38 protein-coding genes and 3 tRNA genes are annotated in these 41,489 nt (G+C 29.4%); 26 read left to right on the forward strand and 15 right to left on the reverse strand.

Annotated elements, in window-relative coordinates; translation table 4 throughout:
• Positions 1-208 precede the first annotated feature (208 nt).
• Positions 209-2,611 (forward strand): hypothetical protein, encoded by a 2,403-nt coding sequence (locus CJJ23_RS03865; protein ID WP_095335045.1) that lies wholly within the window; start codon positions 209-211, stop codon positions 2,609-2,611.
• 94 nt (positions 2,612-2,705) lie between these two features.
• On the opposite strand, the gene CJJ23_RS03870 is transcribed toward CJJ23_RS03865, so the two are convergent.
• Both CJJ23_RS03870 and CJJ23_RS03875 read right to left on the reverse strand, forming a co-directional pair.
• Complete coding sequence (locus CJJ23_RS03870) at positions 2,706-4,838, reverse strand: ATP-dependent Clp protease ATP-binding subunit (protein WP_095335046.1); 2,133 nt, start codon at positions 4,836-4,838, stop codon at positions 2,706-2,708.
• Positions 4,839-4,914: 76 nt separating this feature from the next.
• Entirely contained in the window at positions 4,915-5,748 is an 834-nt protein-coding gene (locus CJJ23_RS03875) for a MurR/RpiR family transcriptional regulator (RefSeq protein WP_095335047.1), read from the reverse strand.
• Positions 5,749-5,936: 188 nt separating this feature from the next.
• Between CJJ23_RS03875 and CJJ23_RS03880 the strand changes: the two genes are divergently transcribed.
• The 9 genes from CJJ23_RS03880 to CJJ23_RS05000 all read left to right on the forward strand — a co-directional run bounded on the left by CJJ23_RS03880 (position 5,937) and on the right by CJJ23_RS05000 (position 10,443).
• Positions 5,937-6,638, forward strand: coding sequence for an N-acetylmannosamine-6-phosphate 2-epimerase (locus CJJ23_RS03880; protein ID WP_095335048.1), 702 nt, complete (start codon positions 5,937-5,939; stop codon positions 6,636-6,638).
• Between the two features lie 11 nt (positions 6,639-6,649).
• Entirely contained in the window at positions 6,650-7,396 is a 747-nt protein-coding gene (locus tag CJJ23_RS03885; RefSeq protein WP_095335049.1) for a glucosamine-6-phosphate deaminase, read from the forward strand.
• Entirely contained in the window at positions 7,374-7,838 is a 465-nt protein-coding gene (locus CJJ23_RS03890) for a YhcH/YjgK/YiaL family protein (protein WP_095335050.1), read from the forward strand. Before CJJ23_RS03885 ends, CJJ23_RS03890 begins: the two co-directional genes overlap by 23 nt.
• A 9-nt stretch (positions 7,839-7,847) precedes the next feature.
• Positions 7,848-8,741 carry an N-acetylneuraminate lyase gene (locus tag CJJ23_RS03895; RefSeq protein WP_095335051.1) on the forward strand — a complete coding sequence of 298 codons (894 nt, stop codon included), beginning with the start codon at positions 7,848-7,850 and terminating at the stop codon, positions 8,739-8,741.
• Positions 8,742-8,804: 63 nt separating this feature from the next.
• Positions 8,805-9,656 carry an ROK family protein gene (locus tag CJJ23_RS03900; RefSeq protein WP_095335052.1) on the forward strand — a complete coding sequence of 284 codons (852 nt, stop codon included), beginning with the start codon at positions 8,805-8,807 and terminating at the stop codon, positions 9,654-9,656.
• 64 nt (positions 9,657-9,720) lie between these two features.
• Positions 9,721-9,807 (forward strand) — tRNA-Leu (locus CJJ23_RS03905).
• Between the two features lie 3 nt (positions 9,808-9,810).
• Positions 9,811-9,885 (forward strand) — tRNA-Lys (locus tag CJJ23_RS03910).
• 113 nt (positions 9,886-9,998) lie between these two features.
• A tRNA-Leu gene (locus CJJ23_RS03915) sits at positions 9,999-10,080 on the forward strand.
• A gap of 255 nt (positions 10,081-10,335) precedes the next feature.
• Positions 10,336-10,443, forward strand: coding sequence for a helix-turn-helix domain-containing protein (locus tag CJJ23_RS05000; RefSeq protein WP_143823639.1), 108 nt, complete (start codon positions 10,336-10,338; stop codon positions 10,441-10,443).
• 197 nt (positions 10,444-10,640) lie between these two features.
• Here CJJ23_RS05000 and CJJ23_RS03920 read toward each other — a convergent pair whose 3' ends face one another.
• The 3 genes from CJJ23_RS03920 to CJJ23_RS03930 form a co-directional block, all read right to left on the reverse strand.
• Entirely contained in the window at positions 10,641-11,642 is a 1,002-nt protein-coding gene (locus CJJ23_RS03920) for a DNA cytosine methyltransferase (RefSeq protein ID WP_095335053.1), read from the reverse strand.
• Positions 11,643-11,813: 171 nt separating this feature from the next.
• A complete protein-coding gene (locus CJJ23_RS03925) occupies positions 11,814-12,668 on the reverse strand; it encodes a type II restriction endonuclease (RefSeq protein WP_095335054.1) in 855 nt (284 codons plus the stop codon).
• Positions 12,658-13,494, reverse strand: coding sequence for a DNA-methyltransferase (locus tag CJJ23_RS03930; protein WP_095335055.1), 837 nt, complete (start codon positions 13,492-13,494; stop codon positions 12,658-12,660). The genes CJJ23_RS03925 and CJJ23_RS03930 overlap by 11 nt, the downstream gene beginning before the upstream one ends.
• Positions 13,495-13,723: 229 nt before the next feature.
• Between CJJ23_RS03930 and glyA the strand changes: the two genes are divergently transcribed.
• Positions 13,724-14,974: a serine hydroxymethyltransferase gene (gene glyA, locus CJJ23_RS03935; RefSeq protein ID WP_095335056.1), complete on the forward strand. Its 1,251-nt coding sequence runs from the start codon at positions 13,724-13,726 to the stop codon at positions 14,972-14,974.
• 95 nt (positions 14,975-15,069) lie between these two features.
• On the opposite strand, the gene CJJ23_RS03940 is transcribed toward glyA, so the two are convergent.
• Together CJJ23_RS03940 and metK are read right to left on the reverse strand one after the other, a co-directional pair.
• Entirely contained in the window at positions 15,070-15,348 is a 279-nt protein-coding gene (locus CJJ23_RS03940) for a hypothetical protein (RefSeq protein WP_095335057.1), read from the reverse strand.
• Between the two features lie 97 nt (positions 15,349-15,445).
• A complete protein-coding gene (metK, locus tag CJJ23_RS03945) occupies positions 15,446-16,567 on the reverse strand; it encodes a methionine adenosyltransferase (RefSeq protein WP_095335058.1) in 1,122 nt (373 codons plus the stop codon).
• A gap of 135 nt (positions 16,568-16,702) precedes the next feature.
• Here metK and CJJ23_RS03950 point away from each other — a divergent pair, with 135 nt between their 5' ends.
• Genes CJJ23_RS03950 through lysS form a run of 3 tightly spaced genes read left to right on the forward strand, consistent with a single transcriptional unit; the run spans position 16,703 to position 20,975 of the window.
• Positions 16,703-18,307 carry a TrkH family potassium uptake protein gene (locus CJJ23_RS03950; RefSeq protein ID WP_095335059.1) on the forward strand — a complete coding sequence of 535 codons (1,605 nt, stop codon included), beginning with the start codon at positions 16,703-16,705 and terminating at the stop codon, positions 18,305-18,307.
• 60 nt (positions 18,308-18,367) lie between these two features.
• On the forward strand, positions 18,368-19,507 hold the full coding sequence (locus tag CJJ23_RS03955; RefSeq protein WP_095335060.1) for a pyridoxal-phosphate-dependent aminotransferase family protein: 1,140 nt from the start codon (positions 18,368-18,370) through the stop codon (positions 19,505-19,507).
• 1 nt (position 19,508) lies between these two features.
• A complete protein-coding gene (gene lysS / locus CJJ23_RS03960) occupies positions 19,509-20,975 on the forward strand; it encodes a lysine--tRNA ligase (protein ID WP_095335061.1) in 1,467 nt (488 codons plus the stop codon).
• 196 nt (positions 20,976-21,171) lie between these two features.
• On the opposite strand, the gene p42 is transcribed toward lysS, so the two are convergent.
• The 6 genes from p42 to CJJ23_RS03990 form a co-directional block, all read right to left on the reverse strand.
• Entirely contained in the window at positions 21,172-22,287 is a 1,116-nt protein-coding gene (gene p42 / locus CJJ23_RS03965) for a gliding machinery protein P42 (RefSeq protein ID WP_095335062.1), read from the reverse strand.
• A 2-nt stretch (positions 22,288-22,289) separates the two neighbouring features.
• Complete coding sequence (locus CJJ23_RS03970; protein WP_095335063.1) at positions 22,290-25,856, reverse strand: lipoprotein 17-related variable surface protein; 3,567 nt, start codon at positions 25,854-25,856, stop codon at positions 22,290-22,292.
• A gap of 98 nt (positions 25,857-25,954) precedes the next feature.
• Positions 25,955-26,656: a ribonuclease III gene (gene rnc / locus CJJ23_RS03975; protein ID WP_095335078.1), complete on the reverse strand. Its 702-nt coding sequence runs from the start codon at positions 26,654-26,656 to the stop codon at positions 25,955-25,957.
• 3 nt (positions 26,657-26,659) lie between these two features.
• Positions 26,660-27,658 carry a phosphate acyltransferase PlsX gene (plsX, locus tag CJJ23_RS03980; RefSeq protein ID WP_095335064.1) on the reverse strand — a complete coding sequence of 333 codons (999 nt, stop codon included), beginning with the start codon at positions 27,656-27,658 and terminating at the stop codon, positions 26,660-26,662.
• On the reverse strand, positions 27,658-29,295 hold the full coding sequence (locus CJJ23_RS03985; protein WP_180738034.1) for a DAK2 domain-containing protein: 1,638 nt from the start codon (positions 29,293-29,295) through the stop codon (positions 27,658-27,660). Before CJJ23_RS03985 ends, plsX begins: the two co-directional genes overlap by 1 nt.
• Positions 29,285-29,581, reverse strand: a complete 297-nt coding sequence (locus CJJ23_RS03990) for a hypothetical protein (protein ID WP_095335066.1) — start codon at positions 29,579-29,581, stop codon at positions 29,285-29,287. Before CJJ23_RS03990 ends, CJJ23_RS03985 begins: the two co-directional genes overlap by 11 nt.
• Positions 29,582-29,625: 44 nt before the next feature.
• Here CJJ23_RS03990 and recO point away from each other — a divergent pair, with 44 nt between their 5' ends.
• Positions 29,626-30,321, forward strand: a complete 696-nt coding sequence (gene recO, locus CJJ23_RS03995) for a DNA repair protein RecO (RefSeq protein WP_143823640.1) — start codon at positions 29,626-29,628, stop codon at positions 30,319-30,321.
• Positions 30,322-30,374: 53 nt separating this feature from the next.
• Here the strand turns inward: recO and CJJ23_RS04000 are convergent, their stop codons facing one another.
• Positions 30,375-31,028 carry a hypothetical protein gene (locus CJJ23_RS04000; RefSeq protein ID WP_084232036.1) on the reverse strand — a complete coding sequence of 218 codons (654 nt, stop codon included), beginning with the start codon at positions 31,026-31,028 and terminating at the stop codon, positions 30,375-30,377.
• Between the two features lie 120 nt (positions 31,029-31,148).
• Here CJJ23_RS04000 and CJJ23_RS04005 point away from each other — a divergent pair, with 120 nt between their 5' ends.
• From CJJ23_RS04005 to CJJ23_RS04055, 11 genes are all read left to right on the forward strand, one after another.
• On the forward strand, positions 31,149-32,345 hold the full coding sequence (locus tag CJJ23_RS04005; RefSeq protein ID WP_095335068.1) for a hypothetical protein: 1,197 nt from the start codon (positions 31,149-31,151) through the stop codon (positions 32,343-32,345).
• A complete protein-coding gene (locus CJJ23_RS04010) occupies positions 32,338-33,321 on the forward strand; it encodes an NAD(P)H-dependent glycerol-3-phosphate dehydrogenase (RefSeq protein WP_095335069.1) in 984 nt (327 codons plus the stop codon). The genes CJJ23_RS04005 and CJJ23_RS04010 overlap by 8 nt, the downstream gene beginning before the upstream one ends.
• Before the next feature lie 91 nt (positions 33,322-33,412).
• Positions 33,413-35,065 carry a ribonuclease J gene (locus CJJ23_RS04015; protein WP_095335070.1) on the forward strand — a complete coding sequence of 551 codons (1,653 nt, stop codon included), beginning with the start codon at positions 33,413-33,415 and terminating at the stop codon, positions 35,063-35,065.
• A 13-nt stretch (positions 35,066-35,078) separates the two neighbouring features.
• The gene (locus CJJ23_RS04020; RefSeq protein WP_095335071.1) at positions 35,079-36,629 is read left to right on the forward strand and encodes a hypothetical protein; all 1,551 of its coding nucleotides are present in this window, start codon (positions 35,079-35,081) and stop codon (positions 36,627-36,629) included.
• A 9-nt stretch (positions 36,630-36,638) separates the two neighbouring features.
• Positions 36,639-36,986, forward strand: coding sequence for a thioredoxin family protein (locus tag CJJ23_RS04025; protein ID WP_095335072.1), 348 nt, complete (start codon positions 36,639-36,641; stop codon positions 36,984-36,986).
• 98 nt (positions 36,987-37,084) lie between these two features.
• Positions 37,085-37,498 (forward strand): hypothetical protein, encoded by a 414-nt coding sequence (locus tag CJJ23_RS04030; RefSeq protein WP_084232042.1) that lies wholly within the window; start codon positions 37,085-37,087, stop codon positions 37,496-37,498.
• A gap of 1 nt (position 37,499) precedes the next feature.
• Positions 37,500-38,162 carry a (d)CMP kinase gene (gene cmk / locus CJJ23_RS04035; protein ID WP_095335073.1) on the forward strand — a complete coding sequence of 221 codons (663 nt, stop codon included), beginning with the start codon at positions 37,500-37,502 and terminating at the stop codon, positions 38,160-38,162.
• Positions 38,140-39,450: a ribosome biogenesis GTPase Der gene (der, locus tag CJJ23_RS04040; protein WP_095335074.1), complete on the forward strand. Its 1,311-nt coding sequence runs from the start codon at positions 38,140-38,142 to the stop codon at positions 39,448-39,450. The genes cmk and der overlap by 23 nt, the downstream gene beginning before the upstream one ends.
• Positions 39,451-39,453: 3 nt before the next feature.
• Entirely contained in the window at positions 39,454-39,759 is a 306-nt protein-coding gene (locus CJJ23_RS04045) for an NAD(P)-binding domain-containing protein (RefSeq protein ID WP_095335075.1), read from the forward strand.
• Between the two features lie 62 nt (positions 39,760-39,821).
• Complete coding sequence (locus CJJ23_RS04050; protein WP_095335076.1) at positions 39,822-40,475, forward strand: hypothetical protein; 654 nt, start codon at positions 39,822-39,824, stop codon at positions 40,473-40,475.
• A gap of 15 nt (positions 40,476-40,490) precedes the next feature.
• Positions 40,491-40,766 carry an HU family DNA-binding protein gene (locus CJJ23_RS04055; RefSeq protein WP_084232046.1) on the forward strand — a complete coding sequence of 92 codons (276 nt, stop codon included), beginning with the start codon at positions 40,491-40,493 and terminating at the stop codon, positions 40,764-40,766.
• Here the strand turns inward: CJJ23_RS04055 and CJJ23_RS04060 are convergent.
• Positions 40,763-41,263: a Holliday junction resolvase RecU gene (locus tag CJJ23_RS04060; RefSeq protein WP_095335077.1), complete on the reverse strand. Its 501-nt coding sequence runs from the start codon at positions 41,261-41,263 to the stop codon at positions 40,763-40,765. The two genes, CJJ23_RS04055 and CJJ23_RS04060, sit on opposite strands and share 4 nt — an antisense overlap.
• Positions 41,264-41,489: the final 226 nt, after the last annotated feature.

Here is a 41,489-nt window from a genome sequence, read left to right on the forward strand (position 1 = left end):
AATAATAAAAATGAACTTTCGAATGAAAGTCCATTAAAATAAAAATGTAAGAGTTGCAGTTATTAGAACACTCTAGGAAATAGCCTCAAATGTAGGCTATTTTTAGTTCTGTGAGCAACTATTTTCAAAATAATTCAAAATTAATAGAAAAATCTTAATTTACAAGTTTTCTATTATAATTTACCTACAATTTTTAGTAAGGAAGACTATGATTAAAAATAAAAGAGGAAAAAGTTTCTTAAAACTTGCATTGATTGCAAGTAGTTTTACAATTGTAGCAACAGCAATTTCATGTAGCACACCAAGTAATCCATTGGTTCTGACTCCGATTGATATTAATGCTGCTTCAATTCTTATTAAGGCTGAAACAAGTTACAAAGTACAAGAAAGTATTATTGCTAAATCACCTTCAGTTATTAAAACTGAATTAGATACACAAGAAAAATTGAGAACAGCATTCGGTTTAAACGAACTTGTATTAGGTACTTACAATTTAACTTTAGCAATTAAAGATCCTGATGATGTTGAAGGTAAGTTAAAACTTTCTGTTAGAGTAGCAAATGCAACTAATGTTGATACAGCAAGTAAAGACCTAGAAATTAGTGGGTTTTTAAAATTTACTAGAATTGATCTTGATGCTATTGTTACTAAAATAAATTCAACAGTTGAAACTGCACGTGCATCAATTAGTAAAAAAATTACTAGTGAACAATTCAAAAATCTTGTTTCAGATATTTTTAAATTTGAACAATATTTCAAAGCATCAACAAATATTGATAATGTAACTTTTGAAAATTATGAAGTTACAACTGAAGCGCAAAAAGCAACTATCAAATTTGAAATTAAACAGACAAATGTTCCTGCAAATAAGAAAAGTTTAAGTTTTGAATTTACTAATTTTTCTGAAGTTAATCAGGATGAATTAGCAACCACAATTTACAATTCTTTAAATAATCAAACACTTGATATGGAAACATCTATAACTAGAGAAGCATTTAAAAATTCAATCATAATTGAAGAAAATCAAATCAAATTAAATGATGCTTGAAGTGATAATTTTAAAACTAAAATCGGTGAATTTAATAAGTCATTAAAATCTGTTCAAGACTTGTCTTTTAGTTTTAAAGATGAAGAAAATGATAACTTAACTTTTAGTCTAACTTATAAATTTAATGATGCCGATTATTCAGCAATTTTAAAGTTAAATAATTTCAGAACAGAAGCAGAACAAAAAGAAATTACACATAAATGAAAACTGGAAAATGACAGTGATTATAAAGCATTTTATGATGTCCTAAATTCTATTAAAACTGCTGATTGAAATTTAAATTCAATTTGAAATAAACAAAAATATTTAAGTTATTTTGAAACCTTAAATCCTAATGGATCTATTAAATTCTTAAATACAGAAAAACTAGAAATATTTTCTAAATTTGTGATTAGCGAAAAGAGCAAAAATATTCTAAAAAATTCATTTATTAAAAACGTAACTTTAACAAATGATAAAGATGTTTTAAGAGCAGAATTTTTTGTAATTAGTGAAAACGGATTGAATGAAAAAGTTAATGTAATTTTAAATTTTGGAGCATCTTCACCTGCACCTGAGTTAAGTCAAACGGCAACCGAAATCATCGCATTTTTCGATACTTTCGAATCAAAATTCATTACTTTTGATATTCAGTTAAGAAGCAATAATGAACTAGAAGTTAAATCATTTTATGAGCGAATTAAAACGCTTGAAGGCGATGTTTTATTAAATGCTTTAAAAGAAGAATCTGGTGAAGCAGGTAAGGGTAGAATTGATCAAATTTTAGTTGATAAAACAGAGCGAGAATTACAACTAGAATTAACTGACAATAATCTAAAACTTTACCTAACATTAAAATTAAATGGACTATCTAGAAAATACATTTTTACAGTAACAGGTTTTGGTGAAGGACTAAATGATCCAAGCCAAGTTCAAACCAATTTTTCATTATGAAAATTAAAATTAGAGGTTTTCTTACTTAGAAATTTACACCTAAAACAAGGTACAGTAATTAGCAACTTTTATCAAGAACTTTTGGCTAAAAGTAGTGCTGAAAGATTAGACATAATTAAAGGTTTAATTAGTGATCAAGCAACTAAAGATTTATTTGATAAATATGATTTAAAGGTGACAACTATTTCTTATAATGCAAGTGATAAATTAACATGAAATATGTTAAAAGTGAACCTAGAATTTAACAACATAATTACTAATAAAAAAGAAACATTGACCTTAACTTTAGAGTCGGATTATAGTGATGTAGTTGTTTACAATGTAATTCAAACACGTGTAAATTTCTTTGCAAATAAAACCTATACAATTGCCAAAGATGTTTCAAGTTATATTTTCAAACAAGAAATTGATAACCGTTATACTAATGGTACATACATTATTGATGCAATTGCAATGTATTTAAACCCAAGAGATCAAGTTGAATTTAGATCGCTTGCACAGTCACCTTTTACAAAGTTTGAATTTGCAATTGATACTAAAGATAAAACAACAATCAATATGACAGTAACTGCTCAACTTGATAAAATTATTAAAACTTTTACAATTAAAATTACTGGATTTAAAATCTAAAAATTATGAACTTCAATTTAGAAGTTCATTTTTATTTTTGATTTTGTAATTAAAAAAGCAAAATAAAAATCTGCCTAGAAGCAGATTTTTTGAATTAATTTGGAAGTGATTTTCTTAAAGTGAAGTTACCGTTTTCAAAGTAAACTACATAGAATAAATCTTGCTTCATTGATGTATTAACTATTTCAAAAGCAAGTAATGATTCAATTTTATCTTGAATAAAGCGTTTAATAGGTCTTGCTCCAAAGTTGTCATTGAATGCTTTTTTAAGCATTTCTTGCACCACACTTTCATCAAATGAAATGTGATAGTTATTCATAATTAAACGTTGTGCAACTTTAGCTAATTCTAACCTAGCAATTTCTTCTTTAACTTCAATTGTTAACTTATTAAAAGTAATAATTGAATCAATTCTGTTAACAAATTCAGGTCTAAAGAATTTATTTAAAGCTTCTTGCACTTCTACTTCACTAGCACCTGCATGGGCTAATTCAGCAGTTAAATTACTTGTCATGATGATGATTAAGTTTTTACAGTTAATTTCTCTGCCCTGTGCATCAGTTATACGACCTGAATCAAGCATTTGTAGGAAAATATTAACTACATCAGGATGAGCCTTTTCAATTTCATCAATTAATAAAATTGAATAAGGTTTTCTTCTTATTTTTTCAGTTACTTGCCCACCTGATTCATAACCAATATAACCAGGAGGAGAACCTATAATTTTAGAAACTGAATGTTTTTCCATGTACTCTGACATGTCTAAACGAATTAGGTCATTTTCGCTTGAAAATAGTTGAGCAGCTAAGGCACGACTTAATTCTGTTTTACCAACACCTGAAGGACCTAGGAATAAAAATGAACCAATTGGCTTATTTAAGTCATTGATATTTGCTTTATTACGCATGATGATACGATGTATCTCTTTAATTGCTTCATCTTGACCTTTTATTGTTTTAGCCAATTCTTTGTCAAGATTGAGAATTTTTTCGCGTTCATCTTTTAATAATTTTGTTGCAGGAATGCCTGTTCAGTTAGAAATTACGATCATAATTTCTTCACGAGTTACCTTATTTTTAATCAGTCTTTCTTCACTATTTTCTAAGGTTTTTTCTAGTTCAAGTTTTTCTTGCTCTAGTTTAGGAATATCTCGATATTTGATTTCAGCAGTCTTTCCATAATCAGCAATACTGTTATAGTAGTCCATTTGATGGTTTAAATCGTATAGTCTTTCTTGATATTCAGCTAGTTTATCCATTTTAGATTTAGCTGCTTTTCAAGCTTTTTCCTGAGTTGAAAAAGTCTCGTTTAACTTAGTTAATTCAGTATTAATTTCCTTAATACGTTTTTCATGTTTAGTACTATCGCTTGAATTTAAAGCAACTTTTTCCATTTCTAAACGAGCAATTTTTTCTTTAATTTCAATTAAAGGTAGAGGCTCATAATTCATCTCAACTTTAATTGCTGAAGCAGCTTCATCAACTAAATCAATTGCCTTATCAGGTAAAAAGCGATCGGCGATATAACGGTCTGACATTTGCGCAGCAGCCACTAATGCTTCATCATCAATTTTAACTTTATGAAATGATTCAAAACGATCTTTGATCCCTCTTAAAATTGTAATTGTGTCAGTAACTGATGATTCATTGATTAAAATTTTTTGCATTCTTCTTTCAAATGCAGGGTCAGTTTCAATGTATTTTTTATACTCTTTTAAAGTTGTTGCACCAATCATATGCATTTGTCCTCTAGCTAGCATTGGCTTTAACATCTGTGCTGCATCAAGTCCTGATTCAGCACTGTTTTTACCCATACCGTTTAACATATGAATCTCATCAATAAATACAATAATGTTGCCATTTGCTTCATTAATTTCTTTTAATAGGTCTTTCATACGCTTTTCAAATTGACCTTGATAAGAAGCACCTGCGATAATTGATGCTAGATCAATTTCATAAACTTCTTTACCTAATAAATCAATAGGAACTTGCTTTTCAACAATTTTTCTTGCTAAACCTTCAACTAAAGCAGTCTTACCAACTCCAGGATCTCCCACTAAAACTGGGTTATTTTTGCTTTTTCTGCTCAAAATTCTAATAATTTCACGAATTTCACTGTCTCTGTTAATAACTGGCTCAAGTTTATTGTCTCTTGCTAGTTGAGTTAAGTTACGAGCATATTTTTCTAAAGGTTTACGATTATCTGTTTCTGTAAATGTTGCGTTCATGTTTTCTCCTTAATAATTTTATCTAATAAAAGTATTTTAGCACTCTAATGCCTAGAGTGCTAAAAATTAAATAAAATTATTTTCCGTTGATTCAAGTATCTTTAAAATTGTCATAAAGATCCTGATTATTAACGTTTTTAAGGATTAATGTCTCCTCAAGAACTTTCAAAATAATATCGCCATAAAATAGTTGCGCAACACGACTAGATAAAGCATTCACACGGCGTTCTTGGCTAAGTGAAGCAAATCTAAGAACAAGGCGATTTTCAGTATTAGTGATCTTAGTATTTTCAGTTATTAATAAAACTTTAATTTTGAATTTTTCTGCAATTTGAATAATGTAGCGATTTTCTTTTGAAGAAACAGTTTTAGAAAACATGATGCACATGGTTTCTTGAAGATATTTATTTCTTAAGGATAAAATAACTTCATGTACGCTATTTGAAACGTGACTTTCAAAACCTAAAGTAGCAAGTCCTTGCCCTAATTCTCTAGCAACTGAATAGGATGAATGAATTCCAAAAACTAAAATACTTTTAGTTTTATAAATTCATTTAATTGATTTTTCAAGTAGTTCAATATTGATCATTTCATAATTATTTTTAATTGCAAAATAATAATGGTTAAAAACCTGATTAGCTTTTTTTACTAGTCCACTCATTTGGTCATCGGGAGAATGAGTGGCAATTGATGTATTTAATTCTGCTACATAAATTTTGAAAGATTGATAGTTGTTGTGGTTTAGTTTTTTAACTAGTCTAGAAACTGAACCTGTTGCAATTTTTAATTCATCTGCAAGTTGGTTAATAGGCATTTTTAAAAATGTCTCAGTGTTATGTTCGATAAAATCTAACAGGATAATTTCGTTTTTACTTAACTTGATCCCGTCACGATTAGTTAATTTAATCATATTTGGATACCTCTTTTTTGCTTTAAACTTGAAATTATTTCAAGTTTTTAAATATTTATCCTAAATATTTTAAATTAATTATAAAAAAATTTTTATTTTTTATTTATTAAAGTTAATTGAATGATAATTAAAAGGAAAGGGGGATGATATAGATTAATAAAGGAAAAGTTAAAAATTTATATTGAAATATGAAAAATAAACTAAACAAGCCAAGTTTTCAGTTTTTTGTTTCTTGTCAGGCTCTCGAAGATGAACCTTTATTTGGAAAAACGACAATGCTTAAAATGGCAACAGCCGCAATTCTAGGTGGTGCTGATGGCATCAGAACTAGCCAGATAAATAACATTAACCTTATTAAAAAGAATTTCCCACAGGTACCTTTAATCGGTTTAATTAAAAGAGAATACGATAATAGTGATGTCTACATTAGTGCGACTTTAAAAGAGCTTAAAGCCTTAATGAGAACTGAAGCTGAGTATCTAGCAGTTGATGCAACGATGCGTAAGCGGCCTAAAGAAACCTTAGAAGAATTAGTTACTTACTTTAATACTAACAATCATAAGCAACAAATTTTGCTCGCTGATTGTTCAACCATTGAAGATGTAAAAAATGCCTTAAAACTAGGTATTAAATACATTGCAACTACTTTAAGAGGGGCAACAACTGAAACCAAACAATTTTCAAATACTGAAAATGATTACCAATTTATTAAAGATTGCGAAAAACTTGTTCATCAAAATGGAGCTTTTTTAATTGCAGAAGGTGGACTTAATCATCCAAAAGATTTAAAAGCAGCCAAAGCAATCGGTTGTGATTTTGCAGTTGTTGGATCAGCAATTACAAGACCACGATTTATTACAAGGCAATTTATCAAAGAATCCAGCATATAAGACGGGGTACAATGAAAATAGAAGTATATAAAAACTATGAATTAATGAGCGAAAGAGCTGCAGAGATTATTACTAATTTAGTAATGGAAAAACCTGATGCAAAAATTGTTTTTGCAACAGGCAATACCCCAGTTGCTACTTATGAAAAGTTAGTACGTAACTATCAAAAAAACTTAGTTTTTTTTGAAGAAGTAAAGTCATTTAACCTAGATGAATATGTAGGTTTAGATGAAACTGACAAGCACTCTTTTAGATATTTTATGAACAAACATTTGTTTGATCATATTAATATCAAAAAACGCAATATTGCGTTTCCTAAAGCAATCGATATGTCACTTGAAGCATTAAATAAATATGATCGAAAAATTGATAAAGTCAAAACTTTTGACTTATTAATTATGGGAATAGGTACAAATGGGCATATTGCCTTTAATGAACCTTATACTGATTGAGATCTTAGAACCCATTTTGTCTCTTTAGATCGTAATACTCTAAAAGACAATTTTGGTGATGAAAACGCACGCATTAACCGTGCAATTACAATGGGCATATCTGATATTTTAAAAGCTAAACAAATTATTGTTTTAGCAAATGGCAGTAAAAAAGCCAAAATAGTAAAAACTATTTTAAACGCTAAAGTAGGTGATTTAAAAATCCCTGCAACTGCTTTACAACAACATAAAAACGTTACACTTATTCTAGATCAAGAAAGTGCAGCGGGAATAGAGGCCAAAAATGATTATCGACAAGTTGAGTAATTTATCAAGATATAAAAGTATTGATAAAAACTTTGCTAAAGCCGTGGAATATATTGAAAAAACTGACCTATCAAAATTAGGTTATGGAAAATTCGAAATTTCAGGTTCAGACATCTTCTTATTAAAAATGGAAGTTGATACATATGACTATGAATCTTCACAATATGAAGTTCATAACGTTTATGCAGACTTACATATTTCTCAAGATTCTGATGAAGTGCACTTCTTTGAAAGAGGTGAACTAATGGAGCGTACCAAAATGGAGTACGACAAAAATGGTGATGTTGCTTTATATGAACTTGATTCAACTAGAAATAAATTGCAACCTCTTGTAGGTGAATTTATTTTCTTTTGACCAGGTGAAGCGCACGCACCTAAAACAACTGATAAGATCCGTAAAATGGATAAAATCATTATCAAAATTAATACAGAAAAAAGATAGGAAAATTCTATGAAAAATAAAAAATACAGTGGTTTATTTGCAGCAATGATCACTCCTTTTGATGAAAAAGGTAAAGTAAAATTTGATGCCATCCCTTCAATTGTTAAATATATGATCGAAGTACAAAAACTAGATGGTCTTTATGTTACAGGTTCAACTGGAGAATTTTTATTAATTTCAGTTGAAGATCGTAAAAAAATCTTTGATATCGTTGCTAAAGAAGCAAAAGGTAAAATTACTTTAATTGCCCAAGTAGGAACATTAAATTTCGACGAAATTTTAGACATGGCACACCATGCTAAAAAAGCAGGATTTGATGCTATTAGTGCAATTAGTCCTTACTATTTTGGCTTTAGTTTTGATGAAATTAAAAACTACTATCAAAGCATTTCCGACAATGTCGACATTGACTTATTCCCTTATTATTTACCTCAATATGCAGGTGGAAAAATGTCAGCATCACAATTTAGTCAGATCTTAAAAATCAAAAACGTAGTTGGTGTTAAATATTCAGCAGGGGATCCATTTATGTTTGAAAGACTTATTAACAGTGACCCTGATAAAGTTTACTTCTGAGGTAGCGATGAAGTTTTAATCTATGGAGCAGTAATTGGAGCAGATGGTTATATCGGTTCAACTTATAATGCTAATGGATTAGGAGCACGCCGTATTTTAGAAGCTTATGAAGCTCGAGATTTTGTTAGAGCTAGAGAATTAATTCACGAATACAATGACTATGTTGAAGATGTTGTAGGTAATGGTTTAATGACAACCTTAAAAGCTTTATTACGTCTAGATGGGCTTGATGCAGGAATTAGTAAACATCCTTTTGCTAAAAAAGATGACGATGCATTACTAAAAAGAGCACGAGAAATTAAATCTAAATATCTAGATAAAAAATAAACTAAAATTTAATAAGGAATTGCAAAATTCCTTATTTTATAAAATTAAAAAAATGAGTAAAAAATGAAACATGTATTAGCTTTTGATATCGGTGGTACCCATATCAAATACGGTGTGATTAATGAAAAACTAGAATTTAAAGTTAAAAATTTTATTGTCACTAAAATTGAAACTATCATTGAAGATTTGCTTGATATTGCTTTAAGTATTTTAAAGCAATATCCTGAAATTAAAGATATAGCAATTTCTTCGACAGGCATAGTTGATTCAAAAACTAAAAAAATTATTAATGCTAATGGTGATTTTAAAAACTATATTGGTACTGATTTTAAAGTAATTGAAGAAAACTTAAATGTTAATTTAATTTTATTAAATGATGCCAACGCAGCAGCATATGCTGAAGTTGAAAATAGTGATGAGCGTTTTGCCATGATTACTTTTGGTACAGGTGTAGGTGCAGGGATAGTTTTTAATAAAACTTTGCAAGTATCGAAAAATGGTTTTGATGGAGAATTTGGCTATTTAATTCATAATCATAAAATGGTTAATGATTCACTTAGTTTTAGTAAGTTTAATGAACTTAGTAAACAAAAATTTAACTTTGACTCTAATAGCACTAACGAGTTTAAAAATTCCTATTTAACTAACCATGAATTTAAAACCTTTGTTGATAACTATCTAGATGAAATTGCTAGTTTTTTATTTAACATCATCGTAACATTAAACTTAGACAAAATCTATATTGGTGGTGGCATTAATCATATTAGTCATGAAGCAAAACAAGCTTTAATCAACAAATACAATGCTTTAAAAAATAAGACATTTTTTAAAGCAGACATTGTTTTTTCTAACCATGGAAATTCTGCCGCTTTAATCGGTTTAGCAAAGCAAATTTTGCACAGTAAAAAATCTTAAAATTTTTTACAATTTTAAAAGTTATGTATATAATTAAAAAGCCTTTAAAACAATAAGGCTGTAAGCCCGGGTGGCGAAATAGGTAGACGCAAGGGACTTAAAATCCCTCGGTAGCAATACTGTGCTGGTTCAAGTCCAGTTCCGGGTACCAAAAGCGTCGTTAGCTCAGAGGTAGAGCAAATGGCTTTTAACCATTGGGTCATAGGTTCAAATCCTATACGATGCACCATATCATTTTAATGATCACAAAATGTCCTTTAACTAGGACATTTTTTTATTGTTTTTATGGTGTTTAGAATAATTCTTTCTAAAAATATGTTAAACTAATTTAGTTGAAAAAATGCCCGTGTGGTGAAATGGCAGACACAGTTGACTCAAAATCAACCGCGAAAGCATGCTGGTTCGAGTCCAGTCACGGGCACCATATAATTAGAATAATGACCTTGAACACTCTTATATAAATAAGAGTGTTTTTTTATATTCGAAAGTTACCTGAAATTGTCAAAACTAACTACCTGTATATGGTTTCAGGGATTTTTTGAAGTTAAATAAACCTTAAAATATCATTTATTAAATTGTACAATTACTGCCTTTATGACACGTTAAACTATATGCTGAATTGTAATATCTAGCTCAATCAGAAAGGTTGGGAAGATATTTTTTTATAATATCATATAGTATGTTGTATAAACGATTAGGTATTCAAGAAAGATTTGCAATTCAAATACTTTTGATAGAAGGAAATAACATTACAGAAATATCTAGAAAACTAGATAAAGATAAATAGTTATCTATTTTTCCTCTCTACAAAATGAAGGCAATGTTGTTAAACTTTTATCTGAAACTAATAATATAAATGTTACTTTTAAATTGAATTTTAAAAAGGAAAATCCAGGTAATTAAATTAATAAACTTATAGATTTTTTGAAACAAAAAGCTAGTTTAATTAAAAACTAACTTTCTTTATAAAATATTTCTAGAAAATTAAAAGTTACTTTGTGACAAAATATTTTCTGTATCCGGTAAATTTATTTTTTTGTTAATTTGACTAATAATAGCCTTTAGTACTGGTATTGATACTGAATTTCCAAATTGTTTATATGCCTGGTTAACATTAGGGTTAATTTTAAAATCTTCGGGAAATCCTTGTAATCTAGCACATTCTCTTGGAGTTAACTTTCTGATTCTACCATTAATATAATAAGCACCTGTTCTTGAAGCAGAACCCCCACCGTTGGCTGAAAGAGTGATTCCAATCCCGTTGATGTCATAGATTCTGTCACCTTGACTGCCATTATTTATAGTCCCGATTCTTACTATTTTTTTAATAGGCTTATTTGCAAACTTATTTTCATTTAATGAAAATTGCTTATTATTGATAAATAATTTATTGTCAATTTGTTCTTCATTTTCTAAGACATCTCTAACTACAGAAATTTTATTTGAAGGTTTTGGAAATTCAAAATTTTTTACATTCAAATCGTTTCTGAAACAAACGAAATATAATCTTTTTCTTGACTGTGCTACCCCAAAATCACTAGAATTTAATTCATTTATGAATACTGAATAATTTTCTTTTTCAAGTAGTTTAATCATCAAACTTACTGTAACTGAATTATTGTGTTTAGCTAAATTTGCTACATTTTCTAGGAATATTATTTTTGGGTTATGGTATTTAATAATACGAATTATGTCAAAAAATAAAGTGCCTCTCGTATCTTCAAATCCTAATTGTTTTCCAGATATGCTAAAGGGTTGACAAGGAAATCCTGCAGCCAAAATATCATGGTATGGAATAGTGCTTTCATCAATTTTAGTTATGTCACCGTGTGGAAATTCACCATAATTATTATGGTATGTTTGTTTGCAAAATTTATCTATTTCTGAAGAAAACACGCATTTTGCACCATAACTTTGAAGAGCTTGTCTAAAACCACCTATTCCTGCAAATAGGTCTATAAATGTAAAATTAGCAAGGTTTTTCATTACCTATTCTCCTTATAAATTTTAGTTTATTAACATTATATTTTCATATTAACGTAATGTAGAATTAAGGTTAAATTAAATGTTTCTAAACTAGAAAAGAAAATTTTAAAAATTAATTCTCAATAGCTTCAGTTAACTAAGATATTTATAGAAACATTTAAATTTTCAATTTTATTTGTTAAATATTTTTTCTAAGCAACCATTTTTTAGGTCGTTCAAATTAAATAAATTAGAAACATTACTAAATGCTTTTTCCATTAATTTTTTCATATCTTTTCAAGCTGAGCCATCAGTTATTCATATAAATTCAAAACCATCATTTAATTTTACATGGTTGTTTAATTCAATGAATCTCTCGGTTTCACTTATTGGTTTAGTTCCAAGTGTATTATAAAAATTTACTTCTATAAAATATGTTTTATTTTTTCCTCATACAATAAAATCAAAGATTTTACTATTACCTTTTCCATTAATTGAAGTAAATAAATCTGTTCCAAATCATTCTCTGAAATTGCGCAAAGACACCTGACTTTCATATTTAAAATGTGTTTTTTGAATTTCTGATTCTACAACCTTTTCCATAACAGATCCTGTGCGATTTTTTCTTGCATTTGTGTCTAGACCTACTTCAATTCCTAGTACATAGTCGGGAACACTGGAAATTAAATGATTTTCTAACAAATCGAACAATCCCGTATTTTTCATAAATTCGATATATTTTTCGATTGGATAATTGGGCTCTTTAAAATCAAAATTCATAACTTCATCATTATGTCTTACACTTAGTTCTCTTTCTCGTTTTGCCAGTAAAATCGGAAGTGAGGTTAAAACTTCAGGATATTCTTTTAATAGATTTTTGAAGTCATTTTCAATATTTTTACTTCCTATTAAACTATTTAAAATATTTAAATGAACTTTAATCTTTCTCAAATTTTCATAGGCTTTAGGAAAATCAGTATAGTAGGTTCAATCTACTATACAACTAGTGAAAGTATCAATTCATTCTTCAAAATCTCTATTTTTCATCTTTATTTAAATCCAAAAAGCGATTTTTAGTAAGTTCAAGATATTCTAATTCGTTATCGATTCCTATGTATTTGCGACCTAATTTGCTTGCAGCAATTCCAGTTGTTCCTGAACCGTTGAAGCAATCTAAAACTAGGTCATTTTCTTTTGTGCTAGCTAAAATCAAGCGTTCTAAAACTGAAAGTGGTTTTTGAGTTGGGTGTTTTCCAAATTTTTTCTCAGAAGGTGTTGGTAAGTTTAATAACCAAACATCTTTCATTTGCTTACCACCATTGATCTCTTTCATTAACGCATAATTATAAAAATGTTTACCCTTAGTTTTGGCAGTAAGTTGTTTTCTTGCTCAAATAATTGTTTCAGTTGAATTAGTAAAAGATCTACCTGCTAAATTAGGTGTAGGGTTTGGTTTTTGTCAGGTTATATTATTAATAATTGAATAACCTTCAAGTTCTAAAGCAACTCCAACTGTATAAATATTATGATATGTACCACTAATTCAGATAGTACCATCATCAGTTAAAACTTCTCGACATAGTCTTAATCATTCACGGTTAAACTCTAGTTTTTCTTCAATCGTTTTAGTTTCATCTCATTTACCTTTATGATTAACTACTTGTTTACCACTATGACAACTGATGCCATTATTACTTAGAAAATAGGGAGGGTCTGCAAAAATCATGTTTACTGATTTAGGTTCTAAGGTTTTTAAAATCTGAAATGAATCACCTTGAAAAAGTTTGAAATTTTCAGCTTCAAAAAACACATTTTGATCTGTAAATGTGTTTTTAAAAATAGGTTCTTGAACTGATTTAGTCTTTGTAATCATCTTAAAATAACTCCCTCTATATTAATAAAATTATTAGTTTCTCTAATCTCTCTTTGTCATTATATCTTTTTTAAAAGTGCTCGTTAATAAAAACTTAACTTTTATAAAGTTAGTAAAAATGCTAACAAATAAAAGTTAAAAGCTCATCCAAATTAAGCAAGTAACCCTTAACTTCCAAATTAATTTGATTAAATTAGCAAATTAATTTAGTTATAGGTATTATTTTTATATGTATAAAAAAATCGAACTAAGCGACACCTTAATTGCCGAAGCAATTAATGGTGAACTAAATAGACAAGCAAGTCATATTGAACTAATTGCAAGTGAAAACTTTGTTTCTGAAGATGTTTTAAAAGCAACAGGGAGTGTTTTAACTAATAAATATGGAGAAGGTTATCCAGGTAGAAGATATTATGGTGGTGCTGAATTTATCGACAAAGTCGAGAATTTAGCAATTGAAAGAGCTAAACAATTATTTAATGTTAAACATGTGAATGTACAACCTTATTCAGGTTCTGTTGCTAATGCTAGCGCTTTAGCAACATTAGCAAAACCAGGAGCTAAGATCTTAGGAATGTCTTTATCTAGTGGTGGACATTTAACTCATGGTTATCATATTTCTTTTTCAGGTGTTTTTTATGAAGCACATAGTTATGATGTTGATGAAAATGGTTTTCTAGATTATGATGTAGTTGAAAAAAGAGCATTAGAAGTAAAACCTGAAGTAATTATTACAGGTTATTCAGCATATCCTAGAGTCATAGATTTTAAAAGATTTAGACAAATAGCAGATAAAGTAGGAGCAAAGTTATTTGCAGATATTTCTCATATAGCAGGACTTGTAGTTGCAAATGAGCATGATTCACCAATTGAACATGCTCATTTGACAATGACTACCACTCATAAAACATTGCGTGGTGCACGTGGTGCAATTTTAATGACAAATGATGATGAAATTGCTAAGTTAATGAATCGTTGAGTGTTTCCGGGTTATCAAGGTGGTCCTTTATTTCATGCTATTGCAGGTAAAGCAGTTGCGTTTCATGAAGCGTTGCAACCTGGTTTTAAAACTTATGCGCAAAATGTCAAGAAAAATGCTAGAGCCATGGCAAATGAATTTATGAGCTTAAAAGTACCTGTGATTACAGGTGGCACTGATAATCATTTATTTACAATTAATGTTTTAAAAGGTTATGGTATTAGTGGTAAGCAAGCAGAATTAACGCTTGATAAGATCAATATTACAACTAATAAAAATACTATTCCCCATGACACTTTAAAACCAATGATTGCTAGTGGTGTAAGAATTGGTAGTGCAGCTATGACAAGCCGTGGTTTTGATGAAAACACTTTTATAGAAGTAGCTAGAATCATAGATCAAGCACTAAAAAACTATGAAGATGAAGAAGTTTTAGAAAACTTAAAAGGAAAAGTTTTAGATATTACTAGCAAATACCCACTAAAGAAAAGTTACTTTTAAGTAACTTAAAAAATTAATTTAAATAATTAAAAACACTTAAACAAAAGCAAAAACTTGCCGATGTTTAAGTGTTTTTGTACTCTTTATAATTAAAATTATTCAGCAGATTCAACTTCAACTTCTACTTCTTGAGCTTTTGAAGGAATATTTCTATTTGCGTTTTCTGCTAATTCCTTGTTACTTACAAATAACATAAAGATTCCACCTAAAATGCTATTAAAAAACATTGCAAGAATTGCTGCAACTGTCAGATCATTTTTGTCTGTTGCAGTTCTAAGTTTTTTCATAGCTAGATGTGCTGTAAAAATAGGTATTATTGTTCAAAATGTAAAGATTGTTCCAATAACTATAAAAACTTTTGCTAACCCTTTCATATATCTCCTTTCTAAATTCTAATTCTTGTTAAATTATACGACAGAAGGAAGATACTTGGCAATTTTTTTCTACTATCTAGCTAAAAAATCTAAAAATCTATAAAAAAGCCTTAATTTCGCTTACTTTATCAAGTTTTTCTCAAGGTGCTTTCTTTTCAGAGCGACCAACATGACCAAAAACTGCTAGTTTTTTATACGAAATATTTTTCATATCGAATTGATCAATGATTGCCTGAACACTTAGATCAAAAACTTTTTCAATAATTTCAACAATTTTTTCTTTAGCTATTTTTTCACTATCAAAAGTTTCAATATAGTAAGAAATCGGTGTTTTTCTTCCGATTACATAAGCAATTTGTAATTCTAGTTTATCAGCTATACCTGCTGCTACTAAATTTTTAGCAACTCACCTTGCAGCATAAGCACCACTACGATCTACTTTTGAATAATCTTTACCACTAAAAGCGCCACCACCATGGCGAGCAGCCCCTCCATATGTATCAACAATAATTTTTCTTCCTGTTAAACCTGTATCAGCAATAGGACCACCCAATGAAAAAGGTCCTTTATGATTAATGAAGATTTCAAAATCTTCATTAAGATTAAATTCTTTAACAACTGGATCGATAATTAATCTTTTAACATTTTTTTTGAATTTTTCAACATCCAAGTTCTCTTGATGTTGCAAAGCTAAAACCAGTTTAGCAATTCTAGTTGGTTTACCTGTTTCATAAGCTAAAGTAACTTGGCTTTTCATATCGGCTTTTAGTTCTTTGATCTGATGATGTTTTCTAACTTTTTCAGCAACTTTTAAAAATCTATGAGCTAAAGTTATAGCTAAAGGCATGTAGTTAGAAGTTTCATTAGTAGCATAACCATACATAATTCCTTGATCACCTGCAGCGATTTCACTATCATGATCGACTAAAGCAGAAATTTCGCTAGATTGCGAATTAACTGAAGAAACGATTGAAAAATCGTTTTCTGAATAACCTAGATCAAATAAAACAGATCAGGCAATTTTAACCACATCGACATAAGCATGAGTGTTAATTTCGCCACCAATTACAATTAAACGGTTAGTTGCAAATACCTCAACTGCAACCCGAGAATCTTTATCCTTTTTTAAAAGTTCATCTAAAATAGCATCAGCAATTTGGTCACAAATCTTGTCAGGATGACCTTTACCGACACTTTCGGCACTAATATAATTAATCATTTTCCACCTCTTTAATAAAATATCTTAAACAATCATAACTAATTTTTAAGGCTTTTGTTAGCAATTATTTAGGGCCTTATAAAAACGCTGTGCGTTTTTGAATTTGTTATTCTATTTTTTTATATAATAAAATTTATGAATTTTAAATTTTGAGTAAGGAAACTTTTAAGAATAACTAAGCTTAATCGAGTTATTTTCTATATTCAAAAAATTAGAAGGGGAATCATCCCTTCAAGGTATATTTTTTTCATTTATTTATTAATAACTATTGGTTTTGCAGGTATCTTATCAATTCCAGCGATGCATCAAGATGGTAAAGATATTAGCTTTTTAGCAGCTTTATTTACCTCTGCTTCATCTTTTTCTGATACAGGTTTAGTAACGGTCAGCACTTTTGATTCATGAACGATGGGCGGCCAGGCCGTGATTGCAATCTTAATATTATTTGGAGGTTTTGGGGTCTTTACCTTGAAAATCTTCATTTTCAACTACGTTTTAAGGCTTAATTCAGGTGTAGATGAGCGTGAATTAGTTAATACAGAGCGGGGAACGGCTAATATTGGGGCTCTATCAGAAGTTATTATTACATCAATAACTTTTTTGTTAATCATCATTTTTATCGGGGGAATTGGCTTTTCACTATTTTTTTACTACGGCACACCTTCTTCAACTTATGCAGAATCATTAGGTAGTGGTTATGTAGGAATTGTCGCTTCTGGTGATTTATCAATGGCGTTTCGACAAGGGTTTTTCCATATGATCAGTACCATTAATAATGCAGGTTTTGACATTCTTTCATCACATTCTTTAGCTGGTTATTACCAAAACCATGTCTTTTTATTTTTTACAATTGTAATCTTTGTAATTGGCGGAATTGGCTATCCAGTTATTTATGATTTATCAAGGCACTTTAGAATCTGAATCAAAAAGTTACGTAATACGTATTTTTTAAAAAACAAAGAAACCTACTTTCCAAAGATTCGTTTTTCATTATTTACTAAGTTGACATTAGTAACTTATTTTTCAGTTGGAATCACAATGGTTATTTTAACCATTGCCTTTGAAGCAACAAGCAAAAACCCGAATACGATCTGAAATGATCCAATTTATGGAACGTATGAAGATAGGGTCTTTAACATTATTTTTAATGTGGCAGCCACTCGTTCTGCAGGATTTCAAACAGCAAGTTTTAGTAGTTTTACTGAAGCTAGCACAATTTTAGGAAGCATTGGAATGTTCATCGGTGCTTCACCTTCTTCAACAGGTGGCGGGATAAGAACCACTACTTTTGCAATTGTGCTTTTATCATTATGATCTAAATTAACAGGTAGACCTAGTGTAAGGATTTTTAAACGTAGAATTAGTGATGAAACAGTGCGCATGAGTTTTGTCGTGCTTGCTTTATCAGTTATTTTAGTCTTTTTAATTTCCTTTATTGTTGCTTCTTCTTTATCAGTTTTTGGAGGTCAAATTCCTTCACAAGTTTCTGAAGCAGTTAATGGTAATAACACAACTATTTTTACATTTAACCATGTAATTTTTGAAGTTGCTTCAGCCTTTGGAACGACAGGTTTAACCCCAGGAATTACGCCACTTTTAAATGTTCCTAGTCAGCTAGCAATCATCTTTACAATGTTTATTGGGCAACTTGGAATTTCTTCAACCGTTCTTGCTTGAAGAAGCTCAAAACGCAAAGAAAACGCTTATGAGTATTTGGAAGAAGGTATTTCAATCGGATAGTGTCTATATCAGCACGAAGACTTTAAAAATAGCAAAAAAATTGTTATAATTGTTGCACCTATGAAATCATATTTATTAGCACCCGGGCCTACAAACGTGCCCGAAAGATTTTTAAAGTGTCTCTCAGAAGACCTTGAACATCATAGAACTAGCAAATTTGACCATCTAGTTCAAGAAAACGAGAAAAAAATTAACGCCATTGTCAATAATACTAATGGTAGAAGTTTTATTTTAACAGCATCAGGTTCAGCTGCTTTAGAAGCAATTGCACAAAATTTTACAAAGCAAAAAGACACTGTTTTAGCAATCAATATTGGTTATTTTTCAGAACTTTTTGCTTCAATTTTAAAATCAGCAGATTTAAATGTAATTGAATTAAGAAGTGAGTGAGGGAAAACAGTTGATGCAGAAATAATTGAAAGAACTATTCAAAATAATCCTGAAATAACCCATATTTTTGCAGTTCAAAGTGAAACTTCAACAGGAGTTTTAAATGACTTAGAAAGCATCGGAAAGATTGCCAAAAAATACAAGTTATTTTTTGGTGTTGATGCTATTTCGGGGTTACTCTTTAACCCTTTACATATGAGCCAATGGGGTATTGATGCAGTAGCAGGAGCATCACAAAAAGGTTTTAATTTACCACCAGGAGTTTCATTTGTAAGTTTTAGTCAAAATGCTTATGAAAACTACTATAAAGCAAAAGCTACTAACAATTGATACCTTAATTTAGGTAGATATTTTAAATATCATGATCCATTTAAAAGTTTAGTAAGAGCAGTAGCAATTACTCCCCAAACACCTGCTATTAGCATGATCAGATGTTTAGGAAAATCACTAGATGAGATCTTAAAACAAGGTTTAGTTGCAAAGCAAAAAAACCAAGTTAGAAAGTATCAATATCTAGAAAAAAAACTATTAGAAATCGGTTTTGAAAATGTTGTTAGAACCGAAAAACATAAATCACGCAGTTTAATTGTTGTCAAAAATGACACAATTAACTTACAAGATTTTTTAGATACTTTATTTAAAGACTCGCATATTTATATTGCTAATGCATTAACCTTTTGAGAAAAAACTGCCATCAGAATTGGTTTATTAAGTGAACTTGAAGAACATGATTTAGATCATATTATTCAAAGAATGGCTTTAGCAGTTAGAAAAGTGAAAATGAAAGCCAAAGAAAAAGAAAGAGATTAATATGAAAAATCTAAGTGAACAAGAAATTGTTAGAAGAGAAAAAGCCGAAAAAATTCGGGCTTTAGGTATTAATCCTTGAAATAATTTCGATAACAAAAAACTAACTCACAATAGTAAACAACTGCATGAATTGTTTAATTTAAGAAGTAAAGAAGCCTTGCAACTTGAAAACCATATTGTCACAATTGCAGGAAGAATTATGACAATTAGAGAGCCGTTTTTTGTAATTCAAGACCCTTACGGAAGAATGCAAGCTTACTTTAATCGTAAAACATTAACTGATTATGAAAGGTTGTTTGACCTACTAGATATCGGTGATATTGTTTATATCACTGGTAGTGTTATGAAAACAAATAAGGGTGAATTAACTGTCAGAGTATCACATTTAGAATTATTAACTAAAAGCTTAATTGCTTTGCCTGAAAAATTTCATGGCTTAAAAGATACAGAAGAGCGTTATCGTAAACGTTATGTAGATTTAATTGTTAATGAATCAGTTAGAGAAACCTTTAGAACTCGTAGCAAAATCATTTCTTTAATTAGAAATTATTTTGATAATCTAGATTTTCTTGAAGCAGAAACACCAATTTTACACTCTGTTTTAGGTGGTGCAAATGCTAAACCATTTTTAACTCATCATAATGCTTTAAACCAAAGATTTAACTTAAGAATTGCAACTGAATTACCACTAAAACAATTAATTGTTGGTGGTTTTGCAGGTGTTTATGAAATTGGTAGAATTTTTAGAAATGAGGGAATTGACACAACTCATAACCCTGAATTTACTTCAATTGAATTTTATCAAGCATACGGAAACATGGAAAGTATTTTAGATATTACTGAAGGTGTTTTCAAGTATTTAGCGATTAAATTAAACAAGCAACAACTTGAATATAAGGGCGTTAAAATTGACTTTACAAAGCCATTTAAACGCTTAAATATGGTAGATGCAGTTTCAAAAGCAACAGGTTATGATTTTAGAAATCTTAAGTTAGATTTAGCACTAGAAGTTGCTAAAAAACATAAGATCAAAATTGAAAAATATTTCACAGTTGGACACATTATTAATGAGTTATTTGAAGTACTTATTGAGGAAACATTATTGGAGCCAACTTTTGTTTATGGTCATCCAATTGAGATTTCTCCACTAGCAAACAAAAATCCAAGCGATCCTCGTTTTACTGACCGTGCAGAATTATTTATTGCTAAAAAAGAATATGCAAACTTATTTACCGAGTTAAGTGATCCACTAGATCAAAGAAAAAGATTTGAAGATCAACTTGCAGAAAAAGCAGCAGGCAATGATGAAGCAACTGAAATCGATGAGACATTCTTAAATGCTCTAGAATACGGAATGCCGCCAGCTGGTGGAAGTGGTATTGGAATTGATAGATTAGTAATGCTATTTACAAACCAAGAATCAATTCGTGAGGTACTTTTATTCCCTACTTTAAAAGATGAAAAATAGTTCCCTAAAAAGAACTATTTTTATTTGCAATAAAATCAACGATATGTACTATGTTTTGAATTATTTTTTATCCAAAACCATATACAGGTTACTAGTTTTTAAAATTTCTGAAACCATATACAGGTATAAGATTTTAGTTAAATAACTAAATTAGAGCATAAAAAAATCAGCAGTAATTTTACTTGCTGATCCGTTTTTATTTTGAAGATAAGTTAACTTTTTCGCTAACTATTTCCCATTTGCTGTCGCTACCTTCAAGAATGAATTCTCTTGTTTCTTCATTTTGAATTAGGTCTGCAACTCTCATTAAAGATGTTCTAATTGATGTTTTTAAGTCGGTGCTGTTATCTAATAATTTGGCACGATTAATATCTCTTGCAAAGATTGTAATTGTAACAACATTTTCAAATTCATAATCTGCAGACACTCTTCCGATCATTACTTCTGCATGTGAACCGACAACACGTTTAAATACTTCTTTAACTTTTTTAATTTTGTTTTCATTTAAGAATGTGCCTTGAACTATTAAAAAGAATTTTTCACTTGCTGAATGAGCACCTCTAAAAATAGAACTTGTTAAAGCTTTAAATAATGCTTTTTCAAAACGATCTTCTTTATCATTTGATGTTCCTTGTGAAACCAATCAAACATCAGGATTTTTGTCTTGTCTAGTAAGTGATAAAGCTTTTAGTCTTGCATATAATTGTGGGTTATTTGTAATATCGTTAAAAGTCCCAATTAGTGATTCTGAAATTGAATTTAATCCTTGAATAACATATTGGTCACGTTTTAAAATACTTGGATTTACAAATGATTCGATTAAATGAATTTCGTGTAAGTCAATTAAAATTGCTTTTTTAGCAGTAATTAGATTTCTTAAATCTCTTAATACAGATGAAAGTTTTACACTATTTACAATTGAATTAACCTGGATAAAGAATACTAAGATATTGTTATCATTCATGTATCTTAAAAACTCTCTTGCGTAGTTAATTGAATCAAGATCTCTTGTATTTAAAGGGATAATCAAAACATCAGTTTTACCTAGAAAATTTTTAATCACTTCTTGATTTTTTTGCAAAGTAATAAGTGGTTTTTCAATTAAGGTCACTTCTGAATTTTTTCTTTTAATTCATGAAACAAAAACTTCTGGACTAGATAAAATACCTTCTAAGTTCCTCTCTGCTTCACCAAAACGCATGTATGAAATATTTACTCTTCATTCACTTTTGATATTGTAAAGACCATTTGTCTTGTGGTCGCCAAAAGCTAAAACAGAAATATTTGGTAAGTAATTATTTTTGTTTTTCATCATTATCCTTTTTTAAACCCTGTAATTTTTACTGAGTATGTTTGCTGAATTGTTCCTTTTGTTAATAATACGGAAACTTCAACTTCGCCAGATGCACGGGCTGCATCACCTGTAGCAATTCCGCTAACTCTATGAACTACTCCATTAACATCGCTATAAACTGGTTCACCATTGACAATTGTTTCAGTTAAACCTGCAACGTTTTTAAAGTCAAATTGAGCCATTGTCAAGGTTGAAACAGCACTATCTGCTTTAGTTGAGCCTGATGTTGGTGTAAAGTTAGGTACAACTTTTTTACTAATAGCAGCACTTAAGGCAGCGTTAGAATTCATGAATCCAGTTAATGTGTATTCTCTTGAAGATGTTGCACCTGAAGATTCACCTGTAATTTTGACTGTTAATTCTTCATTAGAATTTGAAACTGTTACGATTTCACTTGCTGTTAGTGAGATATTTTTTGATGTACTTCCAAAAGGACTTTTTACTACTGCAGTTGTAGGAACGACTACTAGATTTGCAACATTAACCATATCTGCTGGCGTAGTTGAATTTGCAACTGTTTGACTATTATTTTGTAAATGAATGCTTCCAACTTCAACTTTTGATTCTAAGTAGGTTGCAATTAGATCTGAAGTTGATAATAAACCACTTGTTTTAGGAACTGTGATTGTAAATGGATCACTAAAGATTGTTGAACTTTGTCCATTATCTGCAGTTGTAGTTGTTAATTGTAAATACATTCTAACTTTTAAAGTACCTGCAATATCATCAATATCTGTAATTGCTTCACTAATATTAGTAATTGCTGGTGTACTTTCATTAACTGTTGAAAGACCATTTCTTACTAGGTTAAAAGTAATATTTGGTAGACTAGCTTCACGCACACCTGCAATTAATTCAACTGCATTTAAAAAGGCTAGTGGATAATTATTAGCATCAACATCTAGGGAAGCTCCTGCTTTTAAGGCTGCTAATTCTGAAGGTAAATAAGTTTTTTTATTTTTCAGTTCAAAGTTAACTTTGTTATCTGTAAATTTCTTATTCAGTAGTTGTTTCATGGTAAATAACCCTGTTTTTTGCATTTCAAAACGGTGGCTTGCTCTTGCATCACCTTCACCTTTAGTTGCTAAAACTGTTAAGGTTGCTAAACCTTGAACATCGTTAATTTTAGTAATAGTTTCAATTTTATATTCAATATTATCAGCAGAACCAATTACGGCACTAGGACTTGAAATTGTGAAGTTTGCTGTTTGTAATTGTGAAGGTAGCACAAATTGTGAACCTTCTGTTAATTCAGCGCTTCCTAATGAAGATATTTCATTTCTAATAGCGATTAAGTTATCTGTTAAGGTTGATTTAAAGCCGTCTGAAGTGAATGTATATTTACGTGCAGTTCCTACACCTGTTGATGATTTTACCTCAACTACACCACTAATTTTTCCTGTTGTTGCAGCATCAGGATCTGGTGTAATAGAAATAACTGATAAAGCTAAACTTGGATCAATCCCTGCAGCAGTTAAATCTGCTTGAGTAAATTGAAAGTTATTTGTTGTTAAAGCAGAAGGTAAGGTGTCTTCCTTAGTTGCTGTTGAACCTTGCCCTGCAGCAACTGCAACATATGAAGGTTGTAATTTTGTGTTATATGCTGTTGCGATTAAACGGTTAGTGTTTAATGCATCTGAAACAAAACCACTTTCTACAAAAGTGATGACTTTGCTATATTTTTGACCATTGATTAGTTTGATATTTAAATATAAACTAAAGCTACCTAATGTGTCATTTGCATCAGCAATTTCACCTGTAGTTCCATCACCTGTTGAAGTTGTAAATTCAAATTCAATACCATTTGTTGTTGCAGGTTGACTAATTGTGAAAACCTTTTTTAAACTTTCTAATTTTGTAGCCACAGTAGTATTGCTACCGTTAATTAAGGTCAGTAATTCTGATGGTTTTAAACTAGATTTATCACCATGGATACTTGAATCATATGTAACTGATAATAATGAATTAACAGTTGCTTCTTGTGCATTATTATATGAATCTACTAATTTAAAGTCACTTGTTGTTAAAAATCCTCGCATTGCAACTGTAAAACTTTTTTGTGAATTAGCTAAAATTTTGTCGATTAAAAGAACTGTAATAGTTGCTGAAGTTGGTGTAGTTGAATCTGATTGAACAGATGTTAATTCAACACCAAAATTTCTAATGTAAGCAAAATTTTCTTGACCCTGTGCAGTCTGTGGATTGTAAAATGCTAGTAAATCTGCTGGTAGTTGGCTAGCATATGTACTAAATAAACCAGCAATTTTATTAAATGAAAGTTCAGAAAATGCTTGTGAACTATTGAAGGTACGTTTGAAGTTTTCAACATCATTTGAACCATAAATTAAGTTATCATCAACATTAACGAATTGATTAGAAAATAATCCGTGTGTTGTTTGTGCAGCTAAATTAGTTTGGGCTCAGTTAATCAGTGCAATAAAGTTTGTTAATTGCTCTTGAGAAACTTCTAAAGATGTTTTAAACCCTATTAAAGGAACAAATAAGTCCACGCTATCAAATTGATTAGGATTTGCAGCAGTAGGAGAAACTACGATTTTTAAAGTAACTGTTCCTGATCCGTTATTATCACTTGCATAAGAATCAATTTCACTATTAAATTGAATTAATTCACCTGTTGGTAAAGTAAATTGGTTTGAAATATTTGCACTCGATAATCTAAAACTTGATTGCAATTGTGCTTTAGTATAATTTTTAATTTCTGAAGGAAGAATTGATTTTTGAGGTGAAGAAGAAATTCATGAAAGTGTTGGTATATAACTTGAACCATTATGGAAATAGTTGTTAACTCCTGCTTGAATTACATTATAAACTCCAGTTGCAACATAGTCATAACTTCCTGTTTCATTACCTGAAGTTACAGTAACTCTAACAGTTACTGTATTAGTAGTTGTTGCAGCAATAGATAGTGCATATGTTTCACCAAATTGTGATTTTGGCAAATTAAAATCAGCAATTGTAATTTCTTTAGCATTTTTAGTAGTAGGTGCTTTACCATCTGCTGTTGCTCAAGTTAAATTAGGTTTTTCACTAATAATTTTTTGTACTGCGTTTGCATCATCAACTTTAAAACCAGTTATTAGTTGTTTAAATTGACGACTAATCACTGGTTCAGTTGTATCGAATTTTCTTGAAATAGTATAAGTTAATTCTACTGCGTTAACTCCTGAAGCTGCAAAACTGTCTTTTTTGATTTCTCACCCTTGTGAACTAAAATCTGCTGCAGGCATTTTGGTAGTAATGTTAAAATTTCCAAGTGTTAATAATGATGAATTATTTACAACTGCTGATTGTAAAGGTAAACTTGTTGAACCGATAAACTCAGGTGTATTTACTCACTCTTTGTTAAAAACAGCAATTTCTGCTTCTCTACTTTTAAGTGCTTCAGCACTAATTGCACCTGCACTTTTAGGTTGAGAATTAATTGCGATACCAGCAACAATTCCTGCTACTACTGGAATTGCTACTAAAGTAGATGCTGACGTGATAATTAGAACTTTTCTCTTCATGTTCCTCCATTATGTAAAAATACTCATAAAATGAGTATCAAAATTTTCTTTAATTATACTATTTTTAAATGGTTTTAATCCAAAAGCATTTTTATATTTTATTTGCTAAAATGAATTTTTAACGCTTCTTGAGCAGCTAAAACTTCAGCTTCTTTTTTGTTGTGACCAACACCTTTTCCAAAGACTTTTTCATCATAGATTAAGGTTGTAACTCACTCTTTTGTTTCAGGTATATATTCTGAACGATATTCAGGTTTTTTATGACTAAAAGATTGCACAATTTCTTGGAATTGTGTCTTTGGATCCTTTAAAGATTGAGTAAGATCAAAAGAGTCTACAAAAAGATATTTTTTTAGAAAATCTATCACTTTTGCTTCACCTTCATTATAAAAAATTGCAGCAACTAATGATTCAAAAATGTCTGCTAAAACCTTTTCATTTTTTTCTAAATCTCTGGCTCCGTGACCTTTAAAAATAAGTTCATCTAATTTCAATTCCTGAGAAATTTTAGCCAAATTTGTTGTTCCAACAATTTTTGATCTTAAAAGTGAGGCATCTCCTGGATTTTTAAATTGGATATTTTCGATAATGTATCTTGCACAAATGTATTGCAAAATTGAATCGCCAAGAAATTCAAGCATTTCGTAATTACCTTTAATTGGTGATTCATTTTCGAAAGTTTTGTGGATGAAAGCAAGTGAATAATTATTGATCGTAAACGCATCAACTCTTAATCCAAATGACTTTAACCTACTAATTAATGTTTTGTGTTTTTCTGTTTCTAATACTGTTAATGGCATATTCTACTCTCTAATTGCATTTTTAAATTGCATAATAATATTTTTTTCTAAGGCGTTTTTAATTTGTCCTAAAGCACCTAAAAACGCCGTTTTATCGCTATTTCCGTGTGCTTTCACAACTAGTCCATCTACACCGATAACATAGGCTCCACCTACGTTACGATGGTCTAAAACGTTTTTAGCATTTTTGAAGGCACCCTTTAAAATTAAAGCACCCATCTTCTTCATAAATGAAGCAGTAATTTCTCTTTTGATTAATTGACCAAAACTTTTGACTGCACCTTCATAAGATTTTAAAACCATGTTACCTGCATAACCATCAGCGATTATAATGTCAGTAACACCATTCATTAATTCACGTGGTTCTAAAAATCCTTTATAAAAAGGTGCTAAGGTTTTATCGGCTTCAATTAATTGAGAAGCTTCTCGGTGTCAAGCAAAACCTTTATAGTCTTCAGTACCTATATTTAAAATATTTAATCTTGGAATTTTTACTCCAAGCACGTTTTTGCTAAAAATAAAAGCTAGTTTTGCTCACTGATAAATGTAAGAAGGTTTAACTTCTAGGTTTGCTCCTACATCAAGCATCAAAAACTTTTGACCTTGATTAATTGTGGGAAAAACCGGCATAAAAGCAGGGCGATCAACACCAGTTAAACGTTCTAAAACAAAGGTTGAATGAGCAAGCAAAATTGCTGTATCACCCGCAGATAAAATTGCATCAACTTTTTTATCTTTAAGCAATTCAAAAGCAGTTTTCATACTGCTTGATTGCTTCTGCGCTTGGCGCAAAGAAACATTTTCCAAGGTTGCTTTTTCGGGGTTATTTATGAAATTTAGATTATCAAAATTTTTAAATAACGGTTTTATTTTTTCTACGTCAGCAACGATTGTAAAAATAAAATTGGGATTTGCTTCTTTAAATGTTTCTAAGGCTTCAACCAAGGGTTGATAGCCTAAATCATTACCAATGGCATCGATTGCTAGGCGATATTTTTGCATTATTTGACTCCGATACTAAATTGATAAATGCTTTGATTACCGCTTTTAATTTCCACTACTATATCATAGTTGTTATTTAGATAATTTTCAATTTCCTGTGCATCAGAAAGTGAAACAGAATCACCATAAAAAATATAAGCAATTTCAGTTTTATCTGTAATAACTTCATTTAAGGAATAAATAGCTGCTTTTATTTTATCACTTTTTGTATTAATAACTTGACCATTAACAATACATAAATAATCGCCTTCATCAACTTTAACACCTTTAAATTTAGTAGTTTTAGTTGCTTGAGCAACTTCAACTACGTTTAAATCATCAAGCCCTTCTTCAATTAATTCAAGATTATCTTCTAAATTATTTTCATTTGAAAAATGTTGAATTGCAATGAAACCCTCAACTTGATTACGAGTTGGAATAACTTGTACAACTTTATCATCAATAATTTGTGCAGCTTGTTCGGCTGCTAAAATTACGTTACCGTTATTTGGCAAAATGAAAACATTTTCTGCTTTAGTTTTTCTAATTGCATCGATAATTTCTTTAGCACTAGGGTTTTGTGTTTGCTCTGAAACAATCACTTGTGAAGCACCTAGTTCTTTCATTTCGTTAACAAAACCTGAACCTAAATTACAACTGATAATTGCACTTTTGGTTGCTTCTTGTGCAAGTAAAAGTTCCTGAGTTGATTCAACGTTTTTACGCGAATTTTGTGCCTGCAAAGTCATATTATCAACTTTAACTTTTTCAAATTCACCTAAACCTTGAACTAAATCAAGTAATTTTCCAGGTCTTAAAGTATGACCATGAACTTTTAAAATATTATCATCTTGAATCACAACTAATGAATCAGCATACTTATTAAATTTTTCAATTCATTTTTCTTTTTTGAAGTTTTCCACTTTATCTAATTTCAAAATAAACTCGGTGCAATAACCAAATTCACCTTCAAAAACATCTTCATGAATGCTTAAAACACCACCATGTTTTTCATCGTTTTGCTTAATTTGAACATCTTGGTCATTAACAGCAGCTTTCATACCTTTAAAAATTTCTAAAAGCCCACGACCACCACTATCAACAACACCTACATCACGTAAAACTTTTAAGTGATTAGGGGTATTGTTCAAAGAAATTTCTGCGACCTTAACAAGATCATCAAGTAGTTCACCATAATTTTTATAACTATTTTTATTACTTAATAGTCTTTCGCTAGTTTCTCTGATGACTGTTAAAATAGTTCCTTCAACAGGTTTTAAAACTGATTCATAAGCCTTTTTTTGTGCTTCATTAATAGCGTTAATAAAATCAACTAAGCTTGCTTCTTTTTTATTTTCAAAGGCTAAAGAAAAGCCTTTGAAAATTTGCGAAAGAATCACTCCTGAATTACCACGAGCACTTAATAACATCTGACGAGAAATTTTTGAAGATAATTCATCCATAGTTGTGTATTGATTATTTTTAATCACATCAGCTGCTTCAAAAGTTGTTGCAGACATATTGCTTCCAGTGTCACCATCTGGCACTGGAAAAACATTTAAGTGGTTGATTTCATCTTTATAGTTTTGTAAATTATTTGATCCAGAGATAAATAATCTACTAAATTCAAAAGCATTTAAAACGTTTTTATTTTTCATCCTTAATTCCTTCCACAATAAATGTTGCATTTCTTAAATTCAAATTAAACTTAGGAGCAATTTGATTAATTAAATTTTCAAAGTTTCTAATAATGATATTGACTTTTATTTGGTAAAAAAAATTCAGTGCAATAGTGATATCTAAAAAGTTATTTTCTACCTTATAAGCAATTCCCGGAAAATTAGGATTAACTTCTTGGCTTTCAGGTTTTGTTAGATTAACAAAACTATGAAAGCCGATTAATGACTCAGCACTGTTAACTAGTGTTTGTAAAAAATTTTTCATGTATCATTACTCCTATGGGTGCTTTTTGGTTATCATATACTTAAATGGCAACTACAATAAAAAGCGGGATTTTGTTAAAAATTGTACCATATAATCAAAAAGATGGAATTATCAAGGTACTTTTTGAAAGGGAAATTATTTCCATGATTTCAAGAGGTATTTTACAAGTAAATAGTAAAAATAGGTTAAATTTAATTGAAGGTTCAGTCATTGAATTTGAGTATTTTGCTGCTAGGTTAGTAACTTCTTTATCAAAGTTAAAAACTGCCCATTTAATCACTAGATACGATCAACAAACTAGTTTTAACTTGATTTTTTGGCCAATTGTTTTAACCTTATTGAATCAATTGGAGCAAACTAATTCTGAACTCTATAATTTTATATTACTATTGCTTAATTTCACAAATGAAACTAAAGCAATTTATCTGTTTGTTTACCTATTTTTCTTACTAGCAAAACCTTTTGGCTTTGAAATGAATTTTCATTCCTGCGTAGTTTGTGATAGTTATAAAAAAATTATTTTTTTAGATATTTCAAAAGGGGGTTTTGTTTGTGCATTGCATAGTTTAGAAAAAACTGAACTAAGTCTTTTGAAAGGTTTTCATAGTTTAGAAAAAAGTTTTTCAGAATTTCTTGAAACTACTTCACAAGCAACAACTTTAAAAATGTTACGCATTTTTGTTGATCTTTTTCGCTTGCAAGGTATTTATGTGCCTGCTGAAATTAAATTGTTTTACTAAATTTATTTTATGAATAAAAAACGAACCATAAGGTTCGTAAATAAATTTATTTTTTATTCATCAAAGTGCAGGTTTTTAATTCCGCCACTTTCTAAAAAGCGAGAGTATTTAATTTTTGCAAGTTGTCAATCTCGAAAATAATTAGATTTAATTGAAGGTAAATACTCTCGAGTGATGAAATTAATTAAGGCTTTAGTAGCATCAATTACTCATTTTTCACCAATATCAAAACCACGTTCAGTTGATAAGGCATCTGCCATGTTGTAAAATACTTCTTTTGTTTTGAAAATTAAAATTTGTTCAGCGATGTTTTGGAATCATGATGCAAAAGTTGTTTTATTTAAAATTAAAAAATGAAAGGCTTTCACATCTTCAATATTCATTTTGTAAAACTCAACAAAGTCCATTAACTTTTCAGTTGAATATCTTTTTAGATCATTATATAGATCTAGATAAACGTTGCTTTGTTGTCTAATAAACTTTGCTTCAACACTTTGATCTAATAACAATTCAGTGTCTGATTTAGTTTCATTTGTTAAAATGTTGTGGTAAAACTGTCTATTTTCTTTACGACGTTTTTCCAATTCATAAAGTTCATTATCAAAAGCACCTGTGTTACCAATGCTATTTGTTTTGATTCCAACAATAACTGCAGTGTTATTTAGATCTAAAAGGTCAGCTGAACGACTAATTCTTTTTATTGCCATAACTTGTCTCCATTTCAATTCTATTTTTATGATATCAAATGTTTTTATATATTTTTATATAAAATTCAAGTATATGGATAATTTTTCAGAAAATATTTTAAATACACCTAAAGGAACAAAATGCTTAAAATCAATAACATCACTTTAAAAAATGCGATCTTCAATAAAGATCTGGTAATTAAATCAATTAGTTTGGAGCCAGGAAAGGCAAATTATTTGATTTCCGACACTCGAAAGCAAGCTCTACAACTATTTGATTTATTTTTAAAACCAAAACAATCACCCGGAATTTTGAAAGTTAATAATGTTATGATTGAAGATTTTGAAAGAGAAAGTCTGGATATGCAGTCTTATTCAAATTTTTTAAATTATACAAATAGCGATACTGTCACATCCTTTATGATGTGAAAATTACTTTCAAATTCAAAATTTAAAGAAGATCACGAGGCAATGATTGAACATTTGCAATGACAAATAAATAACTTAATTTTTCTTGCTAATGGTGCAAAAGAGGAAGAGTTAAAAGATTATCAAGAATGCATTGCTTATTTGAAAAAATCAATGAGTTCTTATTATGAAGAAGCGTATGCAAAATACAATTTTATTTTCGATGATATTGAACTAAATTATAAGATGTTATTTAATATCAAAAAAGGTTTTTTTACTGAAAAAGATATGTCAATTTCATTAAAAGAATTAAATGAAAGAATCAAAATTTTGAAGGTAAATTTATTATCAAATACCTTATTAAAAACTCAACAAGATGCAATCAAAAATATTAAATCAGAATACAAACAAAAACGCAAGGATTTAAAATTTTTTGAAAAATCTTTAAGCAATAAATATGGAAGAGAAATCATCAAAAAAGATAGTGATTATGCAAAAACAATTGACTTATTACATCAGCAAATTTTACCTATTGCAGAGTATGCAAAAGAACTATTGAAACAGCTAAATGATATTTGAAAATTGGATCACATAATTAATAAAAAAATGTCAGAATTAACAGAGACAGAAAGTTTATTAATTTATCTATTTTTCTGTATGTTAAATAAGTCACAAATTGTATTGATTGATTACTTCTTCAAAGATAACATTTATACGCAAAACACGGTGATTTCGAGACTTTTTGAAATAATTTCTAGAGACAATTTTTTGTTAGTTTACAGTGAAAAAATTGATGATGTAATTATTGAACCTTTTGATTTAAATATCTTTCAAAACGACCAGTTTGAAATGCAAAAACAAAAGACAAAAAGCAACTTAATTTTAAGTAGTGAATATATAAACAAATGGGCAGGTAAAACTAATGGCTAAAATTTCATTTATAGGAACAGGTGCATATGGAACAGCACTTGCAAATGTACTATTAAAAAACAATCATGAAGTTAATTTTTATGGAATTGATGATCAAGAAATTAATGATTTAAAACAAGGTTTAAATACTAAATATTTTAATCAAAAAAAGATGCATAAAATTCCAAATTTGGTGACCAAAAATTTAGAAGATGTTTTAAACAACGTTGACTTAATTATTTTAGCAACACCATCAAAAGCAACAAGATTTATTTTAAAAAAAATAGATGATTTTAAACTAAATAAACAATTCAATTTCATTAATTTATCTAAGGGTTTAGATGCAGAAAAAAACGACTTATTAAGCAGAACTTTGACAAGTGATTTTAGTCATATAATCAATAATTATGCTGCCTTAATTGGTCCTTCTTTTGCACAAGAAGTTTTTGATGAAAACTTAACTATGATTAACATAGTTTCAGAAAATCAAGAGTATAACGATATGATTGCTAAACTTTTTACTAATGAAAATTTTAAAGTTATTTCTAATACTGATTTAATAACTTTGCAAACATATTCTGTTTTAAAAAATATTTACGCACTTGCAACTGGCATGACAAAAGCAATGCATGATGCTTATAACACATTAGTTTCAGTTTTAACTTTAGGATTTAAAGAAGCAAATCATTACCTGAAACATGTGGAAAAAATTAGTCCTGAATCAATATCAGAACTAGCTGCTTTTGGAGATTTTGTTTTAACTGCAACCTCAAATAAATCACGAAATTTTAGCTTCGGCTATGAAATTGGAAAATTAGGAATTGAAGAGGCAACTAAACTTCATAAGTCAGTAACAACGGAAGGATTGGTTTCATTACTAGCAATAAGTAAAAAATTAAATAATAATCTTGAAGATTTTCCTTTATTAAACTCTTTATACCAGATTTGCTACGGCAATAAAAGTCACCTAGATTTATTAGATTTCTTAAGTAAGTAAATGATAAAATAAAGTACAATAGTTGAACTAGTATATTTTAAAAATACTTTCACATAATCAAATGTACAAACTTAATATTTAAGGAGTAATGATGTCAGGTATATCATTTTATGCCCTAGGTGGGCTCGACGAAAACGGTAAAAATTCCTATGTTTTAGAAACAAAGGAGCATATTTTTATTGTTAATATGGGTGCAAAAGTCCCTATTTCAACTCATTATGGAGTAGATACAATTACTCCAAATGTTGATTACTTAAAGAAAAATGCTAAAAAAATTGCAGGAATTTTTATTACAGATACTAAAAATGACTCATTTTCAGCACTTCCATGATTTTTAATGCAAATTCCAAATGTAACCATTTACACAAGCCCTTTTAATAATTCAACAATTTTAGAAAGACTAAGTAAATATAAACTTAACACAAAAGTCAATGTCAAAAGTTTAATCAAAGAAGAAAAATTTGGAAATGTTGTCTTAAAACCTTTTCAAGTTTATGGAGCAATTCCTGGAACATTAGGTTTTAACTTTGAAACTGAACAAGGTTCATTCGTTTTTATGCACAATTTTGTTGTTGGAAAAAGTGAATTATTTGGCGAAACAAACTTACCTTTAATAAGAAAATCAATTTCAAAAAATGTGCTTGCACTGGTTTTTGATAGTGGAAGAAGTAATTACAAGGGGTTTGCAAACGAAAAAATTCATACACCAGAACATATCAAAGAAATTATTAAAAAAACTGATCCAAATGAAAGAATTATCATTGGAGCATATGATGAGGAAATGACAACTTTAATGGAGTTAATTGAACTAGCATATGAGTTAAAAAGACCTATCGTAATTTATGGAAAAACCTTTGATAATCAACTTAAGCTTTTAAACAATAAATACTTTGTAAACAAAAAACCTTTCCTAGGTGAATTAAAATTATCAGACCATCGCAGACTTAATAAATTAAATAATGCAATTGTTTTTGTAACTGCAACAGTTGAAGTTTTATATCAACGTTTCATTAGAATTACAGATAATTTAGACGCTTATTTAAAAATTAACGAGAAAGATAATGTAATTATGCTTGCTCCACCAATCAATGGAATTGAAACTACAGCAGCTTTAACATTAGATAAAATCGCTCACATCACTAAAAAAATTACAGTTGTTGATGAATCACAAAGATATCAACATCGCCCTGCAACTGATGATTTAAGAGAAGTTGTAAAAGCCATAAAACCTAAATATTTTATTCCTGTTCAAGGGCTTTATAGACACCAAATTTCTGCCTTAAATAAGATCAAAGATTTAGGTTATAACCAAAATAATTCACTAGTTTTAGCAAACGGCAGAATCGCTTATTTTGAAAAAACAAACTTACTAAATAAAACTAAAAAAATAGTTCAAGTTGGTGATCAAATAGTTGATGGTTTTGGTCTAGGTGATGTTTCCAATGAAGTTATTTCTGAAAGAGAAAAACTAGCTCGTAATGGAGTTGTAACAATCAGCGTTTTAGTTGATAAAGAACGCCATTTAGTTGGGGATATCGATATTAACTATGTTGGTCTAGGTGCAAGTTCGAAAAAAGATGAACTTGATGAAGAAGTTAGAAAGATTTTTGTACAAAATTATTATGAAAATTTAGATTCTTCTTATGAAGAATTGCAAAAAGTTTTAAGAAATCGAGTACGTAAACGTATTTTCAAAAAAATTGAAAAAGAACCTACAGTAATTGTTAGTCTTTATAAAGTATAATTAAGCAGGAAAAATGAAAAAAGAAAAACGCTCACAAACAGGTGTTAAGCATTCTCCTTTGAGAAGTTTTTTTTATTTTGTTTCAGAAGACAATTATTTTAAGGGTAGCAGTTTAATTTTAATTGCAATTTTCTTATCAATTCTTAATTATTTGACTAACGTTTTCATTTTATCAACAGCCTATGGCTATAGTTTTGGTTTTCTACTAGGTGAATTTGGGATAGTAATTTATCTATGATGAATATGAAAAGGTATTAGATTACTTTTTCATAAGCAACTCAAAGAACTTTATTATTCAAGGAATTACTATTTCAAGATCTTTTTTTCAAGGGTTAACTTATTAAATTATTCACTTTTATGTAGTGTCATTATTTTGGCAGTGATTGCTATTCAGGGAAACATTTTATACCCACAATTAGAACAAAGGAAAGACCCTTTTAACTTCTACTTTTTTGAATGATTTAACAGTTTTACAAACGGTTATTATAAAGAAACCAATATCGTTGTTCTAGAAAGAATTGAAGGTTTAGCTTATTTACCTAACTATTTAAATTTTGGATTTTTTATAAACGGAATCTTTACAGTTTTATCTGCTTCATACAACAATTACATGCTTTATTTATTTTTAGGACTACTTACTATTGCAGTCCTTTTATACTGATTTAGATTTTTAATCTTTAAAAAATATAAAGATGTTTGATTAGATGCTAAGTTAAAAAATCTTGAAAGTAAAGAAAAAAGAAGACTTAAAAAAGAACAAGAAATTATCAAAAAACGCACTCAAATGTTATTAGGCGAAACCCCTGAAGATAAGGTCTTGAAAAATCCAGTTAGTCGCAATATCACTGATGAATTAAAAACTGACTTAACTGATAGTGAAGCAAAAAGAGCTGAAGAAATTAAAATTGCTCAGCAAGAATTAGGAACTTATGAAGGTGATTTTACTGGTAAATTTACTCCTAAAACCGTTCCTTTTGATATTATCAGGAATAATCAAACTAGAGAAAATTCTTTTATAAAAGAAGAGAGTTTACAATCTTATAAAGAACAACAGAATAATCAAAAAGTTATTTTTAGCCCACAAAATCAACAAAAAACCAATTTATTTAAAGAAGAGATAGTTTTACCAAAAGTTGAAAATAATGCTAAAATTAGTTTTGAGGAAGATATTCTAAGTACTAACAAAGCAAAAGATTTAGAAAAAACTATGCCTCAATTAGTCAAAGAAATGCTAGCTAATAATGGAAGTGTTTTTGTTGATGTTAATAATTTAAATAACAATAAACAGAAGCAAGTAAATCAGCAGTTAAATCGTGAAAATGATATGTTTTACGCTGAATTTAAAAAAGAAATTGAGCGCAAAATTCAACAACGAGAAAAAGCAAAACTTGAGAATTTTGACAACGGTTTTAATACTTTTGAGCATCGAAAAAATTGACACAAGGGCGACCAACGTGTTGCAGGTGACGATTGAATCAGTGCAACTAGAGAAGTTAAACTTCCCAAAGAAAAATTAGAAACTGGATTAATCGAAACTATTCCTTTTGATAATCCACTTGAATAGGAGCAAAAAATGTCACAAGATTTATTACAATGAGATTGAGAAAAATGAGAAGATGTTGAACATCAAATTGATAAAGGTTTAGTCTTTTTAGAAATCGTTACAGACTGATGTGGTGATTGTAAAATGATGGCACCAACTGTTGCCAAACTAAGAGCTAAATACATTGATGATAAACGCATCAAATTCATTAAAGTAAATGCTGAACAAGCAAATTTATATAAAAATGAAAAAGCAAAATTCCATATTAAAAGAATTCCAACACACTTGTTATTACAAGATGGAAAAGTTTTAAACGAGCATATTGAATACTGTTCACTAGATATGCTTGATGATTGAGTGAAGGCTGTTTTAAAATAGTAACCCAAAAAAGTTAAAATGCAGTTTTTCACTGCATTTTTTACTTTTCATTTTTCAAAATCCCTATATTATGTAATAATAAAACAAAGCAGGAAATCGTGTCTAATAAAAGAATTAAAAAGTTTGAAGAAACACGCCATAGTTTTTGGCAAGAAGAAAATTTACGTTTGTCATTAATTAGATCTGACAAAGACTTAAAACAGATTTATGATGGTTCAAAAGCATATATCAAAAATTTTGAAATTGAACTACTTAAAGAAAATAAATTTGTAATTAATTATTCAGAAAATAAGCAATATGAAGATGACTCACTTGATTTAAAAGAGATTGAAAAAATTCAAAATGCTTCTGAAAAAGTTTTAGTAGATTTGATTACAAACAATTATTCTTCAGCTTTTCAAGAAGGTTTTTTTGAATATAAATATTTTAATAGTATTATTTCATGAGACCAAAGACCACTGAGATCAAAAATCCAGAAATTAAATTTAAAAAACAAAGAAGAGGAAAAATAAGATGAAGAAAATCAATATCGCTATCGATGGACCTAGTGGTGCAGGTAAAAGTAGTATTAGTAAGATTTTAGCCACGCAGTTAAATTATGTTTTTATCAATACAGGTAGTTTTTATCGAGCCTTGGCTTATGAAATGATGAGTAAAAATTGGTCAGTTGAACAGTTAATAAAAGAGTTGTTTAATCTCAACTTTTTGTATGAAAATGATGAGCATTTATTTTTAAATGGTGTTAACTATTCAGAGTTTTTAAGAGACCCTGCCATTTCACAAAAAGCAAGCGAAATTTCTAAACATGCTGAAATTAGAAATCACGTTAATAACTATATTACTAACTTAGTCAAGCACAATAAAGGTTTTATTTTGGAAGGTCGTGACACAACTTTTAAAGTTGCACCTAATGCCGAGCTAAGACTTTTTATGCAGGCAAGCCCTGATGTAAGAGCCTTAAGAAGAACCTTACAAAACGAAACTATTGGCATTCATAAAGACTTTAAAAAAGTTCTTGAAGAAGTTAATTTCCGTGACCTGCAAGATTCAACTCGAGAAGTTGATCCTTTACATATTGCTGAAGGCGTGATCGTTTTAGATAATAGTTCATTAACATTTGATGAAACTGTAACAAAAATTTTGGAGCTAGTAAATGAAAAAATTAGCGACAAATAATAAAGTAGCAATCGTTGGTAAACCTAATGTTGGTAAGTCAACTCTTTTCAATCGTTTAGTTGGTAAGCGAAAATCAATTGTTTATGATGAACCAGGTGTAACTCGTGATCGCTTGTATGAAGAATTTAAGTGAAATGGTAAATCAATTAACATTATCGATACAGGTGGAATTGAAATCAGTGATAAGCCTTTTGCAGAACAAATTAGAATCCAAGCACAAATTGCTATCACTGAAGCATCACAAATAATTTTCGTAGTCGATGGTAGATATGCTTTAGATGATAGTGATTTATTAATCGCTCAAATCTTAAGAACATCTAACAAACAAATTTATGTAGTTAGCAATAAATTAGAAGCTAATCAAGATCCTGATTATGATGTTTATCGCCTTGGTTTTGAAGATTATTTTACAATCAGTGCGTTGCACGGCGAAGGTATTGGAGAGATTCTTGACTTGATAGTCAATAACATTGACTACAGTAAAGTTGCGGAAAATAAGCACTTTAAATTATCAATTATCGGTAAGCCTAATAGTGGAAAAAGTTCACTTTTAAATACCTTATTAAATGAAGAACGAGCAATCGTTTCTGACATAGCAGGTACAACTAGAGATGCAATTCAAGAGATTATAACAATTGAAGATGAACCGTTTTTTTTAGTTGATACAGCAGGTATTTTGAAAAAATCTAAGCTAGTTGATTCAGTTGATCACTATGCTTTAATGCGCGCCATTGATAGTCTAGAAGATTCTGATCTTGCACTAGTAGTCATCGATGCAACCAGAGAATTATCGCATTTTGATGCGCGTTTAATAGGTTATGCAGATGAGCGCCATAAGCCGATCATCTTAGTCATAAATAAATGAGACCTGATTGAAAGAGACCAAAATGCGATGCGAGATTATGAAAATAAGCTCAAAGAAAAATATCCTTTTGTCAGTTGGATGCCGTTTGTATTTTTAAGTGCACTTAAAAAACAAAGAATCCACAAACTCAAAGAAATGATAATAAGGGTTAAAAACAATATTAATCGCAAAATCAAGCAACAATTATTAAACGAATTGATAGTCGACATGCAAAGCATGCAACCAGCCCCTTCTTTTAACGGTGGACAATTACAAATCGCTCGAGCGATCCAAGCAGAAAGTAAAACTCCAACGTTCATTTTTTTTGTAAATGATGTAAAATTTTTGCACTTTTCTTACAAACGTTACATAGAAAATCAGCTTCGAGAATACTTTGATTTTTTAGGTACACCAATAAATTTAATTTTTAAAAGGAGGACTTAAAACATGAATAATATTGCTATTATTGGTTTTAGAGAACTGGGGCAAGCTTTTGCAAAACATCTTAGTGACAAAAAGGAACTTAATATTAAGGCATTTACTTTGTCAGATAAGACAGTTTCGCAGTTTAAAAATAATCGCTTCAGTGAGTTTTTTAATGAGGATCTTGAAATTGCTAACTTATTGGTTAGCAATAATTTAAAAGATGTGGTGGCTGATGCAGACATTGTGATTTCAACAATTTCGAGAAAAAATATGCGAGATTTTTTCCCAAAAGTTTTTGAATATATGAAAGATGCGCAGTTTTCATAACGACATACAACGGTAATTTTCCTGAATCCAAAGTCAATGTGCAACATCATCTAAGAGACTTATTGGAATATGAAAATGCAGAGCATAAGTTAAATAAAAATATTGAGATTATGGCATTGAGCGGAATGTATCGAGCATCATCTTTATATAAAGGTGACATTCAGTTTTCATCTTTAGTTTCAGAAAATGTTGAAGTTGCAAAAAATGTTCGTAGTATAATTGGCAAGAAGAATTTTAGAATTTATATCAACACAGATATAAAGGGTTCAGAGGTCTTTACAAATTTTTTACAACTATCACAACTAGCAGTTGGGATGCTTGATGCAATGGGTTTTGATGAATGTTTAACGGCAGCATTTGTGACAAGGCTAGCCAAAGAAGTGCAGCGTTTTAATCACGCTTATGGTGGAAGAATGGAAACGTTTACATCGCTATCATCTCTACCAAATATTTTGCTATTTACTTTTTCAAAAACAAGCGATAATTTTTTAATCGCTCAAGAAGTGATTAAAAAAGGTAAGCGTGTTTTAAGTATTGCAAAAATTAGATCACCTTTTGATGCTTTAATTTTCTTTAAGCATTTTAACGATACTATCTATAACTTGCACATGCCAATTATTGATACAATGTTTGATTTATTGCACCGTGATTTAACACCAAAAGAAGCAGTTGAAAAATTTGTCAAGAGTGAAATTACACTTGAGGATGAAAATTAGAAAAGGAGAAAAGTAATGACAAAAAAAGAATTAATTGAAAAAATTACAAGTCACAGTGGACTTGATAAAGGTACTGTTAATCAAGTTTTAGAATCAGCTTGATTTATCATTCGCGAAGGTTTAATTCAAGAAGAAAAAATACCTTTAGGACCACTAGGGAGTGTAAGCGTTAAAGTAAGAGCTGAAAAAACATCACATCATCCGATAACTAAAGAAGTTATCAGCGTTGCTGCTAAAAGAGTTGTGAAGTTTTCACCTTCAAAACACATTAAAGAAGTTGTTGATTTTTAAACTAAATATTTTAAAAAATCAACAATTCCTGGGAATTCAATTTCCAGAATAAAAGCATTCAAATCTAATCACTCAATTGAGAGTGATTTTATTTTTAAATTTTCTATTTTAGAAAAATTTAATAAATAAATTTTAGAAGATTTCTCGCTATAAATAATTAAATAACTATGACCTTGATGTCTATTAATAGTTTTTAAATGATCTTTTTGATGAGCCTTTAAATTACTTAATAAAAATTTATCGCCTTCAAAAGTTTTTGCTTCTAAAGCAACATATTTACTTTTATGAATTCCGTAAAAATCAATTGTACTTTTCAGTAATTTAACTTTTGTGTTAGCATCATTTGCATAGTTATATTTAACAGGCGTTTTCTTTTTTTCAAATCAAGCAATATCATGACTTATATAATAATCAATTGTTTTAATGACTAAGTATTCTAAAAACATACCCTTGTTTTTAGAATTTTGAGATATATAATTATCAACTTTATTATTCATATCTAGTTGCTATCATAAATTAAATAAGCTGAAAATGTTTTAAAAATCTTAAGATGATTTTTAAAACATGCTTATCTAATTTATGATTTAGTTATTTATTTTCTTAATTAATTAATTTTGTAATATCTACAACTTCACGATTATCATGCTTTGCTACATATGTATTAACTGCTAGGTTGTAATTTTTTTCTTGTATCTCTTGAATATTTACAAGTCTTGAAAAATG

The organism is Mycoplasmopsis agassizii (assembly GCF_002276225.1).
GTDB lineage: Bacteria > Bacillota_I > Bacilli_A > Mycoplasmatales > Metamycoplasmataceae > Mycoplasmopsis_B > Mycoplasmopsis_B agassizii_A.